Origin of the sequence: Aeromicrobium endophyticum, assembly GCF_003586285.1 — a bacterium.
Classification (GTDB): Bacteria; Actinomycetota; Actinomycetes; order Propionibacteriales; family Nocardioidaceae; genus Aeromicrobium; species Aeromicrobium endophyticum.
In genome coordinates this window covers 1,187,804-1,244,540 of the sequence record NZ_QUBR01000001.1, presented here as the reverse complement: position 1 = coordinate 1,244,540, position 56,737 = coordinate 1,187,804, and the positions used below count along the sequence as shown (strand labels likewise).

Annotated in this window: 54 protein-coding genes and 3 tRNA genes (2 of these 57 cut by a window edge); 27 read left to right on the top strand and 30 right to left on the bottom strand. The window is 69.3% G+C overall.

From position 1 onward, the window contains the following. From DX116_RS06075 to rpmH, 8 genes are all read right to left on the bottom strand, one after another. A protein-coding gene (locus DX116_RS06075) for a ParB/RepB/Spo0J family partition protein (protein WP_119703253.1) crosses the window boundary here: on the bottom strand, window positions 1–298 show its beginning. 593 nt of this gene lie to the left of the window's left edge; the window shows 298 of its 891 coding nt (coding positions 1–298); its start codon is at window positions 296–298; its stop codon lies beyond the left edge, outside the window. Then, window positions 295–1,263, bottom strand: coding sequence for a ParA family protein (locus tag DX116_RS06070; RefSeq protein WP_119703252.1), 969 nt, complete (start codon window positions 1,261–1,263; stop codon window positions 295–297). The genes DX116_RS06075 and DX116_RS06070 overlap by 4 nt, the downstream gene beginning before the upstream one ends. A gap of 34 nt (window positions 1,264–1,297) precedes the next feature. Beyond that, window positions 1,298–1,858, bottom strand: a complete 561-nt coding sequence (gene rsmG, locus DX116_RS06065; RefSeq protein WP_325048605.1) for a 16S rRNA (guanine(527)-N(7))-methyltransferase RsmG — start codon at window positions 1,856–1,858, stop codon at window positions 1,298–1,300. A 95-nt stretch (window positions 1,859–1,953) separates the two neighbouring features. Continuing rightward, a complete protein-coding gene (locus DX116_RS06060) occupies window positions 1,954–2,424 on the bottom strand; it encodes a Jag family protein (RefSeq protein WP_119703250.1) in 471 nt (156 codons plus the stop codon). Continuing rightward, the gene (yidC, locus tag DX116_RS06055) at window positions 2,421–3,512 is read right to left on the bottom strand and encodes a membrane protein insertase YidC (protein ID WP_119703249.1); all 1,092 of its coding nucleotides are present in this window, start codon (window positions 3,510–3,512) and stop codon (window positions 2,421–2,423) included. Before yidC ends, DX116_RS06060 begins: the two co-directional genes overlap by 4 nt. Next, window positions 3,497–3,757 carry a membrane protein insertion efficiency factor YidD gene (gene yidD / locus DX116_RS06050; RefSeq protein WP_119704152.1) on the bottom strand — a complete coding sequence of 87 codons (261 nt, stop codon included), beginning with the start codon at window positions 3,755–3,757 and terminating at the stop codon, window positions 3,497–3,499. Before yidD ends, yidC begins: the two co-directional genes overlap by 16 nt. 13 nt (window positions 3,758–3,770) lie before the next feature. Then, on the bottom strand, window positions 3,771–4,121 hold the full coding sequence (rnpA, locus tag DX116_RS06045) for a ribonuclease P protein component (RefSeq protein WP_119703248.1): 351 nt from the start codon (window positions 4,119–4,121) through the stop codon (window positions 3,771–3,773). Window positions 4,122–4,125: 4 nt separating this feature from the next. After that, the gene (gene rpmH, locus DX116_RS06040) at window positions 4,126–4,263 is read right to left on the bottom strand and encodes a 50S ribosomal protein L34 (RefSeq protein WP_056210619.1); all 138 of its coding nucleotides are present in this window, start codon (window positions 4,261–4,263) and stop codon (window positions 4,126–4,128) included. Between the two features lie 383 nt (window positions 4,264–4,646). On the opposite strand from rpmH, the gene dnaA reads away from it, so the two are divergent. The 5 genes from dnaA (at window position 4,647) to DX116_RS06015 (ending at window position 10,206) form a co-directional block, all read left to right on the top strand. Beyond that, window positions 4,647–6,128, top strand: coding sequence for a chromosomal replication initiator protein DnaA (gene dnaA, locus DX116_RS06035; protein ID WP_119703247.1), 1,482 nt, complete (start codon window positions 4,647–4,649; stop codon window positions 6,126–6,128). Window positions 6,129–6,477: 349 nt separating this feature from the next. Next, complete coding sequence (dnaN, locus tag DX116_RS06030) at window positions 6,478–7,620, top strand: DNA polymerase III subunit beta (protein ID WP_119703246.1); 1,143 nt, start codon at window positions 6,478–6,480, stop codon at window positions 7,618–7,620. Window positions 7,621–7,668: 48 nt separating this feature from the next. Further along, a complete protein-coding gene (gene gnd / locus DX116_RS06025; RefSeq protein WP_119703245.1) occupies window positions 7,669–8,574 on the top strand; it encodes a phosphogluconate dehydrogenase (NAD(+)-dependent, decarboxylating) in 906 nt (301 codons plus the stop codon). Window positions 8,575–8,594: 20 nt separating this feature from the next. Beyond that, window positions 8,595–9,719 (top strand): DNA replication/repair protein RecF, encoded by a 1,125-nt coding sequence (gene recF / locus DX116_RS06020; RefSeq protein WP_119703244.1) that lies wholly within the window; start codon window positions 8,595–8,597, stop codon window positions 9,717–9,719. After that, window positions 9,712–10,206: a DUF721 domain-containing protein gene (locus tag DX116_RS06015; protein ID WP_119703243.1), complete on the top strand. Its 495-nt coding sequence runs from the start codon at window positions 9,712–9,714 to the stop codon at window positions 10,204–10,206. The genes recF and DX116_RS06015 overlap by 8 nt, the downstream gene beginning before the upstream one ends. A 122-nt stretch (window positions 10,207–10,328) precedes the next feature. Here the strand turns inward: DX116_RS06015 and DX116_RS06010 are convergent, their stop codons facing one another. Further along, window positions 10,329–11,123, bottom strand: a complete 795-nt coding sequence (locus DX116_RS06010) for a phosphatase PAP2 family protein (protein WP_119703242.1) — start codon at window positions 11,121–11,123, stop codon at window positions 10,329–10,331. A gap of 228 nt (window positions 11,124–11,351) precedes the next feature. Between DX116_RS06010 and gyrB the strand changes: the two genes are divergently transcribed. The 5 genes from gyrB (at window position 11,352) to DX116_RS05985 (ending at window position 17,157) form a co-directional block, all read left to right on the top strand. Then, window positions 11,352–13,337 carry a DNA topoisomerase (ATP-hydrolyzing) subunit B gene (gene gyrB / locus DX116_RS06005; RefSeq protein WP_233556578.1) on the top strand — a complete coding sequence of 662 codons (1,986 nt, stop codon included), beginning with the start codon at window positions 11,352–11,354 and terminating at the stop codon, window positions 13,335–13,337. A gap of 15 nt (window positions 13,338–13,352) precedes the next feature. Then, window positions 13,353–15,938, top strand: coding sequence for a DNA gyrase subunit A (gyrA, locus tag DX116_RS06000; protein WP_119703240.1), 2,586 nt, complete (start codon window positions 13,353–13,355; stop codon window positions 15,936–15,938). Next, window positions 15,935–16,777, top strand: coding sequence for a DUF3566 domain-containing protein (locus DX116_RS20305; RefSeq protein ID WP_233556577.1), 843 nt, complete (start codon window positions 15,935–15,937; stop codon window positions 16,775–16,777). Before gyrA ends, DX116_RS20305 begins: the two co-directional genes overlap by 4 nt. A gap of 61 nt (window positions 16,778–16,838) precedes the next feature. Beyond that, window positions 16,839–16,913: transfer RNA gene (locus DX116_RS05990), tRNA-Ile, on the top strand. Window positions 16,914–17,084: 171 nt separating this feature from the next. Continuing rightward, window positions 17,085–17,157 (top strand) — tRNA-Ala (locus DX116_RS05985). A gap of 173 nt (window positions 17,158–17,330) precedes the next feature. Here the strand turns inward: DX116_RS05985 and DX116_RS05980 are convergent. Further along, complete coding sequence (locus DX116_RS05980; protein ID WP_119703239.1) at window positions 17,331–18,377, bottom strand: LLM class flavin-dependent oxidoreductase; 1,047 nt, start codon at window positions 18,375–18,377, stop codon at window positions 17,331–17,333. Between the two features lie 121 nt (window positions 18,378–18,498). Between DX116_RS05980 and DX116_RS05975 the strand changes: the two genes are divergently transcribed. The 3 genes from DX116_RS05975 to DX116_RS05965 all read left to right on the top strand — a co-directional run bounded on the left by DX116_RS05975 (window position 18,499) and on the right by DX116_RS05965 (window position 22,487). Next, a complete protein-coding gene (locus DX116_RS05975; RefSeq protein WP_119703238.1) occupies window positions 18,499–20,676 on the top strand; it encodes a glutamine synthetase III family protein in 2,178 nt (725 codons plus the stop codon). A gap of 96 nt (window positions 20,677–20,772) precedes the next feature. Continuing rightward, window positions 20,773–21,861 (top strand): S-(hydroxymethyl)mycothiol dehydrogenase, encoded by a 1,089-nt coding sequence (locus DX116_RS05970; RefSeq protein ID WP_119703237.1) that lies wholly within the window; start codon window positions 20,773–20,775, stop codon window positions 21,859–21,861. Next, complete coding sequence (locus DX116_RS05965; protein WP_119703236.1) at window positions 21,861–22,487, top strand: MBL fold metallo-hydrolase; 627 nt, start codon at window positions 21,861–21,863, stop codon at window positions 22,485–22,487. The genes DX116_RS05970 and DX116_RS05965 overlap by 1 nt, the downstream gene beginning before the upstream one ends. A gap of 12 nt (window positions 22,488–22,499) precedes the next feature. On the opposite strand, the gene DX116_RS05960 is transcribed toward DX116_RS05965, so the two are convergent. From DX116_RS05960 to DX116_RS05945, 4 genes are all read right to left on the bottom strand, one after another. Beyond that, the gene (locus DX116_RS05960; RefSeq protein ID WP_119703235.1) at window positions 22,500–22,700 is read right to left on the bottom strand and encodes a DUF3618 domain-containing protein; all 201 of its coding nucleotides are present in this window, start codon (window positions 22,698–22,700) and stop codon (window positions 22,500–22,502) included. Further along, window positions 22,697–23,113, bottom strand: coding sequence for a phage holin family protein (locus DX116_RS05955; RefSeq protein WP_199715937.1), 417 nt, complete (start codon window positions 23,111–23,113; stop codon window positions 22,697–22,699). Before DX116_RS05955 ends, DX116_RS05960 begins: the two co-directional genes overlap by 4 nt. Further along, window positions 23,110–23,373 (bottom strand): hypothetical protein, encoded by a 264-nt coding sequence (locus DX116_RS05950; protein WP_119703234.1) that lies wholly within the window; start codon window positions 23,371–23,373, stop codon window positions 23,110–23,112. The genes DX116_RS05955 and DX116_RS05950 overlap by 4 nt, the downstream gene beginning before the upstream one ends. Window positions 23,374–23,459: 86 nt before the next feature. Then, window positions 23,460–24,119: an FMN-dependent NADH-azoreductase gene (locus DX116_RS05945; RefSeq protein WP_119704149.1), complete on the bottom strand. Its 660-nt coding sequence runs from the start codon at window positions 24,117–24,119 to the stop codon at window positions 23,460–23,462. A 125-nt stretch (window positions 24,120–24,244) separates the two neighbouring features. Here DX116_RS05945 and DX116_RS05940 point away from each other — a divergent pair, with 125 nt between their 5' ends. Continuing rightward, a complete protein-coding gene (locus DX116_RS05940) occupies window positions 24,245–24,730 on the top strand; it encodes a MarR family winged helix-turn-helix transcriptional regulator (protein WP_119703233.1) in 486 nt (161 codons plus the stop codon). 1 nt (window position 24,731) lies between these two features. Here DX116_RS05940 and DX116_RS05935 read toward each other — a convergent pair whose 3' ends face one another. From DX116_RS05935 to DX116_RS05920, 4 genes are all read right to left on the bottom strand, one after another. Beyond that, window positions 24,732–25,595, bottom strand: coding sequence for an oxygenase MpaB family protein (locus DX116_RS05935; protein ID WP_119703232.1), 864 nt, complete (start codon window positions 25,593–25,595; stop codon window positions 24,732–24,734). 108 nt (window positions 25,596–25,703) lie between these two features. Next, the gene (locus DX116_RS20300; RefSeq protein ID WP_119703231.1) at window positions 25,704–28,361 is read right to left on the bottom strand and encodes an ABC transporter ATP-binding protein/permease; all 2,658 of its coding nucleotides are present in this window, start codon (window positions 28,359–28,361) and stop codon (window positions 25,704–25,706) included. Next, entirely contained in the window at window positions 28,361–29,449 is a 1,089-nt protein-coding gene (locus DX116_RS05925; protein WP_119703230.1) for an ABC transporter permease, read from the bottom strand. The genes DX116_RS20300 and DX116_RS05925 overlap by 1 nt, the downstream gene beginning before the upstream one ends. Window positions 29,450–29,560: 111 nt before the next feature. Continuing rightward, the gene (locus tag DX116_RS05920; protein ID WP_119703229.1) at window positions 29,561–31,192 is read right to left on the bottom strand and encodes an ABC transporter substrate-binding protein; all 1,632 of its coding nucleotides are present in this window, start codon (window positions 31,190–31,192) and stop codon (window positions 29,561–29,563) included. Between the two features lie 462 nt (window positions 31,193–31,654). Here DX116_RS05920 and DX116_RS05915 point away from each other — a divergent pair, with 462 nt between their 5' ends. Genes DX116_RS05915 through DX116_RS05895 form a run of 5 tightly spaced genes read left to right on the top strand, consistent with a single transcriptional unit; the run spans window position 31,655 to window position 36,312 of the window. Beyond that, entirely contained in the window at window positions 31,655–33,244 is a 1,590-nt protein-coding gene (locus DX116_RS05915) for a sensor histidine kinase (RefSeq protein WP_147393599.1), read from the top strand. After that, window positions 33,245–33,904, top strand: a complete 660-nt coding sequence (locus tag DX116_RS05910) for a response regulator (RefSeq protein ID WP_119703227.1) — start codon at window positions 33,245–33,247, stop codon at window positions 33,902–33,904. It begins immediately after the preceding gene. A gap of 24 nt (window positions 33,905–33,928) precedes the next feature. Then, complete coding sequence (gene glyA / locus DX116_RS05905) at window positions 33,929–35,206, top strand: serine hydroxymethyltransferase (RefSeq protein ID WP_119703226.1); 1,278 nt, start codon at window positions 33,929–33,931, stop codon at window positions 35,204–35,206. Window positions 35,207–35,219: 13 nt separating this feature from the next. Further along, complete coding sequence (locus tag DX116_RS05900) at window positions 35,220–35,972, top strand: SURF1 family protein (protein WP_119703225.1); 753 nt, start codon at window positions 35,220–35,222, stop codon at window positions 35,970–35,972. Window positions 35,973–35,976: 4 nt separating this feature from the next. Further along, window positions 35,977–36,312, top strand: a complete 336-nt coding sequence (locus DX116_RS05895; RefSeq protein WP_233556576.1) for a DUF3817 domain-containing protein — start codon at window positions 35,977–35,979, stop codon at window positions 36,310–36,312. Between the two features lie 50 nt (window positions 36,313–36,362). Here DX116_RS05895 and DX116_RS05890 read toward each other — a convergent pair whose 3' ends face one another. Then, window positions 36,363–37,139, bottom strand: a complete 777-nt coding sequence (locus tag DX116_RS05890) for an enoyl-CoA hydratase/isomerase family protein (RefSeq protein ID WP_119703224.1) — start codon at window positions 37,137–37,139, stop codon at window positions 36,363–36,365. Further along, window positions 37,136–37,270 (bottom strand): hypothetical protein, encoded by a 135-nt coding sequence (locus tag DX116_RS20405; RefSeq protein WP_267897682.1) that lies wholly within the window; start codon window positions 37,268–37,270, stop codon window positions 37,136–37,138. Before DX116_RS20405 ends, DX116_RS05890 begins: the two co-directional genes overlap by 4 nt. 108 nt (window positions 37,271–37,378) lie before the next feature. On the opposite strand from DX116_RS20405, the gene DX116_RS05885 reads away from it, so the two are divergent. Both DX116_RS05885 and DX116_RS05875 read left to right on the top strand, forming a co-directional pair. Next, window positions 37,379–37,909, top strand: a complete 531-nt coding sequence (locus DX116_RS05885) for a peptidylprolyl isomerase (RefSeq protein WP_119703223.1) — start codon at window positions 37,379–37,381, stop codon at window positions 37,907–37,909. Between the two features lie 3 nt (window positions 37,910–37,912). Then, the gene (locus DX116_RS05875) at window positions 37,913–38,746 is read left to right on the top strand and encodes a rhomboid family intramembrane serine protease (protein WP_147393598.1); all 834 of its coding nucleotides are present in this window, start codon (window positions 37,913–37,915) and stop codon (window positions 38,744–38,746) included. A 70-nt stretch (window positions 38,747–38,816) separates the two neighbouring features. Here DX116_RS05875 and DX116_RS05870 read toward each other — a convergent pair whose 3' ends face one another. Continuing rightward, a complete protein-coding gene (locus tag DX116_RS05870) occupies window positions 38,817–39,062 on the bottom strand; it encodes a cell division protein CrgA (protein WP_233556575.1) in 246 nt (81 codons plus the stop codon). An 88-nt stretch (window positions 39,063–39,150) separates the two neighbouring features. On the opposite strand from DX116_RS05870, the gene DX116_RS05865 reads away from it, so the two are divergent. Next, the gene (locus DX116_RS05865; RefSeq protein WP_119703219.1) at window positions 39,151–39,879 is read left to right on the top strand and encodes a DUF881 domain-containing protein; all 729 of its coding nucleotides are present in this window, start codon (window positions 39,151–39,153) and stop codon (window positions 39,877–39,879) included. A gap of 42 nt (window positions 39,880–39,921) precedes the next feature. Here DX116_RS05865 and pknB read toward each other — a convergent pair whose 3' ends face one another. From pknB to DX116_RS05835, 6 genes are read right to left on the bottom strand one after another with little or no spacing between them, the layout of a single operon-like run. After that, entirely contained in the window at window positions 39,922–41,718 is a 1,797-nt protein-coding gene (gene pknB / locus DX116_RS05860; RefSeq protein WP_119703218.1) for a Stk1 family PASTA domain-containing Ser/Thr kinase, read from the bottom strand. Between the two features lie 43 nt (window positions 41,719–41,761). After that, complete coding sequence (locus tag DX116_RS05855) at window positions 41,762–43,234, bottom strand: peptidoglycan D,D-transpeptidase FtsI family protein (protein WP_119703217.1); 1,473 nt, start codon at window positions 43,232–43,234, stop codon at window positions 41,762–41,764. Next, complete coding sequence (locus tag DX116_RS05850) at window positions 43,231–44,604, bottom strand: FtsW/RodA/SpoVE family cell cycle protein (protein ID WP_119703216.1); 1,374 nt, start codon at window positions 44,602–44,604, stop codon at window positions 43,231–43,233. Before DX116_RS05850 ends, DX116_RS05855 begins: the two co-directional genes overlap by 4 nt. Beyond that, complete coding sequence (locus DX116_RS05845; RefSeq protein ID WP_119703215.1) at window positions 44,601–45,914, bottom strand: PP2C family protein-serine/threonine phosphatase; 1,314 nt, start codon at window positions 45,912–45,914, stop codon at window positions 44,601–44,603. Before DX116_RS05845 ends, DX116_RS05850 begins: the two co-directional genes overlap by 4 nt. Before the next feature lie 3 nt (window positions 45,915–45,917). Continuing rightward, entirely contained in the window at window positions 45,918–46,400 is a 483-nt protein-coding gene (locus tag DX116_RS05840; RefSeq protein WP_119703214.1) for an FHA domain-containing protein FhaB/FipA, read from the bottom strand. After that, window positions 46,400–47,119 carry an FhaA domain-containing protein gene (locus DX116_RS05835; protein ID WP_119703213.1) on the bottom strand — a complete coding sequence of 240 codons (720 nt, stop codon included), beginning with the start codon at window positions 47,117–47,119 and terminating at the stop codon, window positions 46,400–46,402. Before DX116_RS05835 ends, DX116_RS05840 begins: the two co-directional genes overlap by 1 nt. A 147-nt stretch (window positions 47,120–47,266) precedes the next feature. Here DX116_RS05835 and DX116_RS05830 point away from each other — a divergent pair. Beyond that, window positions 47,267–47,349, top strand: a tRNA-Leu gene (locus tag DX116_RS05830). A gap of 266 nt (window positions 47,350–47,615) precedes the next feature. Here the strand turns inward: DX116_RS05830 and DX116_RS05825 are convergent. From DX116_RS05825 to DX116_RS05815, 3 genes are all read right to left on the bottom strand, one after another. Further along, entirely contained in the window at window positions 47,616–48,296 is a 681-nt protein-coding gene (locus tag DX116_RS05825; RefSeq protein WP_119703212.1) for a TetR/AcrR family transcriptional regulator, read from the bottom strand. Window positions 48,297–48,402: 106 nt separating this feature from the next. Further along, a complete protein-coding gene (locus DX116_RS05820; RefSeq protein WP_147393597.1) occupies window positions 48,403–50,604 on the bottom strand; it encodes a prolyl oligopeptidase family serine peptidase in 2,202 nt (733 codons plus the stop codon). 93 nt (window positions 50,605–50,697) lie between these two features. Further along, window positions 50,698–52,485, bottom strand: a complete 1,788-nt coding sequence (locus DX116_RS05815; protein WP_119703210.1) for a helix-turn-helix domain-containing protein — start codon at window positions 52,483–52,485, stop codon at window positions 50,698–50,700. Window positions 52,486–52,632: 147 nt separating this feature from the next. On the opposite strand from DX116_RS05815, the gene DX116_RS05810 reads away from it, so the two are divergent. The 4 genes in view from DX116_RS05810 to DX116_RS05795 are tightly spaced (each overlapping or abutting the next) and all read left to right on the top strand, a layout consistent with a single transcriptional unit that may run on beyond the window. Beyond that, complete coding sequence (locus DX116_RS05810) at window positions 52,633–53,676, top strand: sugar ABC transporter substrate-binding protein (protein WP_119703209.1); 1,044 nt, start codon at window positions 52,633–52,635, stop codon at window positions 53,674–53,676. Continuing rightward, a complete protein-coding gene (locus tag DX116_RS05805; protein ID WP_119703208.1) occupies window positions 53,673–55,259 on the top strand; it encodes a sugar ABC transporter ATP-binding protein in 1,587 nt (528 codons plus the stop codon). The genes DX116_RS05810 and DX116_RS05805 overlap by 4 nt, the downstream gene beginning before the upstream one ends. Beyond that, window positions 55,256–56,248 carry an ABC transporter permease gene (locus tag DX116_RS05800; RefSeq protein ID WP_119703207.1) on the top strand — a complete coding sequence of 331 codons (993 nt, stop codon included), beginning with the start codon at window positions 55,256–55,258 and terminating at the stop codon, window positions 56,246–56,248. Before DX116_RS05805 ends, DX116_RS05800 begins: the two co-directional genes overlap by 4 nt. After that, window positions 56,245–56,737: the start of an ABC transporter permease gene (locus DX116_RS05795; protein WP_119703206.1), read on the top strand. 533 nt of this gene lie beyond the right edge of the window; 493 of the gene's 1,026 nt are visible here — the first part of the coding sequence; the start codon lies at window positions 56,245–56,247; the stop codon falls past the right edge of the window. The genes DX116_RS05800 and DX116_RS05795 overlap by 4 nt, the downstream gene beginning before the upstream one ends.

Here is a 56,737-nt window from a genome sequence, read left to right as displayed (position 1 = left end):
CCTTGCCGCTGGCTCGCCACCGCCGCTCCCCCATGATGAGCTCGTAACGGTCCTTGGCGACCTCCCGCACGACGACGGGCTGCAGCAGGCCGACCTCCTTGATGGAGTGCACCAGCTCGGCCATGTGGTCCTCGTCGAACACCTGACGGGGCTGACGGGGATTCGCGACGATCTGGTCGAGGGGGATCTCGGCGAAACGCGCCCCCTCGATCTCCTTGAGCCCGGAGGCTGCTGCATCGGCCGAGCTCGACGGAATCAGCGACTCCAACCCCCGGCCCAGTCCACGGCGTGTGCTCATCGGGTGACCCTTCCACTCCCGGCCAGGGCGATCTCGCGCGCGGCCTCCAGGTACGACAGTGCTCCGGACGAGGTGCCGTCGTAGGTGATGACGGACTGCTGATAGCTCGGCGCCTCGGAGATGCGGACCGAGCGCGGGATGGGGGTCGTGATGACCTTGTCACCGAAGTGTCCGCGGACCTCCTCGGCGACGCCGGCCGACAGACGAGTGCGCCCGTCGTACATCGTGAGCAGGATCGTGGTCACCTCGAGCTTGGGGTTGAGGTGGGCCCTGATGAGGTCGATGTTGCGGATCAGCTGTCCCAGCCCCTCGAGCGCGTAGTACTCGCACTGGATGGGGATCAGCACCTCACGACCGGCGACCATCGCGTTGACCGTCAGCAGCCCCAGCGACGGCGGGCAGTCGATCAGCACGTAGTCGAGGCGACGCCCGACTGCTTCGCGCTCAGCGATGTACGACTGCAGCGCGCGGTCGAGCCGGGACTCCCGCGCGACCAGCGAGACCAGCTCGATCTCGGCCCCCGCGAGGTCGATCGACGCCGGCAGCACCGTCAGGCCGGGGATGTCGGGGCACGCCTGGACGAGCTGCTCGAGCGCCGTACCCTCGACGATCGCCTCGTAGACCCCGGGCGTTCCCTCCGCGTGCGGCACGTTCAAAGCCGTCGAGGCGTTGCCCTGGGGATCGAGGTCGACCACCAGCACCTCCAGGCCCTTCAGCGCCAGTGCTGCGGCGACGTTGACGGTGGTGGTGGTCTTGCCGACGCCGCCCTTCTGGTTCGCGACCACGAACACCCGGGTGTTCGTGGGACGGTCGAACCTCGAGATGGCCGATGCGCGCTGCAGCAGCGAGACGTGCTCCTGGGCAGCCGCGGCCAGCGGGGTCGAGTCGTCGTTCGACGGCACCGGGACGCTGTACGTCGAGGCGGCCGTGGGTGCTGCGCGTCGAGCGGGCTGCGATTCGTTCATGCCTGCCCCCTGTTGGTTTCACGTGAAACATGGATCATCTGGTCACCTCGACGACGGTGGTCGGTACCTCGCCATTGTCGTACGTCGCCACCACGATAGACGTGGCACCGAGACGGTGGAGGGTCGACGCTGCCGCTTCGACCTCATCGGCCGCCGACCGTCCCTTCATGGCCAGCATCACCCCTCCTGGGGCTACCAGCGGCATGCACCAGCGACCCAGCTTGTCGAGGGCTGCGACCGCACGGGCCGTCACCACGTCGTACGTCGCCGACACGTCCTCGGCCCGGCTACGGAGCACCTCGACATTGGTGAGACCGAGATCGTCGACCACTTCTTCGAGGAAGCTCGTGCGACGCAACAGAGGTTCGATCAGCGTCATGTGGATGTCCGGGCGAGCGATGGCCCAGACCAGACCCGGCAGGCCCGCACCAGTACCGACATCGGCCACCGACGCGCCAGACGGCACGCGAGGTGCGACCACCGCGGAGTTCATGATGTGGCGATCCCAGAGACGCGGCACCTCGCGCGGTCCGATCAGTCCCCGCACCACTCCGCCCGTCGCGAGCAGCTCGGCGTAGCGCTCGGCCAGCTCCAAGCGGGATGCGAACACCCCCGCCGCATGCGGCGGGGGTGTTTCACGTGAAACATCACCCGACGGCGACGAGTCGGGGGAGTCAGACGACGAGATGACTACTCACCCGCCGAGTGCACGACGACGTACCGGTGAGGCTCGGTGCCGTCCGACGAGCTCTGCAGACCAGCGGCCGCCACGGCATCGTGGACCACCTTGCGCTCGAACGGCGTCATCGCGTCGAGAGCCACAGACATCTCGCCGCCGTTGACCTTGTCGATCGCCGCCTGGGCGACGGCCACCAGCTCGTTGCGACGAGCAGCGCGGAAACCAGCGACGTCGAGCATCAGGCGGCTGCGCTCACCCGTCTCGCGGTACACGGCCAGGCGCGTGAGCTCCTGCAGCGCGTCGAGCACCTCACCGTCACGCCCGACCAGGTGGTCGAGGTTGCCACCGACGATCTCGACCGCGGCGCGATCACCGTCGACGTCCATGTCGATGTCTCCGTCGAGATCGGCGATGTCGAGCAGACCCTCGAGGAAGTCTGCAGCGATGTCGCCCTCGTTCTCGAGCTTCGCGGCGTCACTCATGCCTTGCCACCCTTCGTGTCGGGGTTGTTCCTGCCGTCGGACTTGGCCGTGATGTCCGGCTTCTTCTTGGGCACCTGGCCCGGCTTCTTCTGTGCACCCTTGGCCGGGTTGGGCTTCTGCTGCCCTGCGCCGGGCTGGGCCGGCTTCTTGCGCTGGCTGCGGGGCTGGTTCTTCGGCTGGGCGCGGGGCGCCGGCTTGGGCTCCTCGATCGGCGCCGCCTTCATGGGATCCTCGGCCACCGACTTGCCGTGCTTCTTGTCGCGCTCTTGCTTGGCCTTGAAGGCCGGCGTGCCGGGAGCCGGGTTGTTGCGGATGACGTAGAACTGCTGACCCATGGTCCAGAAGTTCGAGGTGGTCCAGTAGAAGAGCACACCCAGAGGGAAGGCGACACCGCCCACGGCGAACACGACCGGCAGGATGTAGAGCAGCAGCTTCTGCTGCTGCGCGTACTGCCCCGTCATGGCATCCGCCGGCATGTTCTTGCTCATCAGCTGCCGCTGCGTCGTGAACTGCGTGATGCACATGATGACCACGAGCGAGAGCGTCAGGATGCGCGTCTCGGTCAGGTCGGTGTTCATGAACGTGTCGGCGATGCGAGCACCCAGCAGCTTGGCGTTCGACAGCGACAGAGCATCGCCCTCGTCGATGAAGCCCTTCTTGAAGGCACCGTCCGACACCTTGTACTTCGACGCGTGGTCGATCACGCGGAACAGGGCGAAGAAGATCGGCATCTGCAGGATCAGAGGCAGGCAGGAGGCGAACGGGTTGGTGCCCGTCTCCTTCCAGAGCTTCATCTGCTCCTGCGTCAGCCGCTCGCGGTCGTGCTTGTACTTCTGCTGCAACGCCTTGATCTGCGGCTGGAGCAGCTGCATGTTGCGGCTCGACTTGATCTGCTTGACGAACAGCGGGATCAGCAGGGTGCGGATCGTCACCGTGAGTCCGATGATCGACAGCGCCCACGTCCAGCCGGAGTCGCCCGACAGGCCGATCGCCTCGAACAAGCGGTGCCAGGCCAGCAGGATCCCGGACACGGCGTAGTACAGCGGCGTCATGATCGCGCTGCCGATGTCGCCTAGGAAGCCGAACATTGTTCTCCTCTGTGTGACTGCGGAACCGGGTCGTAACCGCCCGCACTCCACGGATGGCATCGCAGCACGCGACGACCCGCCAACCAGGAGCCGCGCAACGCGCCATGAGTCTCGACGGCCTGCAAAGCGTAGGCCGAGCAGGTCGGATGGTAACGGCATACCTGGCCGTACAGGGGGCTGATGGCGAATCGATACGCCTTGAGCAGCCAGATCAGGACGATCTTGAGGGGGGAGCGGAGCCTCATCGGCATCTCGAGCTCATCGGGCACCAGCTCGCGCCAGCGCCGCGTCGAGCTGCTCGGCCAGCGTCGCCGAGCCCGCCGCCTGCGAGGGCGGAAGTGCTCGGACCACGACCCTCGAACCGGGAGGCAACGCATCGACGCGGTCGCGCATGAGGTGGCGGAGTCGGCGCTTCACGCGATTGCGGTCGACGGCCGAGCCCACGGCCTTGCTCACGACGAAACCGACGGACGTCTGTCCGCCGGTTTCTGGAACGCGTGCGCTGAGCACCACGTGGGTGACGAGGGTGGGCTGAGCACCTCGGGCGCCACGACGGATCGTGTGCCGGAAGTCCTCCGCGCTGCGCATGCGGTGACCGCGCGCGAGCAACGGATCAGGCGGACAGCTTGGCGCGACCCTTGCGGCGGCGATCCGCGAGGATGGCACGGCCGGCGCGGGTGCGCATGCGCAGGCGGAAGCCGTGCTTCTTCGCGCGACGTCGGTTGTTGGGCTGGAAGGTGCGCTTGCTCACGATGATTCCTCGGATCTTGGACTGGGCCGTTCGACGGCCACCGCTCGCCCACGATCACTGATGATCGCGAGCATGCGGCGGGGGTCGTTGTGGGACGACTAGGCAACGGTACGGGGGTGCCACATCTCGGTCAAACCGACCTGCCTACGCCTCCCCGACGCCTACGTCCAGACGACACGCCGAGCAGCGTCCGCGGCTTGGGGAAATCCGCTTGTTTGCCATCTGCAACGCTGCTAGCGTCACGGCGGTACTGACTTTTCCACAAGCTGGACACAACCCTCCAGTTCTGATTCACACAGTGTGGAAAACACTGTGCACACACCAGCGGGGCACACCTCGCCAGGGCTGCGCACACCTCAGCAGGAGATGTCGGGAGGCATTGCATGCACGACGGCCACGACGCCAACCCCGACGAGCAGCTCGAGGAGGTCTGGCAGCGCGCCGTCAGCACGCTCTCACCGGGAGCCAAGGTCTGGGTCTACTCGGCCAAGCCCCTCACCCTCCACAACAACATCATGATCGTCGCCGTCCAGGACGATCTCACCCGCGCCCAGCTCGAGTCGCGCGTGCGGCCCGCGCTCGAGCACGCCATCAGCACGGCCCTCCAGCAGGAGACCCGCCTGGTCGTGACGATCGAGCCCTCGCTGGCCGACGCCCTCCACGCACAACAGGATGCGTACAGTCCACAAGACGACTTGTCGACAAAGCGACAAGTGGGCGCTTCGCTGGAGAGCGAGCCCGACGACGATGACGACGACAGCGGTGACGAGTTCGTGCCCAGCTGGGCCGAGCGCTCCAGCGCCCCGCCCCGCATCGGCACGGTCGCCGAGGCCCGGCTCAACCCGCGCTACCTGTTCGAGAACTTCGTGATCGGCTCGTCCAACCGCTTCGCCCACGCCGCGGCGGTGGCCGTGGCCGAGGCGCCGGGCAAGGCGTACAACCCGCTCGTCATCCACGGCGAGTCCGGCCTGGGCAAGACGCACCTCCTGCACGCCATCGGACACTACGTGCTCAACCTCTACCCGTCCTCGCGCGTGCGCTACGTCAACAGCGAGGAGTTCACCAACGACGTCATCAACGCGATCCGCGAGAACCGCACCGCCGCGCTCAAGCGCAAGTACCGCGAGATCGACGTCCTGCTGGTCGACGACATCCAGTTCCTCGAGGGCAAGGAGTCGACCCAGACCGAGTTCTTCCACACGTTCAACGCGCTGCACAACGAGAACAAGCAGATCGTCATGACGTCCGACCGTCCGCCGAAGAACCTGACGACCCTCGAGGACCGTCTGCGCAACCGCTTCGAGTGGGGCCTGACGACCGACGTCCAGCCGCCCGACCTCGAGACCCGCATCGCGATCCTCCGCAAGAAGGCCGCCAACGAGAAGCTCACGGCACCGGCCGACGTGCTCGAGTTCATCGCCAGCAAGGTGCAGACCAACATCCGCGAGCTCGAGGGCGCGCTCATCCGAGCCACCGCCTTCGCCAACCTCAACGGCACGACCGTCGACCTGCAGCTCGCTCAGATCGTGCTCAAGGACCTCATCGCCGAGGGCGAGGAGCCCGACATCACCGCGGGCATGATCATGGCCCAGACGGCGGCCTACTCCGAGTTCTCGATCGACGACCTCTGCAGCACCAACCGCAGCCGCAACCTCGTGCTGGCCCGCCAGATCGCGATGTACCTGTGCCGCGAGCTCACCGACATGTCCCTGCCCAAGATCGGCCAGGAGTTCGGCAACCGCGACCACACCACCGTGATGCACGCCGACCGCAAGATCCGCAAGCTGATGGCCGAGAAGCACGCGGTCTACAACCAGGTCACCGAGCTCACGGCCCGCATCAAGCAGCAGGCCCGTCAGTCATGACGCGCACCGTGCCGGCATCGCCCGTGCACACCTGGGGACTGCCCTGTGGGAAAGCGGGTCACATCCGTGGACATCGGAGCCCGACGTGTGAACGGCATGTGAACGGCCGAATGACATCCACAGATCTTTGTAGTTTCGTCGAGGCCCGCCACACAGGTTGTCCACCGGCACTTTTGCTGCGCTGGCAGGGGCGAACCGGGTTCTCCACCGAATCCACAGACGCTACTACGACTACTACTCTTCTCTACATCGACAACTCCCGCCGAAGTGACGTCCCGAGATGTGTGTGGACGAACCACCGTGGCAGGATTCATCGCGACGGATCCCGTCCCCGGAAAGGCCCCATCACGTGAAGTTCCGTATCGAGCGCGACACCCTCGCTGACGCTGTCGCGTGGACCGCGCGAAGCCTGCCCAACCGCCCGAGCGTCCCTGTCCTGGCCGGGCTGCTGGTCGAGACGGCCGACGACGGACTGACCCTCTCCGGGTTCGACTACGAGACGTCCACCCGCGCGACCCTGCCGGCCGAGGTCAGTGCCGACGGCCGCGCGCTGGTCTCCGGACGCCTGCTGGCCGAGATCGTGAAGTCGCTGCCGCCCAAGCCGGTCGACGTCTCGCTCGAGGGCACGAAGGTGCAGGTCGTGTGCGGCAGCGCCCGCTTCAGCCTGCAGACCATGCCCGTCGACGAGTACCCGCAGCTGCCCGACATGCCCACCGCCACCGGCACCGTGCGCTCCGAGGACTTCTCGACCGCCGTCGCCCAGGCCAGTGCCGCCGCGGGTCGCGACGAGATGCTGCCCCTGCTGACGGGCGTCCGCCTCGAGCTCGAGGGCTCGACCATCTCGCTCATGGCCACCGACCGGTTCCGCGCCAGCCTGCGTGACCTCCAGTGGTTCCCGCAGGCCAGCGACCTGTCGGGCAACGCGCTCGTCCCGGCGCGCGTGCTCAACGAGACCGCCCGCTCGCTCACCGGCGGGGGCGACGTCACGATCGCGGTGTCGTCCGGCGAGTCCGGCGACGGGCTCATCGGTTTCGAGGGCGTCGTCGGCAACGGCACGCGACGCACCACGACGCGTCTGCTCGAGGGCGACTTCCCGCGGGTGCGCCAGCTGTTCCAGGCCCAGGCCGAGACCGTCGCCTACGTCCAGACACAGGCCTTCGTCGACTCGGTCAAGCGCGTCGCGCTGGTCGCCGAGCGCAACACGCCCGTCCGTCTGACCTTCTCCGACGGGATGCTCCTGCTCGAGGCCGGCAGCGGCGACGACGCCCAGGCGTCCGAGTCGATCGAGGCCACCATCAACGGTGCCGACATCTCGATCGGCTTCAACCCGACATACCTGCTCGAGGGCCTCGCGGTCATGTCCGAGCCGGTCGTCCACCTGTCGTTCACCCAGCACACCAAGCCAGCGGCCATCTCGGGCGTGCCCGAGATCGGCGCCGATCCCGACGTCGCGTTCCGCTACCTCATCATGCCCGTGCGCCTGCAGAGCTGACCTGCCCGCACACTGACCCGCCACTCACCCATCTCCTCAGGGGGCAACATGCACATCGGACTCGTCGGACTCGGCAAGATGGGCGGCAACATGCGCACCCGGCTGCGCAACGGCGGCCTCACGGTCGTCGGGTACGACCGCAATCCCGACGTCACCGACGTGTCGTCGCTGGCCGAGATGGTCGAGCAGCTGCCGGCTCCTCGCGTCGTGTGGGTCATGGTGCCGGCCGGCGACATCACCCGTTCGACCGTCACCGAGCTCATCGAGCTGCTCGACGCGGGCGACGTCATCGTCGACGGCGGCAACTCCCGCTGGACCGACGACGAGAAGCACTCCGCGCTCGCCGCCGAGAAGAGCATCGGCTACGTCGACTGCGGCGTGAGCGGTGGTGTCTGGGGCCTCGAGAACGGCTATGCGCTCATGGCCGGCGGCACCGCCGACGACATCGCCAAGGTCCAGCCCGCGTTCGACGCCCTCAAGCCCGAGGGCGAGTCCGGGTTCGTCCACGCCGGCCGCGTCGGCGCCGGTCACTTCTCCAAGATGGTCCACAACGGCATCGAGTACGCCATGATGCAGGCCTACGCCGAGGGCTACGAGCTGCTCGAGAAGGTCGACATGGTCGACAACGTGACGGCCGTCTTCGACTCGTGGCGCGAGGGCACCGTCGTCCGCTCGTGGCTGCTCGACCTGCTGGTCAAGGCGCTCGAGGAGGACCCGGGCCTGTCGAAGATCCGCGGCTACGCCGAGGACTCCGGCGAGGGACGCTGGACCGTCGAGGCCGCGATCGACAACGCCGTGCCGATGCACACCATCGCGGCGTCGTTGTTCGCCCGCTTCACCTCGCGCCAGGACGAGTCGCCGGCGATGCAGGCGGTCGCGGCGATGCGCAACCAGTTCGGTGGCCACGCCGTGCAGGCGGCCGCCGAGGCGGGTCACGACCCCAAGGACGCCTGAGCCGTGACGACGGGCACCGCATGCACGTCAGCAAGCTGACCCTGCACGACTTCCGCTCCTACACCGACGTCGAGATCGACCTCGAGCCCGGCGCCACGGCGTTCATCGGCTCCAACGGTCAGGGCAAGACCAACCTGGTCGAGGCGGTCGACTACCTGTCGCGGCTCGACTCGCACCGCGTCTCCAACGATGCGCCGCTCGTGCGGGCCGGGGCCGAGCAGGCGATCGTCCGGGCCGACGTCGTCAGGGGCGACCGCACCGCGCTGCTCGAGCTCGAGATCACCCCGGGCCGTGCCAACCGGGCACGCATCAACCGGGGAGCCCTGCCGCGCACCCGAGACCTGATCGGCGTGCTGCGCACCGTGATCTTCTCGCCCGAGGACCTCGCACTCGTCAAGGGCGACCCGTCCGACCGTCGCAAGTTCCTCGACTCCCTGCTGGTGCTGCGCACGCCGCGGCTCGCCGGCGTCAAGGCCGACTACGACCGCGTGCTCAAGCAGCGCAACACCCTGCTCAAGTCGGCCCGTGGTCGCCGCAACGTCGAGATCGCCACGCTCGACATCTGGGACGAGAACCTCGCTCGCACGGGCGCCGAGCTGGTCGCGTCGCGCCTCGCCCTGCTCGACGCGCTGGCTCCCTTCCTGGTCGACTCCTACCAGCGGGTGGCCGCCGCATCGGCTCCCGACCGACGTGTGGTCACCGCGACCTACCGGTCGTCCGTGGTCCTCGACGCTCAGCTGCGCGACCAGGCGACGATCGAGCGCATGATCCTCGACGAGATCGAGCGCCGCCGGGGCGACGAGATGGACCGCGGCATCAGCCTGGTCGGCCCCCACCGGGACGACGTCGTGCTGACGATCGGTGAGCTGCCGGCCAAGGGCTACGCCAGCCACGGCGAGTCGTGGTCGTTCGCGCTGGCCCTCAAGCTCGCGTCGTTCGAGCTGCTGCGCGACGACGCCGACGATCCCGTCCTGATCCTGGACGACGTGTTCGCCGAGCTCGACCAAGGACGCCGCGAGCAGCTGGCCGACCTCGTCGCCGACGCCGAGCAGGTGCTCGTCACCGCGGCCGTCGCCGACGACGTGCCCGAGGGCCTGAAGGGTCACCGCTTCCGGGTCGCGGGCGGGGAGGTCGTCCGTGACTGACGACGACCCCCTCGAGCTCGCGCGGCGCATCGCGCAGTCCTACCGCGGCAAGGGCGGCCCCATCGGGACGGGCCAGGGCTCGACGCCCCGACGCCGGTCCCGACCGGTGCAGCCCTCGCGCGGCAAGAACGAGGACCCGTCCACGATCGCCGACCTGCTCGGCCGCGTCGTGCAGCAACAGGGGTGGGCCGAGAAGCTCGACGACCAGCGCATCTTCACCGACTGGGAGCGGATCGTCGGGTCCGAGGTCGCGCAGCACGCCCAGGTCGACGGCTTCGAGGACACGATCGTGCACGTGCGCGCCACCTCGACCGCGTGGGCCACCCAGCTCAAGCTGCTGGCACCGCGCATCGTGGCCAAGCTCAACGAGGCGTTGGGCGACGGCACCGTGACGCGCATCGACGTCCGCGGGCCGCAGGCGCCGTCGTGGAAGAACGGTCCGCGCTCGATCCGCGGGGCGCGGGGACCGCGCGACACCTACGGCTGACGGCTCCTTCGTCGCCGTACGCGCGGTTCGTCCCTCACCGCGCCCGTGCTTCGCACGGCAGCCTGCCTCCCTCGCTTCGCTCGGTCGGCCCGTGGTGGCGGGCCTTGGTTGCGCTGTGCGGGTCAGTCGGTGCTGCAGACGGAGGCTGCGGCTACGACGAAGACGGCTGTGGCTGCGGTGATCAGGCCGAGCACGAGGCCGGCGTCGACGAATCCGTCCCACCCGAGCACGGGACGCACGCCGATGACGATCAGCAGCACGGTGGCGGTGACGCACCCGACCACGGCGCCGGCCGTCGTGCCGGCGATCGGTGCCGCTCGCCCGCGCAGCACCAGGGCGACGCCCGCCGTCCAGACCAGGCTGACGGCCAGGGCCGCGACGACGTCCGACGGTCGGTGCCAGCCGGCGACCACCGTCGACGCGCCCGTCATGGTCGTGGCGAGGCCGCCGGCGAGCGCGACGACGGGGCGCCACGCGCGGGGCGCCACCAGCAGCGCAGCACCGACCGAGCTGGCGACCACCGTGGTGTGGCCGCTCGGCAGGCTGTTGAGGGTGCCAAGGCCGAGATCGGGGCGCTGGAGCACGGTGTGCTTCAGCACCTGCGTGGTGACGTTCGCGCCGGCGATGACGGCGGCCGCCCCGGCCGCGAGGGCGATGCGCCCGCGCATGACCGAGACCACCGCGCAGCCGGCGACGACCGCGACGACGGCTCCGATGCCGACGTAGCCGAGCAGGCTCAGCATCGCGAGCTGCGTGTCGCGCCCGCCCATGACGGTGTGCATCGCGGAGTCGTCCCACTGCTGACCGCGCGGGGATCCCAGGGCGAGCCGCACCAGCACCACCAGCGTCAGCAGGCCGAGGAGCGCAGCGCTGACGGCCGAGGCGGTCGTGTCGCGGCGGACGATCGTGGTGCTCATCCCTCCACGATGCCTGACGACACCCCATCCGCGCTGTTCCACGTGGAACACATTCGCCCGGCGACGGTCCGGCCGGACCGGGGACCTTACTGGGACTTGGTGGCGGGCCTGCCCGGTCGTCACAGGTGCCGTTACGTGGCTCTCGCGAGGTGCCTGGCGGACGGATTGGAGGCCCGACACCTGTGGGTATGAGCTCAGACGCACAGAATGGCCCTCTATACTGGTGAGGTGACCCAAACTCCAGATCCTGCTGCCTCGTACGACGCCAGCAACATCCAGGTTCTCGAAGGGCTGGAGGCGGTGCGCAAGCGCCCCGGCATGTACATCGGCTCGACCGGTGAGCGCGGACTCCACCACCTCGTCTACGAGGTCGTCGACAACTCGGTCGACGAGGCCCTGGCCGGGTACGCCAGCCACATCAAGGTCGTCATGCAGGCCGACGGCGGCATCCGGGTCGAGGACGACGGTCGCGGCATCCCCGTCGACGAGCACCCCACCGAGAAGATGCCTGCCGTCACGCTGGTGCTGACCTCGCTGCACGCCGGCGGAAAGTTCGGCGGCGGCGGCTACAAGGTCTCCGGCGGGCTCCACGGCGTCGGCGTCTCGGTCGTCAACGCGCTGTCGACCAAGCTCTACGTCGAGGTCAAGCGCGACGGCTACCGCTGGACGCAGTCGTTCACCTACGGCGAGCCCGATGCCCCGCTCGAGCGCCACGAGGCCACCGACGAGACCGGCACCACCACGACCTTCTACGCCAGCGCCGACATCTTCGAGACCGTCGAGTACAGCTACGAGACGCTCGAGAAGCGCTTCCGCGAGATGGCCTTCCTCAACAAGGGCCTCGAGCTCGTGCTGCGTGACGACCGTCCCGACGTCGAGGGCGCCGAGGGTCCCAAGGGCGACGATCGTCCGCGCGACGCCCGCTTCCGCTTCGACAAGGGCCTGGTCGACTACGTCGACCACATCAACGTCGGCAGCAAGTCGCCGATCCACCGCGACGTCATCTCGATCGAGTCCGAGGACGAGTCCAAGGGCCTGTCGCTCGAGATCGCGATGCAGTGGAACGACAGCTTCATCGAGTCGGTCCACTCCTTCGCCAACACGATCAACACCCACGAGGGTGGCACGCACGAGGAGGGCTTCCGCGGCGCGCTGACCGCCACGGTCAACAAGTTCGCCACGGCGCAGGGCCTGATCAAGAAGGCCAGCGACAACCTCTCGGGCGAGGACATCCGCGAGGGTCTCACCGCGATCATCTCGATCAAGCTCGAGGAGCCCCAGTTCGAGGGCCAGACCAAGACCAAGCTCGGCAACAGCGAGGCCCGCTCCTTCGTCCAGTCGGTCCTCAACGAAGAGCTCGGCGCCTGGTTCGAGCAGAACCCCGCCGAGGGCAAGACCATCGTGCGCAAGTCGATCGACGCGGCCACGGCACGCATGGCGGCTCGCAAGGCGCGCGACCTGGCTCGCAACCGCAAGGGCCTCATGGGCGGCGGCGGGCTGCCCGGCAAGCTCGCCGACTGCCAGTCGCGCAATCCCGAGGAGTGCGAGATCTTCATCGTCGAGGGCAACTCGGCCGGCGGCTCCGCCAAGGGCGGCCGCGATCCGTACGCCCAGGCGATCCTCCCCCTGCGCGGCAAGATCCTCAACGTCGAGAAGGCCCGCATCGACAAGATCCTGCAGAACACCGAGGTGCAGGCGATCATCTCCGCGCTGGGCACCGGTGTGCACGAAGACTTCGACATGGCCAAGCTGCGCTATCACAAGATCGTGCTGATGGCCGACGCCGACGTCGACGGCCAGCACATCTCGACGCTGCTGCTGACGCTGCTGTTCCGGTTCATGAAGCCGCTGATCGACGCCGGCCACGTCTACCTCGCGCAGCCCCCGCTCTACAAGATCAAGTGGACCAACGCGCCGGCCGAGCTGGCCTACTCCGACAGCGAGCGCGACGGGCTGCTCACCGCCGGCGCCGCGGCCGGACGGCGACTGCCCAAGGAGGCACCGGTCCAGCGCTACAAGGGTCTCGGCGAGATGAACGACTCCGAGCTGTGGGACACCACGATGGACCCGGCCCAGCGCATCCTGCGTCAGGTCACGCTCGAGGACGGGGCCATGGCCGACGAGATGTTCACGATCCTCATGGGCGAGGACGTCGAGCAGCGGCGGTCCTTCATCCAGCAGAACGCCAAAGACGTCCGCTTCCTCGATATCTGATCTGACAGGCCTCTCATGACTGACACCACGCCTCCCCCCGAGCACGACCGGATCGAGCACGTCGAGCTGCAGGTTGAGATGCAGCGCTCGTACATCGACTACGCCATGAGCGTCATCGTGTCGCGCGCGCTGCCCGACGTCCGCGACGGGCTCAAGCCCGTCCACCGTCGCGTGCTCTACGCGATGTACGACGGCGGCTACCGTCCCGACCGCGGCTTCTCCAAGTGCAGCCGCATCGTCGGCGACGTGATGGGTCAGTACCACCCGCACGGCGACACCGCGATCTACGACACCCTCGTCCGCCTGGCCCAGCCGTGGGTCATGCGCGCGCCGATGATCGCCGGTCAGGGCAACTTCGGCTCGCCGGGCAACGACGGCGCGGCCGCGATGCGCTACACCGAGTGCCGGCTCGCGCCGATCGCGATGGAGATGGTGCGCGACATCGACAAGAACACCGTCGACTTCCGCCCCAACTACGACGGACGGTCGCAGGAGCCCACCGTCCTGCCGGCCCGGTTCCCCAACCTGCTGGTCAACGGCTCGGCCGGCATCGCGGTCGGCATGGCCACCAACATCCCGCCGCACAACCTCACCGAGGTCGCCGAGGGGGCGCAGTGGGCGCTGGCCAACCCCGATGCGTCGCAGGAAGAGCTGCTCGAGGCGCTGATGGAGCGCATCAAGGGTCCTGACTTCCCGACCAACGGCCTGATCGTCGGCACGCAGGGCATCGACAACATGTACCGCACCGGTCGTGGCTCGATCACGATGCGAGGCATCGTCGAGATCGAGGAGGACGCCAAGGGCGGCCTCAGCCTGGTGGTCAAGGAGCTGCCCTACCAGGTCAACCCCGACAACCTGGCCGAGAAGATCGCCGACCTGGCCATCTCCGGTCGCGTGCAGGGCATCGCCGACGTCAACGACGAGTCGTCGTCGCGCGTCGGACGTCGTCTGGTCGTCAAGCTCAAGCGCGACGCGGTCGCCCGGGTCGTGCTCAACAACCTCTACAAGCACACCGAGCTGCAGTCGAACTTCAGCGCCAACATGCTCGCGATCGTCGACGACATCCCGCGCACCCTGACGCTCGACGGCTTCATCAGCAACTGGATCACCCACCAGATCGAGGTCATCCAGCGACGCACCCAGTACCTGCTCGACGAGGCCGAGGCCAAGGCCCACATCTACCGCGGACTCGCCAAGGCGCTCGACGCGCTCGACGACGTCATCGCGCTGATCCGTCGCAGCCCCACGGTCGACGAGGCGCGCCAGGGCCTCATCTCCCTGCTCGACATCGACGAGCTGCAGGCCAACGCGATCCTCGAGATGCAGCTGCGCCGCCTCGCGGCCCTCGAGCGCCAGAAGATCATGGACGAGCTGGCCAAGCTCGAGCTCGAGATCGCCGACTACCGCGACATCCTGGCCAAGCCCGAGCGCCAGCGTCAGATCGTCTCCGACGAGCTGGCCGAGATCGTCGAGAAGTACGGCGACGACCGCCGCTCGCCGATCGTGCCCGCCGACGGTGACCTGTCGATGGAGGACCTCATCCCCGACGAGGAGGTCGTCGTCACGATCACCAAGGGCGGGTACGCCAAGCGCACCAAGACCGAGCTCTACCGCGTGCAGAACCGCGGCGGCAAGGGCGTTCGCGGTGCGGCACTGCGCGGCGACGACATGGTCGACCACATGTTCTCGACCACCAGCCACCACTGGATCCTGTTCTTCACCACCGCCGGCCGCGTCTACCGCGCCAAGGCGTACCAGCTGCCCGAGGCCGGGCGCGACGCCAAGGGCGGTCACGTGGCCGGGCTGCTGTCGTTCCAGCCCGACGAGGAGATCGCGCAGGTGCTGGCGATCCGCGACTACGAGCAGGCGCCGTACCTCGTGCTGGCCACCCGCAAGGGCCTGGTCAAGAAGACGCGCCTCGAGGACTACAACAGCCCGCGCCAGGCCGGCGTCATCGCGATCAACTTCCGCGACGACGACGACGAGCTGATCGGTGCCGAGCTGGTGACGCCCGATGACGACCTGCTGCTGATCTCACGCAAGGCGCAGGCGATCCGCTTCCGCGCGGACGACGAGCAGCTGCGTCCCATGGGACGCGCCACCTCCGGCGTCACGGGCATGAAGTTCCGCGACGACGACTCGATGCTGTCGCTGTCGGTCATCCGCCGCTCGGCCGATGCGCTCGAGCAGGTCGAGGTGCCCGAGGCCGACGAGCTGTTCGTCTTCACGGTCACCGACGGCGGCTACGCCAAGAAGACGCCGATCGACCAGTACCGCTTGCAGGGCCGTGGTGGACTGGGCATCAAGGCGATGCAGATCACCGAGAACCGCGGTGAGCTGGTGGGCGGCCTGGTGCTGGTCGACACCGACGACGTCATCTCGGTGACGGCGAGCGGTCAGGTGACCCGCAGCCTCGTCTCCGGCGTCAACCCCACCGGGCGTGGCACGATGGGAGTCAGCTTCGTGAAGTTCAAGGGGGACGATCGAGTGGTGACGATCGCGCGCAACACCGAGGTCCTCCAGGACGAAGCAGTGACCGAGACACCGGCCGACGACACGTCGACCGACGAGACTCCGACCGATGAGGGCAGTGACCAGTGACCGAAGAATCGAAGGGTTCGAAAGCCGTTCCCGGCTCCGGTGCTGGCGACGCAGCGCCGACCCAGGCCATCCCGCGCATCCCGAAGCCTGCGGCCGCGGGCACGTCGGCGTCGGCCAAGTCCGCGCCGAGCAAGTCCGCGCTGAGCAAGCCGGCACCGAGCAAGCCGGCTCCGACGAAGTCGGCACCGGCCAAGAAGGCAGCGGCTCCCGCCTCGTCCGCGACTCCGGCGGCAAGGACCGACCAGACCGACAAGGGCAGGCCGCGCAAGGCCGCCCCGCCGGCGACTCCCAAGCCCGACCCGAAGCGGCAGTTCCAGCCCGTCGGAGGTCCGACCGGGCGTCCGCTGACGGCGGCCGACTACGAGGCCACCACCAAGGGGTCGCCGGCCTCGACCTCGGTGATCCCCGCGGTCAAGGACCGGCCGGCCGATCCCCGGCCGTCCGCCCCGGGGGCCACGGTGCAGCCCGGCCCCGGTCGCCGTGCGAGCCTGCGCCTCACGCACGTCGAGCCGTGGTCGGTGACCCGGTTGGCCTTCGCGATCTCGGTTGCGATGATGATCGTGGCCGTCGTGGCCGTGGCGATCTTCTGGTTCGTCCTCGACTTCGTCGGCGTCTGGGACCAGATCAACGACAGCTTCACGACGGTGCTCAGCGACGACACCTCCGCGTTCAACGTCACCGACTACTTCGGCGTCGGCCGCGTGATCGGTCTGACGCTCGTGCTGTCGGCGGTCAACGTCGTGCTGATGACGGCCCTGGCCACCATCGCGGCGCACCTGTACAACCTCGCCGCCCAGCTGATGGGCGGCGTCGAGGTCACCCTGGCCGAGGACAAGTGACTCCTGCCGCTCCCCGAGTTGGGACGCCCGACCGGGGTGCGGTAGAGTTCAGGGCTGTTGCGGGCGTATAGCTCAGCTTGGTTAGAGCGCTTCCCTGATAAGGAAGAGGTCCGAGGTTCAAGTCCTCGTACGCCCACTCAACGAGGAGGTCGGATGAAGAAGTTCATCGCCCTCGGTCTCGCGGCCGCAGGTGCCATCTGGGCCCTCAACAAGAAGTCAGGCGGCACGCCGGTCGACAGCTGGGCGGCGGCCACCGACCGTCTCTGACGGGCGACTCCAGCAGCACGACACCAGCAACACCACCACTGGGGCCATGGCGCAATTGGTAGCGCACCTGCTTTGCAAGCAGGGGGTTCGGGGTTCGAGTCCCCGTGGCTCCACCGAACACCACGAAACCCCCAACCCTCCACGGGTTGGGGGTTTCGTCGTCTGGCGGTGCGGCGCCGTCCCCAGCTGTGGGTTGACCTGTGGATAGTTACAACCATGTGGTTCCGCAGGTCAGAGGCGGTTTACCCACACCTGTGCACACGCCTGTGGATGAATAACAGCGCTGTCATTCGGTCGTTCGATGAGCCGGCCGCCAACCGAGCAACGGGCCGAGGACCCCGGCCATGTCGGTGAGGATCTGCACGTAGTCGTCGTGGTCGAAGGTGAACGGCAGCGCGAAGGCCACCTCGTCCACCGCCTGGAAGCCGGCGTGGGCGTGGAGACGATCGGCGATCTGCTGGGACGTGCCGACCAGGTCGGCGGCGAACATCATGCGGCCCGGCCCCTGAGGCTCCAGTGTCCGAGGCAGGCGGGACGCGGCGTAGGCCTCGTAGCGGTCGACCTGGGCGCGGGATGCCGAGTCGGTCGGGATGACGACGAGTCCCTGCGAGACACGGGCGTCGTCACCGAGGGGGTGCAGCTCGCGGAACCGGTCGATCTGCGCCCGTTGGATGCCGGCGAAGCGGTCGCCGTCGCCCTCCAACGGATCCTCGGCCCGGATGACGCTGCTGGTGAGCAGGTTGAGGCCCTGCCGGGCCGCCCACTCGATCGAGGCGAACCCAGCACCGCCGTACCAGACGCGGCCGGCCAGCCCCGGTGAGTGGGGCTGGATGCGTGACGAGAACGTCTCGATGCCCTGCGTGCCCTCGAAGGTGCTGACCGGCTCGCCACGCAATCCGTGCAGCAGCCGCTCGACCCTCGCGTACGAGAAGTCCTCGAGCTCGGCCGTGTCGGGGTACAGGTGGGCCTTGATGTCGTCGTAGTGCGTGGGTACGCCGACGCTGACGCCCGGGTTGAGTCGCCCGCCCGACAGGACGTCGACGGTGGCGAGGTCCTCGGCCAGGCGGAACGGGTTCTCGAGGCCCAGCGGCGTGACCGCGGTGCCGAGCTCGATGTGCCGCGTCCGCTGGGAGGCCGCTGCCAGCACCGCGACGGGCGACGAGATGCCGTGCTGGAGGTGCCGGTGCCGCAACCAGGCGCTGTCGAAGCCGAGACGCTCGCCGAGCTCGATGATCTGGAGCGTGCTCTCGTGGCCTGGGCCCGGGTCGTGCTCGTCGAAGAGCCCGATGGTCAGGAAGCCCAGCTTGCGCAGCGGGCGGTCGTAGGTGCTCACGACGCCAGCCTATGGTTTTGCGCCCGAATCGCAGGCGACACCGTTCCGTAACGCGCGTGGACGATCCTGGCCGTGGCAGCTGCCGGACGGCTGACCTTCGCCCCCGAGAAGGAACGATCACATGAGTGCCAATCCCGTACGCCTGCAGGCCATCACCGACGTCGAGGCGTACGTGCCGCCGGCGCCCAGCTTCAGCCCCGGCGAGACGCCGGGCGACATCTTCGGCATGAACGTGTTCAGCAAGACCGTCATGCAGAAGCGTCTGCCGAAGTCGGTCTACCGGTCGGTCGTCGCGACGATCGAGAACTCCGAGACGCTCGACCCCCAGGTAGCCGACTCCGTCGCGTCCGCCATGAAGGACTGGGCGATCGAGAAGGGTGCGACTCACTACGCGCACGTGTTCTACCCCCTGACGGGATTCACCGCCGAGAAGCACGACGGCTTCTTCGACCCCGTGGGTGACGGCACCGCGCTGGCCGAGTTCGCCGGCAAGACCTTGGTGCAGGGCGAGCCCGACGCGTCCAGCTTCCCCAACGGAGGCCTCCGCAACACCTTCGAGGCCCGCGGCTACACCGGGTGGGACGTCACGAGCCCCGCGTACATCCTGGAGAACCCGAACGGCAACACCCTGTGCATCCCGACGGTGTTCATCTCGATGACCGGTGAGGCGCTCGACCACAAGACACCGCTGCTGCGCGCGCAGCAGGCCATGGCGGTGCACGCCGAGCGGGTGCTGACGCTGTTCGGGCACACACCCTCGGCGGTCGTGTCGTACTGCGGGCCCGAGCAGGAGTACTTCCTGATCGACCGTCACTTCTTCGTGGCCCGCCCCGACCTGCTCAGCTCCGGTCGCACCCTGTTCGGTGCCAAGCCGCCCAAGGGCCAGGAGTTCGACGACCACTACTTCGGGGCCATCCCCGAGCGTGTGCTCGGCTTCATGGCCGACACCGAGCGCGAGCTGTTCAAGCTCGGCATCCCCGCCAAGACCCGCCACAACGAGGTGGCTCCCGGCCAGTTCGAGATCGCCCCCATGTTCGAGGCCGCCAACGTCGGCGCCGACCACCAGCAGCTGCTCATGACGACGTTCAAGACCGTCGCCCGCAAGCACGGCATGGAGTGCCTGTTCCACGAGAAGCCCTTCGAGGGCGTGAACGGCTCGGGCAAGCACGTCAACTTCTCGCTCGGCAACGCCACCGAGGGCAATCTGCTGCTGCCCGGTGACACGCCGCACGACAACGCGCAGTTCCTGGTGTTCTGCGCGGCCGTCATCCGGGCCGTCCACCTGTACGGAGGCCTGCTGCGCGCCTCGGTGGCCTCGGCCAGCAACGACCACCGTCTGGGGGCCAACGAGGCACCGCCGGCAATCATCTCGATCTTCCTGGGCGACCAGCTGGCGGGCGTGTTCGAGCAGCTCGCGAAGGGACCTGCCACCTCGTCGAAGGGACGCGGCACGCTGCAGATCGGCGTCGACACCCTGCCGGTGCTGCCGACCGATCCGGGTGACCGCAACCGCACGAGCCCGTTCGCGTTCACCGGCAACCGCTTCGAGTTCCGTGCCCCGGGATCGCTGCAGTCGGTGGCCGGTCCCATGACGACGATCAACGCGATCATGGCCGAGGCCCTCGACCACATCGCCACCAAGCTCGAGACCGCGCTCGAGATCGGCACCGAGTTCAACGAAGCCGTGCAGGCCCTGCTCACCGAGCTGATCACCGACCACGGCTCGGTCGTGTTCAACGGCAACGGCTACTCCGACGAGTGGCAGGTCGAGGCGGCCGAGCGTGGTCTGCCCAACCTGCGCACGACCCTCGACGCCCTGCCCGAGCTGATCACGGACGCCTCGGTGCAGCTGTTCGAGCGCTACGGCATCTTCACCGAGAGCGAGGCGCACTCCCGCTACGAGATCGGCCTGGAGCACTACACGCAGAGCATCATGGTGGAGGCGCTGTCGACGCTCGAGATCGGGCAGACCTCGGTGCTACCGGCCGGCGTCCGCTACCAGACCGAGCTCGCGACCAACGTCACCGCGCTGACGGCGGCCGGTGTCGCCGCCGACCTGGACCTGCTCGAGGAGGTCACGTCGGTCATCGGTGACCTGCGGTCGGGCATCGGCGCGCTGCGCACCGCGATCGAGGTGACGCACCCGGCCGACGACGCGCTGGCCGAGGCCGCCCACGCGCAGTCGGCGCTGCTGCCGGCCATGGCGACGGTGAGGGCTGCCGCCGACGCGCTGGAGTCGATCGTCGCCGACGACCTGTGGCCGCTCCCGACGTACCAGGAGATGCTCTACATCCTGTGACGACGGTGACCGAGATCTCCTCGGGGCGGGCGGGCGCGCGACGGGCGCTCGCCCCGACTACCGTCGTGGTGACCGCTGACACACCAAGGAGACCCCATGCCGCAGACCGTCCGAGGAGTCGTCGCCCTGTCCAAGGGTGAGCCCGTCGTCACGACCAACATCGTCATCCCCGACCCGGGCCCGGGTGAGGCTGTCGTCGACATCAGTGCGTGCGGGGTGTGCCACACCGATCTGCACTACCGCGAGGGCGGCATCAACGACGAGTTCCCGTTCCTGCTCGGCCACGAGGCCGCGGGTGTCGTGGAGTCGGTCGGCGAGGGCGTCACCGACGTCGCCCCGGGCGACTTCGTGGTGCTCAACTGGCGCGCGGTGTGCGGCAGCTGCCGGGCGTGCCTGCGCGGACGTCCGTGGTACTGCTTCAACACCCACAACGCCAAGCAGAAGATGACACTCGAGGACGGCACCGAGCTGTCGCCCGCGCTGGGCATCGGCGCCTTCGCCGACAAGACGCTGGTCGCGGCGGGCCAGTGCACCAAGGTCGACCCGACGGCCTCGCCGGCCGCGGTGGGCCTGCTGGGCTGCGGCGTGATGGCCGGCCTGGGCGCGGCCATCAACACCGGCAACGTGCAGCGCGGCGACTCCGTGGCCGTCATCGGCTGCGGTGGCGTCGGCTCGGCCGCGATCGCCGGGGCGCGACTGGCCAACGCGGCCAAGATCATCGCGATCGATCTGGACGACCGCAAGCTCGAGTGGGCCAAGGGCATGGGCGCCACGCACACCATCAACCCGTCGACCGACGGTGACGTCGTCGAGGCCATCCAGGCGCTGACCGACGGCAACGGCGCCGACGTCGTGATCGACGCGGTCGGACGTCCCGAGACGTGGAAGCAGGCGTTCTACGGCCGCGACCTGGCCGGCACCGTGGTGCTGGTCGGCGTGCCGACGCCCGACATGCAGCTCGAGCTGCCGCTGATCGACGTGTTCGGTCGCGGCGGATCGCTCAAGAGCAGCTGGTACGGCGACTGCCTGCCGTCCCGTGACTTCCCGATGCTGGTCGACCTGTACCAGCAGGGCCGCCTCGACCTGGATGCGTTCGTGACCGAGACGATCGGCATCGACGACGTCGAGGCCGCCTTCGACAAGATGCACGCCGGCGACGTCCTGCGATCGGTGGTGACCCTCTGATGGCGGCTCGCGTGCAGAAGGTCGTGACGTCGGGCCAGTTCGAGCTCGACGGCGGATCCTGGGACGTCGACAACAACGTGTGGCTGGTCGGCGACGACGCCGAGGTGCTGGTCATCGACGCGCCGCACGACGCCCCGGCGATCCTGGATGCGATCGACGGCCGCACCGTCGTGGCGATCGTGCTGACGCACGGGCACAACGATCACGTCAACGCCGCGGTCGAGCTCGGCAAGGCCACCGGCGCCCAGGTGTGGTTCCCGCCCGAGGACCGGATGCTGTGGGACGCCGAGCACGACACCGCTCCCGACCAGGAGCTGCACTCGGGAGCGACCTTCGAGGTCGCCGGCACCACGCTGCGCGCGATCTCGACCCCGGGCCACTCCCCGGGCAGCACCTGCCTGTACGCACCCGACCTCGGCGTGGTGTTCAGCGGCGACACGCTCTTCAACGGCGGGCCCGGCGCGACGGGCCGGTCCTACTCGGACTTCGACACCATCATCGACTCGATCCGGGAGCGTCTGCTGACGCTCCCGGACGAGACCGTCGTGCACACGGGCCACGGCGACGACACCACCATCGGCGCCGAGAAGCCCCACCTCGACGAGTGGATCACTCGCGGCTCGTGAGCTGGGTGACCGTCAGCGGCCGCGCGGCCACACCAGCGCGGCCGCTGCCGCTCCGGCGGCGAGCACGACGACCGCGAGGAGCGGTCGCTTGTCGGTCGCAGCGACCTTCTCCTGCGCGCGTGCCTTCACGTCGAGCTTGGCCGCGAGGGCGTCGACGGTCTCGCCCAGGTGCTCGCGGGTGTCCTTGATCTCCTGCTCGAGGTCGGACGTCATCGTGACTCTCCCTGATCGGTGCCGTGCTTGGCGGTGTCGATGTCGGCCTTGACGCTCTCGACGCGAGCGGCCGGCGGATCGCCGGCGCCGCTGATGCTGCCCTTGCCGACCAGAGCGGCCACGCCCGCCGCGACGAAGAGCGCGAGCGTGACGATGCCGGCCGCGATCCACGGCTCGAGACCCTCGGCGATCGCCAGGATGATCGTGGCGATCAGCGCGCCCAGGCCGTAGAGGGCGAGGGTGCCGGCCAGGCCGAACAGCCCGGCGCCGACGCCGACCTTCTTGCCCGTGGTGGCGAGGTCCTGCTTGGCCATGGCCAGCTCGTCGCGGATGAGCGTCGAGATGTCCTCCATCGCCTGCGTCATCAGCTGGCCGGTGGACGCCTCACCGACGGGGGTGCGGTCGTCGCTCACGACGTGCCCTGCCCCGGCGCGATCGTCGAGGGCTGCTCGTGGCTGGTGTCGTTCGACGACACCTTGTCGACGACCTTGTCCTTGACGTCGCCGGCAGCCTGCTTGGCCTGGGCCTGCACGGCGTCGGCCGCGTCCTGGACCGTCGGGCTGTTCCAGGTCTTGGTCGCCTGGCTCTTGATCTGCTCGTAGCGCTCGCGGCCGGCGCGGGAGCCCAGCACGTAGCCGGCCCCCGCGACGACGAGCAAGGTCAGCTTCTTCACGTCAACCACTCCTCATCGGATGTCTGGAGTCGCGACGTACCCCCTTGAGCCGCTGCTACTCGCGGCACCCGGACGACCGGGGGCGATCAGGCGGCTGCGCGCAGCTTGAGGGTCACCGATCGTCCGCCGGCCCGAGCGGTGTCGTGCGCCTCGGCGAGCTGGGCGCGCGCGAGATCGACGAGGTCGGCCATCTGGGGCGTGACCTCCGCCAGCGTCAGCTCGGTCTCGATGACGTCGAGGTCGAGACCGAAGACGTCGACCAGGATGCGACGCAGGTAGTCGGTCGCGTGGTCCCACCCGGCCCTCGGCGTGCCCTCGCCGTAGCCGCCGCCCCGGGCCACCACGAGGAACGCCGGCTTGCCGGCGACCGTCTGGGTGCCGGGAGCGAAGCGGGGATCGGTGGTGAGGGTGTCGATCCAGGTCTTGAGGTGGGCCGGCACGCCGAAGTTGTACAGCGGCGCTCCCACGATGATGACGTCGGCCGCGACGACCTCGTCGGCCAGCTCGGCCGCCACGGCGCGGGCCGCGCGCTGATCGTCGGTCCAGTCGGCCTCCGGCACGAAGCCGGCGAAGGCTGCGGTGGCCCACACGTCGCTGGCGATCGGATCGGAAGCCAGGTCGCGACGGACGACGGTCGTGTCGGCGCCCTCGGCCTCGACGATTGCCTGCTCGAGCGTGTCGGCGACGGCCCGGCTGACCGAGCCCTCGGTGCGGATGCTGGAGTCCAGCCGGAAGATCGTGGTCATCATGTGCTCCTTGATGTCATGGGGCGGCCGACGGCCACCTAGATAGTCTTGCAGAAATATGATCTTGGATGACGATCATCTTGTCAACCGACGACGATCTGTTGGTGCGGGGATAGACTGGGCTCATGACCGACACGACGTCCGAGCGCTCGCTGGCGCCGGAGGCTGATCTCGGTCAGGCGCTCGCGTCCCTGCTTCGCCGGTACCTCGACGGCGCACGCGAGGCGACGGACGAGCTGCCCGGCGGCCCGCGCGGGTACCAGGTGCTGGTCAACGCCACGGCATCAACCTGCAGCAACCAGGCCACGTTGGCCCAGCAGCTGGGCATCGACCGCACCGTCATGACGTACCTCGTCGACGACCTCGAGAAGGCAGGACTGGTCGAGCGGCGCCCCGACCCGGCTGATCGGCGGGCACGCCAGGTGCTGCGCACCACCGCCGGTGAGACCGCGCTCGCCGAGGCGGGTCGTCGCATCCGCGCCGTCGAGGACCACGTCCTGGGCGGTCTCGCCGCCACGGACGCTCAGACGTTCCGCCGTCTGCTGGCCGCGGCGGCGGTCGACGCGCCGCCGACCGATCACTCGATGTGCGACGTCGCCGCCGAGTGCTGAGCTAGGCCGAGGCCGGGGCTCCTGCCGCCATCGCCCAACGGATCGCGCGGGTCACGACCACCCCGCTCGTGCGGACGGCCGTCGCCTCGGTCAGGGGCAGGTACGGCAGCCGGAGCGGTCGCCGCGTCCACCGCGGCATCATCCCGACGGCCGCTGCCGCCAGCAGTCCGTACGGAGCCCGCACGGCCAGCGGTACCGGCGGATGCACCAGGATGAACCGGGCGGCTCGGCGGGCCGCGGGAGTACCGTGCAGCTCAGGACGATAGGCGGCCATCAGCTCGTCCAGCTCGGCGACCGTCTCAGGGACGTCGACCGCGCCGAGCGCCCTGGCCACGTGCGCCGTCTCCGACACGTAGGCATCGCGCCCACCGGCATCAAGGCGGTGCGCACCGTAGCGGTCGTGGGCGCGCAGGAAGCTGTCGATCTCGGCGACGTGCACCCACCGCAGCAGGTGCGGGTCGGACGCCTCGTAGGGGCGTCCGTCGGGAGCCGTGCCGCTGATGCGGCCGTGGACGGCTCGCACGATCCGCACCGCCCGGTCGGCGTCCTCGATCGTGCCGAACGTCGTCTCGGCCAGGAAGGTGCTGGTGCGCTGCAGTCGTCCCCACGGATCGCCGCGGTAGCCCGAGTGCTGGTCGACGGCGGCCATCGCGAGCGGGTGCAGCGACTGCAGAAGCAGCGCCCGCATGCCTCCGACGAACATCGACGCATCGGCGTGCACGCGCTGGATCGCCGAGTCGGGGCCGAACCGCCGCGGGCCTTCGGCGAGGTGGATGCGGTCGCGGCGGGCCGGACCCTCGTCACCGGCCACCCGGGCGAAGATGGCCGCGCCGGCCCGCTGCTGGGCGAATTCGAACACGTTCATCTTTCAAGTGTCACCCGCCGTCCGACATTTGGCGCTTCGAGCCCGCCACGTCTCGCACCTCGCGAGACGTGGCGGGCTGCATCCGCCCGATCGTCGGGCCGGGGCGGGCTAGGCGATCGTGGCTCTCGCAGCCCGCCGGCGGGCCTGCTCGAGCGGGTCGGGCACGGGCACCGCTGCGATGAGCCGCTGGGTGTACTCCTCCTGCGGGTGGCCCAGCACCTGCTCACGATCGCCGATCTCGACGAGTCGTCCGTGCTGCATGACCGCGACGCGGTTGGCCAGCGTGTCGACGACGGCCAGGTCGTGGCTGATGAACAGGCACGCGAACTGCAACCGCTGCTGCAGCTCGCCGAACAGCTCGAGCACGCGCGCCTGCACCGACACGTCGAGGGCCGACGTCGGCTCGTCGGCGATCAGCAGATCGGGGTCGAGCGACAGCGCGCGGGCCAGGCTGACCCGCTGGCGCTGGCCGCCGGACAGCTCGTGCGGGAACCGCTCGGCGTAGCCGCCGCCCAGCTCGACGCTGTCGAGCAGCTCGGCGACCTTCGTGTCGATCTGCGACTGCGTCATGTCGGTCTGGACGTGCAGGGGCTCGGCGATGCACTGGCCGATCGACATGCGCGGGTTGAGCGATGACGCCGGGTCCTGGAACACGAAGCCGAAGCGCGAGCGCATCGTGCGCAGCTGACGGTCGCTGAGACCCGACACGCGGTGGCCCGAGACGTCGATCGTGCCGGACGTCGGCTGCTGCAGCCCGACCGCCGTGCGTCCGACCGTCGACTTGCCCGACCCGGACTCGCCCACCAGGCCGAGCACCTCGCCCTTGCGGATCTCGAGCGACACGTGGTCGACGGCCCGGAACGCGGGCTGGCCGAGACGTCCGGGGAACTCCACGACCAGGTCGTCGACCCTCAGCACGACATCGTTGCCCGGGTCGACGAGGCCGGGGCCGTGGGAGCGTCCGAGGTGGGGGACGGCGTCGAGCAGCGCCCGGGTGTACGGGTGCCGCGGCGTGGCGAACAGCTCGCGCGCAGGCGCCTGCTCGACGATCGAGCCGCGGTACATCACGACGACGCGATCGGCCATGTCGGCGACGACGCCCATGTTGTGGGTGATCAGGACGATCGCGGTGCCGAGACGCTCGCGCAGCGAGAGCAGGAGCTCGAGGATCGAGGCCTGCACCGTGACGTCGAGCGCCGTGGTGGGCTCGTCGGCGATGATGACGTCGGGATCGCAGGCGATCGCCATCGCGATGACGACGCGCTGCTTCTGACCGCCCGAGAGCTGGTGCGGGTAGTAGCCCACCCGCTCCTCCGGATCGGGCATGCCGACCATCTCGAGCAGCTCGACGGCTCGGGCTCGCGCGGCCTTCTTGGAGATCTTGCGGTGGGCCTGCAGGCCCTCGATGATCTGCCAGCCGACCGTGTAGACGGGGTTGAGCGCCGTCGCCGGCTCCTGGAACACCATCGAGACCCGGTCGCCGCGCAAGGGGCGCAGGCTGCGGTTCGACAGGCCCAGCAGGTCGCGGTCGCCCAGCCGGGCCGAGCCCGACACCTCGGCGGTGGACGGCAGCAGGCCCAGCACGGCCCGCGAGCTGACGGACTTGCCCGAACCGGACTCGCCCACGACCGCCACGACCTCGCCCGGGGCGACGTCGAAGCTGATGCCCTTGACGGCGCGGACCTGGCCGGCGTCGGTGCGGAACGAGACGGCGAGATCGGTCAGCGACAGCGCGGCCACCCGCTTCTCCTCGCTCGACTCGGTCTTGGACTCGGTGTCGGGCCCTAGGGAGGCCGCCTGCGGCCGACCGTGAGCGGAGCGAAGGGTGTCGAACTCGCGCTCGATCTCGGCCTGGTCGGCCTCGCTGGTGTCGGCGCCGCGTGTGCGCAGCAGCGGGTTGAGGATGTCGTTGAGGCTCTCGCCCACGAGCGTCGCGCCCAGCACGATCAGCACGATGGCCAGACCCGGGAACACGCCGGTCCACCACACGCCCGACGAGGCGTCGGGCAGGGCCTTGTTGAGGTCGTAGCCCCACTCCGCGGCCGCCGACGGCTCGATGCCGAAGCCCAGGAAGCCCAGGCCCGCGAGGGTCAGGATCGCCTCGGACGCGTTGAGCGTCCCGATGACCGGCAGCGACGACGAGACGTTCGAGAAGATGTGCTTGCGCAGGATGCGCGGGGTGCGCACGCCGACCACCTTGGCCGCGTCGACGTAGGGCTCGGCCTTGACCGACAGCGTCGCGTTGCGGATGACCCGGTAGTACTGGGGCACGAACACCACGGTGATGGAGATCGCCGCGGCGAGGATGCCGCCGAAGGCGCTGCTGTTGCCGCCCGACAGCACGATCGAGACGACGATCGCGAGCAGCAGCGACGGGAACGCGTACAGCGCGTCCATCACGAGCACGAGCACCCGGTCGAGCCAGCCACCGAGGTAGCCCGAGACCAGCCCCAGCGGGACGCCGACCACGCCGGACAGCACGACGGCGAGCACGATCACCTCGACCGCGGTGCGGGCTCCGTAGATGACGCGCGACAGCACGTCGGTGCCGCCGACGGTCGTGCCGAACCAGTGGTCGGCGGACGGACCCTGCTGGGTGCCGAACACGACACCGCCCGCACGGTCGGCGTTGAAGTCGTACGGGGCGAGCCACGGCGCGAAGATCGCGACGAACACGAACAGGAAGACCAGACCGAAGCCCAGCAGCAGCATGAACCGCTGGAGGCCGTGCGACTGGGTGACGACACCGGGCAGGCGGATGGACATCAGAACCTCACTCGGGGGTCGACGAACGCGACGATGACGTCGATCAGGAAGCTCATGGCTCCGACGATCAGGGCGATCACCGTGACGATGCCCTGCACGGCGAGGAAGTCGCGACGGATCAGGTACTCCGACAGCTGGTAGCCGAGCCCCTTCCACTCGAAGGTGGTCTCGGTGAGGATCGCGCCACCCAGCAGCAGCGCGACCTGCATGCCCATGACGGTCACGACCGGCACCAGCGCGTTGCGGAAGGCGTGCTTGTTCATGACGCGCCGCTCGGAGATGCCGCGGGCGCGGGCGGCCGTGACGTAGTCCATCCGCAGCGTCTGCAGCAGGTTGACGCGCACGAGGCGCAGGAACACGCCACCGGTCAGCAGGCCGAGCGCGATCGCCGGCAGCATCGCGTGCTTGAGCACGTCGCCGATCAGCGCGGGATCGCCCCACAAGATGGCGTCGACGATCATGATGTTGGTGCGCGGGTGGACGTCCTGCAGCGTCAGCTCGGTCGCGATGCTGGCGCGTCCGGACGAGGGCCATCCGAACGGCGTGAACGCGAGCTTCAGCAGCAGTCCCACGAAGAAGACCGGGGCCGCGTAGACCAGGATCGAGAACAGCCGCAGCAGGACGTCCGGCACGCGGTCGCGGTAGCGGGCGGCCAGGCGGCCCAGCGGGATGCCGACGGCGAAGGCGACCAGCAGCGACCAGAAGGCCAGCTCGAGGGTCGCCGCGCCGTTGACGACCAGGATGTCGGACACCTTGCGGTTGTCGGTCAGCGTCGTGCCGAAGTCGCCGCGGAACAGCCCGGAGATGTACTCCCAGTACTGCGTGAGGATGGGGCGGTCGAGGCCCGCATCGGCCTTGCGCTCGGCGATCTGCTCGGCGGTCAGGCGTCCGCCGAGGGCGGCCTGGATGGGGTCGCCGATGACGCGCATCAGCACGAAGACCATCGTCACGAGGACCCAGATCATCGGGATGAGCAGCGCCAGGCGCAGCAGCAGGTAGCGCACGAGCGGGCTGAGCGGGCCGCGGCGGCGTGCCGAGGGCTGCCCGCCGGGCGGGTCGAGCGGGGCGAGGACTTCGGCGGTGGCCATGTGTCTCTCCTATGACGTGGGAGGCCCCTTGAGCCTGTCCCGCTCCTTGAGCTTGTCGAGAGGACCTTTCGACAAGCTCAAGGAGCGATGGGGCTCAAGGGGCGGGGTGAGCTACTTCGACAGCGAGGTGAACCGGAACTTGAACGACGCGTCGAGCGTCTCGTCGAGTCCCTTCACGGCGTCGACGCCGATCGCGACCTGCTTGCCGGTCAGCAGCGGCAGGTACGGGACCTGGTCGGCCACCCGGTCCTGGATCTTGCCCAGCGTGGCCTCGCGGGCCGCCTTGTCTCCGTCGGTGCGCTCGCTCTCGAGCAGCGAGGACATCTCCGGGTCGGCGAACTCGGTGTCGAGGTCGTTGTAGTGCGAGTTGGTGAAGTTGCCGCTCTTCTTCTTGTCGTACGGGCTCAGGAAGGGCGACAGGTAGTTGTCGGCGTCGGGGAAGTCGGGGAACCAGCCGAGCTGGAACACCGGGTACGCGTCGGCGTTGTACTCCTCGGAGTACGTCACCCACTCGGTCGACTGCAGGTCGACCTTGAACAGGCCCGTGGCCTCGAGCTGACGCTTGACCGCGTTGTACTCCTCGCCCGAGCTCGACCCGTAGTGATCGGGGTTGTACTGCAGCTTGATGTCGACGGGGGTCGACACGCCCGCCTCGTCGAGGAAGCCCTTGGCCTTGTCGGCGTCGGGGGTCTCGCCGTACGCGTCCTTGAAGGGCTCGGTCGCTCCGGCCTGGCCCTCCGGGACCATCGAGTACGCCGGCGTGAAGGTGTCCTTGTAGACCTGCTTGGCGATGTCGGCCCGGTCGATCGAGGACGCCATCGCCTTGCGGATCGCGAGCTTCTGCTCGGGGGAGTCGCCGGGCATCGTCTTGAGGTTGAAGGTCACGTAGCGCAGCTCGCCGCCGGCACCGGTGACGACGTTGAGGCCGTCGGTCTTCGACAGGTCGGCGATGTCGGTCGGGGTGAGCGACCGGTACGCGACGTCGATGTCCTTGTTCTTGATGTCGAGCTTGAGGTTCTCGGGCTTGGCGTAGTACTTCATGGTGACGGCCGGTGTCTTGGCCTTGCCGTAGGTGCCGTCGTAGTCGGGGTTGGCCTTGAACTCGGCGAGCTGGTTCTTGGAGTACTTCGCGATCGTGTACGGACCGGAGAAGCCCTTGGCCTTGACGGCCGCCTCGTCGGACATGACCTTGTCGGCGGGGTAGGTGTCCTCGTCGACGATCGGGCCGGCCGAGGTCACCAGCACCTGCGGGAACGTCTGGTCGTTCGCGGCGTTGAGCGTGAACGTCACGGTCGAGTCGTCGGTGGCCTCGACGCTCTTCATCGCGCCGAGCAGCGAGGCGGGGCCGCTGGGGTCGTTGATCGCGACGATGCGGTTGAACGAGAACGCGACGTCGGAGGCGGTGAGCGCGTTGCCGTTGGCGAACTTCAGGCCCGGCTTGATGGTGCACACGTACGTGGTGGGCGTGGCGAAGTCGCACTTCTGGGCGGCGTCCGGCGTCGGGTCGGTGCTGCCGGCCGGGAAGTTCAGCAGGTACTGGTAGACCTGCGTCTGGACGTTGAGCGAGCCGTTGTCGTACGACCCGGCCGGGTCGATCGAGACGACCTTGTCGGTGGTGCCGACGATGAGTCCGGCACCCGAGTCTTTGTCACCGCTGTTGTTCCCTGCGCCGCAGGCAGCGAGGGCGACTCCGGTCAGTGCGGACACCGCGGCGATCGCGGTCCCCCGACGGAAGGTGGTCATTGGTCTCCTACGAGTCGGGCCGCTGGCACCAGCGGCGACAGATCGTCCACATGATGGGACGGACTGTCCGCACGCTACACGCGCCGGTGGGGGCGGAACGGTCCTCGAACATTTCATTTCGGTGACGGTCGCAACCATCGACGGCCATCGAGGGACGTCGAAAGCCCCCGTAGCGAAGGACGCTGCCGGGGGCTGTGACCTGGACGCGGGGATAAGCGCCAGTGTGACCTCGTGTCGTTTGATCAGGCGGGCCGGGGGAGCTGCCTGATCGTTGCCGGTGGAGGGAGATCCACCGACGCCATCGGCGGGAGAGCCGATGTCTGACGGAGTTCGTGACCTCATCGTCACCCGTCCACCCCGTGCAGCGGCAGGGACCAATGTCCTCAGCCCCTCCGATAAAGGTCGCTAAAGTCGAGACCTCACGTCCCGGCGTCCGTACGCTGGTACTCAGGGAGTGTGTTCATGCCGGGCAGTGCCAAAGTGGCGTCCGAGCGCCTGCGAGGAGTTCTCGAGGCGGTCGCGACGATGTCGTCCGATCTGTCGCTCGAGGGACTGCTCGACCGGATCCTGCGTCAGGCAGGTGACCTGGTCGACGCCGAGAGCGGGTTCCTCGACGTCCTCGACCGTCGGTCCGACCGTCGCATCGGCACCTTCGCGGCCTACAACGTCCCCGGCGTGGTCGACCACCAGCACCCCGGTCGCCAGCTGCTGGTCGAGCTGCTCGAGCAGCCCCACCCACGCGCCCAGCGCGGCAACCAGGGCACGTCGCGGGGCAGTGCGTTCATCGGCGTGCCGATCAAGATCAACGACTTCGAGTTCGGCAACCTCTACCTCATCGGCAAGCGCTCGGGCCACGGGTTCACGCGTGAGGACGAGGAGGTGGCGCAAGCCCTGGCCTCGGCCGCCGGCGTCGTCATCGAGAACGCCCGCCTGCACGAGAACGGCGAGCGGCAGCGCATGTGGCTCGAGGCCGCCGCCGAGATCACGACGGCCCTGCTGTCGCCCATCTCGCGTGGCACCGCCCTGCAGCTGGTGGCCGACCGGGCCCGCATGGTCGCCGCCGCCGACTTCGTCGCGCTCCTCATGCCCCACGCCGACGGTGGTCTGATCGTCGAGGCCGTGGCCGGCGGCCCGTCCGAGGGCGTGCTCGGCGAGGTCATCCCGCCCGGCAGCAGCCTGGTCGGCGAGGCCGCGCGGCTCGGGCAGACGGTCGTCGTGCCCGACACCGAGCTCGACCCGCGCTACCAGCGGCGCAAGACGCCGTCGTGGCCCGACCTCGGCTCGCTCATGGTGCTGCCGCTGCGCAGCGGCGAGGAGACGGGTGTCCTGATCGTCGGGTGGATGCGCGGTCACCAGACCGACCGTTGGGAGCTCGACCCCGTCGTCCCCCAAGGCTTCGCCGACCAGGCGGCACTGGTGCTGCAGGTCGCCAAGGCGCAGGACGACCAGGCACGGCTCGCGGTCTTCGAGGACCGCGACCGCATCGGCCGCGACCTGCACGACCTGGTCATCCAGCGGCTGTTCGGCATCGGGCTGATGCTCGACAACACGACCAAGCTCATCGCCGCTCCGGCGGCCGTCGAGCGGCTGTCGTCGGCGATCGACGACATCGACCAGACCATCAAGGACATCCGGCGCACGATCTTCGCGCTCAGCTCGACCACGCAGGCCGCGGACCTGCGGTCCGAGGTCGAGCTGGTGCTGCACGACGCCGCCAAGGTGCTGGGCTTCAAGCCCCGGCTGACCCTGTCCGGACCCGTGGACAGCGCGATCGGTGACGACGTCCGCGCCCCGCTGCTGGCCGTGCTCCGTGAGACCCTGTCCAACGTCGTCCGTCATGCGGGGGCCCACGCGGTCTCTGTACAGCTGAGCGTCGCGCAGGACATCCGTCTCGAGGTCAGGGACGATGGGGACGGTCTCGGCCCCGGGACGTCCGGCAACGGTCTTCGCAACATGCGTGAACGCGCGGAGCTGCTGGGCGGCACGTCCGTGGTCACCGGTGACGCAGGCGCCGGCACCACCGTCCTGTGGACCGTACCGAGGAGAACTTGAATGAGTGACGCACCGATCCGGCTGTTCCTGCTCGACGACCACGAGGTCGTCCGCAGGGGGCTCAAGGACCTGCTCGACCAGGAGGACGACATCGAGGTCGTCGGCGAGTCCGGGCTCGCCCACGACGCCGCCGCGCGCATCCCGACGATCAAGCCCGACGTCGCCGTGCTCGACGCCCGGCTGCCCGACGGATCGGGCATCGAGGTCTGCCGCGATGTGCGCTCGCTCGACCCCTCGATCGCGGTCATCATCCTGACGTCGTACGACGACGACGACGCGCTGTTCGCCGCGATCATGGCCGGTGCCGCGGGCTACGTCCTCAAGCAGGTGCGGGGCACCGACCTCGTCGACGCCGTCCGCCGCGTGGCCGCGGGCCAGTCGCTGCTCGACCCGGCGGTGACGCAGCGCGTGCTGCGCCGCATCCGCGAGGGCGAGCCGGCCGAGGACCCGCTGCGCTCGCTGACCAAGCAGGAGCGACGCATCCTCGACCTGATCGGGCAGGGACTCACCAACCGGCAGATCGCCGGCGAGATGTTCCTGGCCGAGAAGACGGTCAAGAACTACGTGACCCAGCTGCTGTCCAAGCTGGGCCTCGAGCGACGCACGCAGGCTGCGGTGCTCGTCACGCGTCATGGCGCCATGAACCCGCGCAAGGACTGACGGGACGACCGTTATCCTTCAACCATGAGCCACGACCAGCACCTGTCCGAGTTCGACCCCGACATCGCAGCGCTTCTCGACGCCGAGCTGCACCGTCAGCAGTCGACGCTCGAGATGATCGCGTCCGAGAACTTCGCGCCCGTCGCGGCGCTCGAGGCGCAGGGCAGCGTGCTGACCAACAAGTACGCCGAGGGCTACCCCGGCAAGCGCTACTACGGCGGCTGCGAGTTCGTCGACCAGGTCGAGACCATCGCGATCGACCGCCTCAAGCAGCTGTTCGACGCCGGCTACGCCAACGTCCAGCCGCACTCCGGCGCCACCGCCAACGCCGCGGCGCTGCACGCGATCGCCACGGTCGGTGACACGATCCTCGGCCTCGACCTGGCCAACGGCGGGCACCTGACGCACGGCATGAAGCTCAACTTCTCCGGCAAGCTCTACAAGCCGGTCGCCTACCACGTGGTGCCCGAGACCGGCCTGGTCGACATGGACGAGGTGCGCTCGCTGGCCCACGAGCACAAGCCGCAGGTCATCATCGCCGGCTGGTCGGCCTACCCGCGTCAGCTCGACTTCGCGCTGTTCCGCGAGATCGCCGACGAGGTCGGCGCCAAGCTGTGGGTCGACATGGCGCACTTCGCCGGCCTCGTGGCCGCGGGCCTGCACCCCAGCCCCCTCCCCCACGCGCACATCGTCACCACCACGACGCACAAGACGCTCGGCGGCCCGCGCGGCGGCGCGATCCTCACCAACGACGACGACGTCGCCAAGAAGATGCGCTCGGCGGTGTTCCCCGGCCAGCAGGGCGGCCCGCTCGAGCACGTCATCGCCGCCAAGGCCGTCGCCTTCAAGATGGCGCTCGAGCCGTCCTTCACGGAGCGTCAGCAGCGCACCATCGAGGGTGCGCAGATCCTCGCGTCGCGCCTGCTCGCCGACGACATGACCGCTGCCGGCGTCAAGGTGCTCAGCGGCGGCACCGACGTCCACCTGGTGCTCGTCGACCTGCGCGACTCCGAGCTCGACGGCCAGCAGGCCGAGGACCGGCTGCACGAGGCCGGCATCACGGTCAACCGCAACGCGGTGCCCAACGACCCGCGTCCGCCCATGGTCACCTCGGGCCTGCGCATCGGCACGCCCGCCCTGGCCACGCGGGGCTTCGGTGCCGCGGAGTTCACCGAGGTCGCCGACATCATCGCGGCGGCGCTGCAGCCCGGCGACGTCGACCTCGAGGGCCTGCGCAAGCGGGTCACGGTGCTGGCCGAGCGCTTCCCGCTCTACCCGGACATCACGCCGTTCACGTCGTGACCTCCGTGATGCGATGACCGAACGACCCCCGATCAGAGCCTGGTTCGCGCCAGGCCTGATCGGCCTGCACGTGCTCGGCATCGTGGCGGTGGCCTTCTGCCTGGTCATGGGCATGTGGCAGATGGGCGTCTACGACTCGCGGCAGCACCACGAGCAGGCCGACAAGCGCGACGTCCCGCGGGTGGCGCTGACCGACGTCTGGGCGCCCGACGAGCCGTTCACGCGCGAGCTCAACCATCGTCCCGTCACGATCGACGGCGCGTTCGCGCCGACCGAGGAGCAGATCTGGGTCACCGGCAAGAAGCGCGACGGTCGCACGGGTGCGTGGCTCGTCGCGCCGCTGCAGGTCGCGGGCGGCGACACGCTGCTGGTCGTGCGCGGCTGGGCGCCCCAGACCGGCACCTTCCCGGAGGTCCCGGCCGGACGCGTGCAGGTCGACGCGGTGCTCGAGCCGGGCGAGGGTGCCGAGAACGGCGTCCGCTCGTTCGATCCGGGCGAGCGGACGATCGGCGCCGTGCGCATCCCGAGCCTGATCAACGAGATGCCCTACGACCTGTACTCCGGGTTCGCGATCAGCACCGACGAGCCCAGCAGCGGTGGCCTCGACCTGGTGCCGCCCCCGCAGCCCGACGACGTCTCGTGGACGGTCGGCCTCAAGAATCTCGCCTATGCGATGCAGTGGTGGGTCTTCGGCATCTTCGCGGGCTTCATGTGGTGGCGCATGTGCACCGAGACGATCGCGGCTCGGAGGGCGAAGGTAGCCTGACGGCGTGAAGTCCGCACTGCTCCGCTACCGCGTCATGGCCACGATCGTCGGCGTGCTGCTGATCATCCTGATCCTGGTCGGCGTCCCCCTGAAGTACCTCGCGGGCGACGGTTCGTCGGCGCAGCACCTGGGCGAGAACATCACGACGTACCTCGGTGTCGCCCACGGCTGGCTCTACATGATCTTCCTGGTCATGGCGGCCATCCTGGCGCGGGCGGCCCGGTGGTCGATCCCGTTCACGATCACGACCCTGCTGGCCGGCACGGTCCCCGTCGTCAGCTTCTGGGCCGAGCACCGCGCCACCAAGGCCGTTCGCGCAGCCCACCCCGACGCCCGCTGACGGGTTCCTACGGTCTCGTGGTGACCCGTGACCCGGTACGGGATGCTGGCTCAGCGTCCCTCGAAGGTCGCCTTGCCGGGGCCGTCGGCCAGGAACGACTCCATGCCGTGCTGCAGGTCGCGGGTGTCGAACAGCTCGGACGCGATGGCCGTGGTGTGCTCGATGGCCTGCGGCACGCCACCGGCCTCGAAGTGACGCAGGATGTCCTTCGCGGCGCCGAAGGCCTTGGTCGGTCCCGACGCGATCGACCGGACGAACGACAGCACCGCGTCGTCGAAGCCCTCGACCGGCAGCACGCGGTTGACGACGTTCCAGCGCTCGAGGGTCGCGGCGTCGTACAGGTCGCCGGTGAAGACGAACTCCTTGGCGCGTCCGACGCCGGCCCGCGCGGCGAGCCGCTGGGTGCCGCCCATCGTGGGCGTCAGGCCGATGACCCGCTCGACGAGCCCGAAGCGCGCCTTCTCGCTGGCCACGATGAGGTCGCACGCGACGGCGACCTCGAAGGCCCACGTCAGCGTCAGGCCGTGGGCCGCGAAGAACGTCGGGAACGGCATGGCGTCGATGCGGGTCGGCAGCTCGAGCATGCGGTCGTACAGCGCCAGCGTGTCGGCCTTGGTCTTCCGGGCGTGGAACTGGGCGACATCGACGCCACCGGACACGATCTTGCCCTCGGCGCGGATGAGGAGAGCACGCGGCGGATCGGCCTCGACCTCGTCGAGGGCCACGTCGAAGGCGTCGTGCAGCTCGAGGGAGTACAGGTTGACGGGCGGCTCGCTGAACGTCAGCACGGCGATGCCGCCGTCGAGGCGCTCGACCGTGACGCTCATCGGGCCGACTCGGCCGGGTCGTAGGAGCCACCCTTGTCGGCGACGGCGGCACGCAGGGCCACGATCACGGCGGCGAGCAGGCTGAGCAGGAGCAGCGTGCGGAGACGATGGGAGCGAGTGGGCGTCGACATGGCGCTCACGATAGCCACCGGATCGGTGGCCCGCTCCCCCGCCAGCCGCCCGACGGAAGTTGGCCGGACGTGAAAAGATGGGGCCACCACACCGAAAGGAACCCCCCTGTGGCCTCGCAGCTCATCGCGACCTTCTCGACCAACCACGGCGACATCGTCGTGAACCTCTTCCCCGACCACGCCCCCAAGACCGTCGACAACTTCGTCGGTCTTGCCGAGGGCACCAAGGAGTTCGTCGACCCGGCCACCGGCCAGGTCGCCACCAAGCCGTTCTACGACGGACTCGTGTTCCACCGCATCATCGCCAACTTCATGCTCCAGGGTGGCGACCCGCTCGGCACCGGCACCGGCGGCCCGGGCTACACGTTCGAGGACGAGTTCCACCCCGACCTGCGCTTCGACAAGCCCTACCTGCTGGCCATGGCCAACGCCGGTCCGGGCACCAACGGCTCGCAGTTCTTCATCACGCTGGTGCCGACCGACTGGCTCAACCGCAAGCACACGATCTTCGGCGAGGTCGCCGACGACGCCAGCAAGGCCGTCGTCGACACCATCGGCAAGGTCGCGACCGACGGCTTCGATCGTCCGGCGCAGCCCGTCGTGATCGAGAAGCTGACGATCGCCCGCAGCGAGGGCTAAGGCGTGAACCTCCCGGCGGAGGACTATCGCTGCTACAACCACCCCGACCGCGAGGCCTACATCTCGTGCCAGAGGTGCGAGCGGCTGATCTGTCCGGAGTGCATGCGAGAGGCCTCCGTCGGGTTCCAGTGCCCCAGCTGCATCGCTGAGGGCGCCAAGACCGTGCGGCAGCCCAGGACCCTGGCGGGCGGCACGGTCTCCGGCCGCGAGGGCCGGGTGTCGATGATCCTGATCGGCATCAACGTCGCGGCCTACGTCGCGCAGCTGGCGACCGGCGACCGCACGGGCGACGTCTTCCAGCAGGGCGCGATGCAGGGCTACGTGACCGCCGACGGCGACTACTGGCGCCTGATCACCTCGGCGTTCCTGCACGGCAGCGTGCTGCACCTGCTGTTCAACATGTACGCGCTGTACCTGTTCGGGCCGTTCGTCGAGCGTGCCCTCGGCACGGCCCGCTTCGTCGTCGCCTACCTGACGGCGGCGATGGCCGGGTCCATCGCCGTCTACCTGCTGGCCGCGCCGACCACCGTCACGATCGGTGCGTCCGGCGCCGTGTTCGGCCTCTTCGGCATGGCCCTTCTCCTGCTGCTCAGGGCCAAGCAGGACGTCCGCACGCTGCTGGTGCTGCTGGCCGTCAACGCCTTCATCAGCGTCGCCGGGCCCGACATCAGCTGGGAGGGCCACCTGGGCGGATTCGTCGCCGGCCTCGCGCTGGGGGCCGCCTTCGCCTACGCGCCGCGCGACCGCCGCACCCTGGTGCAGGCGCTGGTCGTGGGCGCGTTGTGGATCGCGATGATCGCGGCCTTCGTGGTGCGCACGGGTCAGCTCACGCCCTAGGCGCGGGTGACATCAACAGCTGTGCACACTCGTGTGGATAACTACACCGGTGTCATTCGTCGGTACGGGTTCACTCCCACTTCATGGCGAAGCCGAAGGCTGCCACGATGAAGCCCATGCCGATGACCAGGTTCCAGTTGCCGAGATCGGTGTACCACTGCAGGAATGACGGGTAGTCGATCGTCTGGCCGTTGAGGACGTAGAAGACCACGATCCAGATCAGGCCGATGACGGCCGATCCGACCATGGCCGGAGCTGCCCAGCGGTTGCCGATCTTCTGCGCCTTCGGACCCTTGGGGGCCTTGTCTCTCGCCACGACGTCTCCGGTGGTTGGTGCGGCAGCGCCGCATCGGTCAGTGCTCACCGGTAGCCTAGTCGTCGACCGGGGACGGGAGGAGTGCGGCATGCGCAAGACCGGCACTCATGCACGCCAGCACCGGCCCCTCGCGGTGCTCACGCTCTTCGCGGTCACGGGGTTCTTGTTCGTGGCGGCATCGGTCAGCGCCGGCGGCGCCGACCTGCGCCCGTCCGGTGGTGACGTCGGCTCGCTGCTGCGCGAGCGGTCCGAGCGCATCGACGCCCGGCGCGACGACGCCACCCGTCTGCGCGCCGAGATCGACCGGCTCTCGTCCAGCGTCAGCGGCGCCGATCTCGACACGTTGCGGCAGCGCGTCGATGAGCTCGAGCCCGAGACCGGACTGACCGACGTGGCCGGCCCCGGCATCCGTGTCACGCTCACCGATGCCCCCCGCGACGGTCGCGATCCCGACATCGATCCCAACTTCCTGGTGGTGCACCAGCAAGACATCCAGGCCTACGTCAACGCCCTGTGGGCGGGCGGGGCCGAGGCCATCTCGCTGCAGGGCCAGCGACTGATGGCCACCACCGGCATCAAGTGCGTCGGCAACACCGTGGTGCTCGACGGTGTGCCGTACTCACCGCCCTACGTCATCGCCGCGATCGGCGACACCGACGGGATGTACCGGGCGATGGCGCAGTCGCCCGAGACGTCGATCTACGCCGACTACGCGCGCAAGTACGACGTCGGGCTGAAGGTCGAGCCGCTGAGCCGCTTCACGATCAAGGCCTACGCCAACCCGGTGTCACTCGGCCACGCCCGCGTCACCGACTGACGAACCGAGGTATCAGGGCACCGGGACACCGGGCACCGGGCGTCAACCGCCCAGCACGCCGCCGTCCACGTCGCCGTCCGGCGCCGGGGTGGTGGGAGTCGGCGGGGTCGGGGTGTCGACCCGTGACGAGACGGTGAGCGTGACGGTGCTCCCGATCGGCACCCGCTGACCGCTGATCGGCTCCTGGCTGGTGACGGTGCCGGCAGGCTCGGTCGAGCTCGGGTCCTCGTTGACGGTGTACTTGAGCTCGAGCTTGTCGAGGGCGTCCTGCGCGTCCTCGCGGCTCATGCCGACCAGGTTCGGGACGGTCGCCTCGCCGCGCGAGACGATCAGCGTCACGGTCTGGCCCGCCTCGACCTTGCTGCCGCTGAACGGGTCGGTGTTGATGACCTGGTCGCGGGGCGCGTCGCTGTCCTGCAGGCGCTTGTCGACCTTGAGGCCGAGACCCTCGAGGGTCTCCTTGGCCCGGTCGTACGTGTAGCCCGTGAGGTTGGGGACGTCGACCGTCTCGGGGCCGGTGCTGACGACCAGGTCGACGGTCGTGCCCTCGTCGACCGAGGTTCCGGCGGCCGGATCGGTCGAGATGACCTGGCCCTCCTCGACGTCGGCGCTGGCCTGCGGCGTCTGGTCGCCGACGACGAGGCCGTCGTTCTCGAGAGCACGCGTGGCGACGTCGACGGTCTGGCCGGTCACGTCCTGCACCTCGACCTGCTTGGGCGGCGGGGGCGGATCGGATGAGAATGCTCCCGTGAACCACAGCACGCCGACGATCGCGGCGATCAGCACGACGGCGAGGGCGCCGATGGCCCACCACTTGCCGGACTTGTCGGAGTCCTCGTCGTCGGGCTCGGGGGTCGCGCGGCGCGCGCCCGCACCGGCCGCTGCCGCAGCGGCGACGGCCGGTGCGACCTGGGTGGCGCCGGGGACGACGCCGTTGGTCGTGGTGGGGGGTGCGACGGCGTGGCCGGCGAGCACGAGCTCGATGTCCTTGCGCATCGCCGCAGCGCTCTCGTACCGGTCGTCGACCCGCTTGGCCAGCGACTTGGCCACGATGTTGTCGATGGCCTGGCTGACGTCGGGGTTGAGCTGCGACGGAGGCTTCGCCTCCTCGCGGACGTGCTGGTACGCCACCGACACGGGGCTGTCGCCGATGAACGGGGGCCGTCCGGTGAGCAGCTCGTAGAGCAGGCATCCGGTCGAGTAGATGTCGCTGCGGGCGTCGACGGTCTCGCCGCGCGCCTGCTCGGGCGACAGGTACTGCGCCGTGCCGATGACGGCGGCGGTCTGCGTCATCGCCGACGACGTGTCAGCGATGGCGCGGGCGATGCCGAAGTCCATGACCTTGACCTGGCCCGAGGGCGTCAGCATGACGTTGGCGGGCTTGATGTCGCGGTGAATGATGCCGGAGCGGTGGCTGTAGTCGAGGGCGCTGAGGATGTCGGCGGTGATCGACAGGGCGCGCTCGGGCAGGATCTTGCGGCCGTTCTCGGCGCCGCGCATGATGTCGCGCAACGTCTGACCCTCGACGTACTCCATGACGATGTAGGGCACGTGGCTGCCGTGCTTGTCGATCGACTCGCCGGTGTCGTAGACCGCCACGATCGAGGGGTGGTTGAGCGCCGCGGACGACTGGGCCTCGCGGCGGAACCGGGCCTGGAAGGTGTCATCGGCCGACAGGTCGCCGCGCAGCTGCTTGACCGCCACGGTGCGACCGAGGCGCAGGTCGCGTCCGACACGAACGTCGGCCATGCCACCGCGACCCAGCAGACCGCCGAGCTCGTAGCGGTCGCCCAGGCGGATGACCCCGTCGTCGGGTTCGATGTCGCCGGATTCGGTCATGGTGTCATTCTCCCGGTAGATACGTGCACAGTCTGTGGGTCGGTCACTTGCCCAGCACCGCCTGCATGACCGACTTGGCGATGGGTCCGGCCAGGCGTCCACCGGCGATCTCGTCGCGCGCGGTGTCGCTGGACTCGACGAGCACCGCGACCGCGACTTCCTTGTCGCCGTCCTTGGCGTACGAGACGAACCACGCGTAGGGGGGGCGGTCGGGCGTCGACTGGGCGGTGCCGGTCTTGGCGCCGACCTCGACGCCCGGGATCTGGGCCGACGTCGCGGTGCCGCTCGTGACGGTGCTGACCATCATCTCGCGCAGCTTGGCCGCGGTGGACGAGCTGACGGCCTCGCTGAGCCGCTCGGGCTGGGTCTTGTCGAGCACGCGCAGGTTGGGGGCGCGGACGGTGTCGACGACGTACGGCTTCATGACGTCGCCGTCGTTGGCGATGCCGGCGGCGACCATCGCCATCTGCAGCGGGGTGGCCGCGACGTCGTACTGACCGATGCCGGTCTGGCCGAGCTGCGGCGGCTCGAGCTTGGTGCCCGGCGTGGTGAAGCGGCTGGGGCTGGAGGCCAGACCGTCGATGGGATCGGTGCCGAAGCCGAACTTGGCGGCCTGCGCGGCCAGCTTCTCCTGGCCGATGTCGAGCGCGAGACCGCCGAAGGCCACGTTGCACGAGACGTTGAGGGCGCGCTCGAACGTGATCCGGTTGCCGCCGCAGTTGCCGCCGTTCTCGTTGGGCAGCGTGTAGCCGTAGCCGGGGAACTTGAGCGTGGTGCCGGCCTTGACCTTGTCGTCGATGTCGTTGACGACGCCGTTCTCGAGCGCGGCCGCAGCGGTGATGAGCTTGAAGGTCGAGCCCGGCGGCAGCGTCTGGACGGTCGACCGGTTGGTGAGGGGCTGGTCGGCGTCGGCGTTGAGCTCCTTCCAGGCCTGCTGCACCTGGTCGAAGTCGTGGCTCGCCAAGGCGTTGGGGTCGTACGACGGCTGCGAGACCATCGCGAGCACGGCCCCGGTGCGCGGGTCGATCGCCGCGACGGCCCCCTTGGTGTCGCCGCCGAGCCGCTTGAGCCCCTCGGCCGCCGCCTTCTGGGCCAGGGGGTCGATCGTCAGCTCGACGCTGCCGCCCTTGGGCTGCTTGTTGGACACGAGGTCGACCACGCGGTTGACGAAGAGTCGGTCGTCGCTGCCCGAGAGCACGTCGTTCTCGGTGCTCTCGACCGAGCTGCGTCCGTAGATGTACGAGAAGTAGCCGGTCAGCGGCGCGTAGAGGTCCTTGTCGGGGTACGTGCGCTGGAACTTGTACTCGTCCTTGCTCTTGACGCTCTCGGCGACGGACTTGCCGTCGACGAGGATCGCGCCGCGGTCGCGCGAGAACTCCTCGTTGATGACGCGGCGGTTGCCGTTCTTGCTGTTGAGCGAGTCGGCCTCGACGAACTGGACGTAGTTGGCGTTGATGATCAGCGCCAGGAACAGCACGAGGCAGGCGACGGCGATGTTGCGGATGGGACGGTTCACGACATCCTCACCACCTGGGTCTCGTCGTTGCTGTCGAGCGACGAGATCTCGGGTGCGGGTCGGCGGGTCTGGTCACTGATGCGCAGCAGGAGGCCGATGATCGCCCAGTTCATGACGACGGACGAGCCGCCCTGGGCCATGAAGGGCGTCGTCAGACCCGTGAGGGGGATGAGTCGGGTGACGCCGCCCACGACGACGAACACCTGCAGGGCGAACGAGAACGCTAGGCCGGCGGCCAGCAGCTTGCCGAAGGCGTCGCGGCAGGTCAGGGCGATGCGCAGGCCCCGCTCGACGATCAGGCCGTAGATGACCAGGATCGCCATGAGGCCGGTGAGGCCGAGCTCTTCGCCCATCGATGCGGCGATGAAGTCGGAGAACGAGAAGGGCGTCAGCTGCGGGCTGCCCTGCCCGAGGCCCTGCCCGAGCAGGCCGCCGTGGGCGAGGCCGAACAGGCCGTTGATGACCTGACCGTTGCGGTCGGGATCGCCGAAGGGGTCGAGCCAGGCGTCGAAGCGCACGCGGACGTGGCCGAAGGCGGCGTAGCCGAAGTAGGCCCCGGCGCCGAACAGCAGCCCGCCCACGACGATCCAGCCGGGACGCTCGGTGGCCACGTAGAGCATCACGACGAACAGCCCGAAGAACAGCAGCGAGGAGCCGAGGTCGCGCTGGAACACCAGGATGCCGACGCTGATGAGCCAGCACGCCAGGATCGGACCGAGGTCGCGCCCGCGCGGCAGGTCGATGCCGAGGATGCGCCGACCCGCGAGTGCGAGTGCGTCTCGCTTGACCACGAGGTAGCCGGCGAAGAAGATCGCCAGGCAGACCTTGGCAGCCTCGCCGGGCTGGAAGCTGAAGCCGAGCAGGACGACCCAGATGCGGGCGCCGTTGATGGTCTGGCCGACGCCGGGGATCAGCGGCAGGATCAGCAGGCCGATCGCCGCGGCGCCGAACGTGTAGGTCAGCGTCTGCAGGCGGCGGTGGTCGCGCACCGCCACGAGGATGCCGGCGAACGCCGCGATGCCCACGGCGGTCCAGACCAGCTGGGAGTTGGCGAAGGCGGCGCGGTCGGGGTTGATCTGCTGGCGGCCGATGTCGAGCCGGTAGATCATCGCCAGGCCGAGCCCGTTGAGGGCGATGACCAGCGGCAGCAGCACCGGGTCGGCGTACGGCGCGACGCGGCGGACGATCAGGTGGGTCGCGATCGCGACGACGATCAGGGCGCCGCCCAGCTTGTAGGTGTCGGCAGGGATGCGCCCCTCGGCGCCGAGACCCACCGAGGCGTAGGCGGCCACGCCGATGAACACGGCCAGGAAGGTCAGGAAGAGCTCTGCCCCGCGCCGCTTGCGGGGGACCCACACGGGCGTGGTCATCGGGTCCAGACCGCCGGGGTCGCCGTGGACGGGGAGGTCGCGGCCGGATCGGGCGCGGGCGTCGTCGGTGCCGGGCTGCTCGGGGTGGTGGGTGCCGGCGTCGTCGGGATCACGTCGAGCTCTTTGATGGTCTGGAGGGCGTCGGCCTTGCTGGACGCCTCGATGCCGTCCTCGATCTCACGACGCTGGAAGTCGGTCAGCGACGCCAGCGCGATGTCGGTGGTCTCGTCGACGTGGCTGAGCGTGAGGCCGGGGATGTCGGCCTGCACGCCGCGGAAGACCACGACCTTGCCGTTGTCGTCGGAGACGTAGTACTGCGTCTGCGACCACTTGTAGGCCACGGCGCCGACACCGGCGAGGATCGCGCCGAGCACGACGATGCCGATCGTCCACCGCACCCAGCGCCGGCGGCTCGGCGGACGGGGCGCGTAGCGCAGCTCTTCGGGATCGGGAGCCTGCGCGCGCTTGCCCGACACCTTGGTGTCGGGTCCGGAGGCGGCCGCGCCGGCACGGGGGCGGTCTTGGCTGGCGGCGGCGCCGACGAGCTGCGGCTGGCCGTCGGCGCACGCCAGGTGCTCGTCGGGCTCGGCGTCCTGCGCGACGAACTCGGCGATCACGACCGTGACGTTGTCGACGCCGCCGCCCTCGAGCGCCAGGCGGATGAGCTCGGTCGCGGCGACGTCGATCGTCTCGGCGCCGAGGGCGCGGGCGATGGCGGGGTCCTCGACCATGTCCGAGAGGCCGTCGCTGCACAGCAGGTAGCGGTCGCCGAGCACGGGCTGCACCCAGCTGAGGTCGGCGCCGTTGTCGTCGCGGCCGAGCATCGCGCGCAGGATGAGCGAGCGGTGCGGGTGGGTGCGGGCCTCGGCCTTGGAGATGCGGCCCTCGTCGATCAGGCTCTGCACAAAGGTGTGGTCGGTGCTGAGCTGCTGCAGGTCGCCGCCCCGCAGGCGGTAGACGCGCGAGTCGCCGATGTGCGCGAAGGCGAACTTCTCGCCGTCCCACAGCAGCGCGTCGAGGGTCGTGCCCATGCCCTCGACCGCCGGGTCGCGCGCGATGATGTCGGCGAGGCGCTGGTTGGCGTCGATGACGGCGGCGTCGAGCTCGTCGATCGCATCGGCCTCGAGCTCGCGGTCGAGCTGGCGGATGACGTGCAGCGTCTCGGACGAGGCGATCTCGCCGGCCGCCGCGCCGCCCATGCCGTCGGCGATGACGAGCAGGCGGTCGCTGGCGTAGCCGGAGTCCTCGTTGTCGGCGCGGCGCAGACCGGTGTCGGTCAGGGCGACGTAGCGGTAGGTGAGGGCGGTCATGGCCTACTTCTGCAGCTCGACGATGGTCTTGCCGAGACGCACCTGGATGCCCAGGCCGATCGGGATGGGCGTCGTGATGCGCTGGCTGCCGAGGTAGGTGCCGTTGGTCGAGCCGAGGTCTTCGACGAACCACTGCTCGCCGTTGGTGGCGAAGCGGGCGTGGCGCGTGGACACGTAGTCGTCGTCGAGGCGGATCGCGGCGTCGGTGCCCCGGCCGAGCAGGATCGGCTCGTCGCCGAGGGGCACGCTCTGGCCCGCGTTGGGGCCGTCGACGATCTTGAGCGTCGTGGGGTTGCCCCGGGGTGTCTTGCGCGACTTGCCGGACCTGCCCTTGGTGGGCGCGGCCTTCTGCTTGGGCTGCCGCGGCTGCGAGGGCGCCTTGGTGCCGAAGATGTCGGAGCGGATCACCGACACGGCCGACAGGACGAACAGCCACAGGACGGCCAGGAAGCCGAGCTTGATCAGCGTCAGGGTGAGCTCGGACATCACGTCACTTCCGTCATGCGGATGATGATCACGGTGTTGCCCAGCCGGATCTCCGAGCCGTCGGCGACGACGGCGGTGGAGACGCGGTGCCCGTTGAGCACCACGCCGTTGGTGGAGTCGAGGTCGACGATCGTGACGGTGGTCTCGGCGCCGCTCTGGTGGATCTTGATCTGCGCGTGGCGGCGCGAGATGCCGGGGTCGTCGATCTTGAGCTCGGCCTCGTTGCCGCGGCCGATCACGACGCCCGGAGGGCTGAGCGGGTGCCTCATCCCGTTGACCTCGAGGATCACGTCAGCGGAGCGGACGGCCGTCTCGGTCATCCGCTGGCCGGCGACCGGGGTGACGGCGGCCGTGGTCTTGCTGCGCACGCGGAAGCGTCCGGTGCTGAGGTCGTTGACCATCTTGAAGGCGATCGCGAACTGGCCGGCCATCGTGTAGCGCTGCTCGACGACATGCTCCTTGACGAGCGTCTCGAGCTCTTCGGCGAGCGTCGTGCTGAACGGGTTGAGCCGCTCGAAGTCGGACGGCGCCAGCTCGACGGTGAAGTCGTTGGGCACGAGCATCCGCTCGCGCGAGAGGATGTGCGCGGAGTTGTCGACCTCGCGCTGAAGGGCAGCGGCGATCTCGACCGGCTGCACCGCACTGCGGAACGCGCGCGCGAACGCGCCGGTCACGGCACCCTCCAGGCGTTGCTCGAATCGCTGCAGCACCCCCGCCATGGACACACGCCTTCCGTTCGGATCAATGATGTTCCCTGCGATGGTATCGGGACTCCCCGACGAGGCGCCCCAACCGCAGAGGTCGGGCGCGGGGGAAACCTACCCGACGGGGCCTGTTAGACTTGGTGACCGGTCCTTCGGGACCATGCGCGGGTGGCGGAATGGTAGACGCGCTGGCTTCAGGTGCCAGTGTCCGCAAGGGCGTGGGGGTTCAAATCCCCCCTCGCGCACAGACACGAGAAGGCCCCGACCGAATCAGGTCGGGGCCTTCGTGCGTGTCCCCGGGCCGCGTGTCGCGGGCGGAACACGTTCCACCGTCCCGCGTGGGGGGCGCGCGCGTTGTCCGGCTTGTCGATCATGCTGTGGACGTCGGCGGGTCCTGAATCGGTGGCGCCGAACCAGAGGGGTGTCCGAGTGTCGCACTAGGCGGCTTTGACGGGCCTGAAGGTCAGGTCGTGCTCGCCGAGGACGAGGCAGCCCGGTCGGGTCGGTCTGACTACTCGGTCGACATCGACCGGATGGTCTGGATGAGACGTTCCGTGCGGGGGTTCTGCGGAAGGACGGCGATGAAGGTCCGGTCCGAGGCCTGAGGGTCCTGGTGATGCATCGCTGGATGTAGGAGGCCGCGGACCCAGTCGAGTCCCTCATGGAGCTCGGCCAGCGCGTCGGTTCGGCCTCCGCTGCGGGTCCAGCGGTTGAGGGTCGAGCGGTGGACGGAGTCCATCAGCGCGGCGATGCCCATGATCTCGTGGTCGGGAGTGGTGTCAGGGAGACGGGATCGCAGGAAGCGGCGGTTCTGCACCGCGTACTTGTCGTGCTCGACCACCTCGCGCTCGGCCAGCTGCGGGACGATCCGTGTGAGCTCGTAGCGACGCAGCACGAGGTCGGGGCGACTGATGAAGTCCCGCAGCGTCATCTCGGTCATCGACATCGTGATCTCGACGGCGTCGTCGTCGGGCGACGACTGCTCGAAGAAGCGGAGGATGTCCTGGCGTCGCCTGATGTGGTCGGGGAAGGGCAGCTCCTCCTTGCCCCCGAAGTGGCGGAAGATCGTGCGCCGCGAGACCCCCGCAGCGGTCGCGACGTCGTCAACGGTGACGTTGTCGTAGCCGTGCTCGATGAACAGCTGCAGGGCGACCTCCGAGACCTTGAAGGTGGTCTGGGTCTGCGCGTCCATCGGGTTCCCGTCGTCTCACGAACGACCTGCCCGGCGGCCGCTGCGACCTCATCCTAGGCGTGCCGGGGTGCCGTCCGGCGATGACGGACGGCACCCCGGCGCGCAATCAGCAGACGACGTTCACCGTGATCGGCGTGTTGAGGAACGTGATCTGCGGCGAGCAGCTCAGCCCTGCGCGTGCGGCGTCGATCGTGATCTCGGTGACGCCGTTGGCGTAGACCTCGAGCTTGTCCTGCACGGGCGTCACCGGAGCGGCGCCCCACGCGAGGTTGCGTCGCGTGAAGGACAGCGGCCCGTGGGTCCCCCCGGTGAGGGTGCCGGACGTCGTCGACACCGGCAGCACGGCCGGGTCGCCGCGTCCGGACGACAGCGAGCGGACGTCGACGTAGCCCGGCTGGGAGGCGTTGGAGAGCTTGATGTTGGACACCCAGTACGCGTGATTGGCCTTCGACAGGGCCACGCTGTCCTGGGCGGGTGCCAGGAAGTACGTGACGTGCGACGGGTTGCGGTCCACCTGCGAGTCGCCGAAGAAGCCGGTGACGTCGCCGTACTCGTCGTTGTTGGCGAGGGTGAGGTGCTGCGCGCCGGCGAACGTCCTGACGTCGAAGCGCAGGCCTGCGTTGTACGCGGCGGTGTACGGATTCTCGAACGAGGCAGCGGGAGCGCTCTCGTCGTTCTGGGCCACCCACGACTGCATCGGCAGGTTGCGCAGCGAGCGCAGCGTGTCGGTGGCCAGGGGGAAGGCGGCCACGATCGGGACGGCCTTGGCGAACAGGTCAGGCCACCGGGCCGCGACGCGCAGGGTGCCGGTGCCGCCTGCGGAGTACCCGGTCAGGTACGTGCGGGTGGAGTCGAGCGGGTAGTTGCGCGCGACGTCGGCCCAGGCCTCGAACAGATCGGCCTCGGCATAGGTGCGCCAGTACGAGTCGGGTCCACGACCGGCGGGCGAGATCGCTAACGTCGCGCGCGGAAGGTTCGTCATCTGGTCGATCATCGTGCTGCTCTGGAACTGGTTGTAGTTCGCGCTGAGCGAGTGCAGGGCGACGACCGTCGAGTACCCCGTGCTGGCCGGTGCGGTCGTCGGGACGAACAGGCCGTACGGCTGCAGCTGGCCGACGTAGCGACCCGTGCACTCGACGATCGCAGTGCCATAGAGCGCGTAGTAGGTGCCGTTGGGGGCGCAGTCCTTGGAGTAGTCGACGCCCTGCCCGAACGACTTGCTGCTGGCGAAGATGCGATCGATGTGTCCCGCCTTCGGCACGGCCGTGTCGTCCAGCACCCGACCGGCCAGCTTCGCGAAGTCGACGTCCGCGGAGATGCCGGACACGTCACCGGTGCGCAGCGTGTCCGCCTGCCCGCGCTCCCGCCAGAACTTGGCCTCCTGCGCGACGGCGGCCTTGCCGTCGGTCGTGTTGTTGAAGTAGCCGGCCGACAGGTCGGCCAGCGGCTCGTCGGTCCGGAAGGCGAGGTTGAAGATCGCCGCCTTGGTGGGGGATGCGCCGCCCGGCTTGGTCGTGGACGCCGTCGCGGCGGGGACGAGGTAGGTGTTGGCCGTCGTGTCCCACAGACCCGTTCCCATCGACATGCGGACCGTGCTCGTGCCCGGGTTCCACGCGGCGTGGGGGATGCGGACGTCGACCTGTCGGCGCACGGTGTCGACCGTGACGGTCGGCGCCGGCGAGATGGTGGCTCCGGTCGCCGCATCGGTCAGCGTGGCCACGGATCCGTGGACCGTGAGGAACCTCGATGCGCGAGACGACACGCCGGCCTGGCCCGGCCAGCTGCGCGGCGTGGACGAGTCGCCGAGAGCGATCGTGAAGGCCGTGCGGCTGGAGTCGAGCATCGTGTTGAGGGTCGCCCGGAAGGCGGTCGAGTCGGCCAGCGGCTTGACGCGGAGCTCCACGAGATCCGCGGCGTTGTTGGCGAACGTGCCTTGGCTCTTGGGGTAGGTCAGCGTGCCCCGCTTGGGCGAGAAGTCCCCGCCCACGAACGGATCCGTGGAGTCGGCCGTGCCGTACGCGCCGTGGTCGTCGAACAGGAAGTCCTGGTAGAGGAACTCGCCCTGCGCGTACTTCTCGGCGCCGGAGACCAGGATCGGCGGGGCGGTCCAGATGCCGGTGTTCTCCAGCTGGGGAGCCTGCGGGGCGGGCGCGTACAGCTGGTCGGGTCCGGGTCGCTGCGTGCTGCCGGCAGCGGCTGCGGGACCGGCTGTCGTCACGGGAGAGGCGGCGATCGCGGCGACCCCGACGGCGGCGGCCAGTGATGCGGTGACGCGACGTCGGAGCCGCATCGATGTTCGAGTGGGCATGACTACTCCTTGGCACTGAGTGCCCTCAGATGGCACTTCGTGCCGCAGTGTGTCACGCATCACACCTGTCCACAAGAGGTGGACGCGGCGATGTCAGGACGGCGCCGACCGCAGCTCGTGCAGGCGCAGGGCGACGTGGAGCTGGAGGGCCCGATCGGGGGACCTCCAGTCGTCGCCGAGGATCGAGTCGACGCGGTCCAGCCGCTTGACCAGCGTGTTGAGGTGCACGTGCAGGTCGTCGGCCGTGCGTCTCAGGTGCCCGGCGTGCTTGAAGTACGCGGTCAGGGTCGGGACGAGGGCGGTCGACCGACGCGCGTCGTGGTCGACGAGCGACGTCAACGAGGTGTCGAGGAATCGGTCGAGATCGTCACGACGCTCGCTGTCGAACAGCAGGGCGAACATCGCGAAGTCGCCGGTGGTCGCTCCTCGGTCGGACACGCCGAGGGTCTGCATCAGCGCGGCGCACCGGACGGCCAGGAGATGGGCGGCTCCCCAGCGCTCGTCGGCGACGCGCTCGGCGACCACGCGCACGGGTGAGCCGAGCTCCCGCTTGAGGCGCGCATGGATCGTCCGCGCCGCCTGGGGCGCGTCGGTGGCGCTCAGCAACATGGTCGCGTGCCCGAGGTGCTCCCCGGCCACGCCCGACCACTCGTGCGACATCGCGTGCAGGCGCCGACCGACCTCGGCCGCCCCGCGCGTGTCGGACTCGGCCACCACGAGGACGTCGAGGGCACCGACGTCGACGCCGCGGGTCTGTGCCCGGGACCGCAGGCCTGGACCGATCGGCCCGGCGGCGAGCAGCAGCTCGGTCAGCAGCTCACCGCTGACCCGCTCCTCAGCCTCGGCGACCGCGGTCTCCTTCAGGATCAGCAGGCCCATGATCTGCGCCGCGCGCTCGAGGGTGCGGATGTCGCCCGCGGCCGGCTCGTACGAGCGGGTCAGCAGCAGCACGCCGAGGTGGGTGTCGCCCGCCTGCACGGTGGCGGCGCTGTTGTAGACGCCGGTCCGGTCGGTCGTCGTGGCCCAGCGGCCGGACTGCCGCGCCTGCTCGACGGCGTCGGGGGAGGGCCGCGGGACGGTCAACGCCGCGACGTCGGGGCCGTGCGTGCACGTGGCGACGACGGCGCCCGAGCGGTCGAACACCGTGACGGCGCCGTGCAGGTGCTCGACGAGCAGCTGGGCGATCTCCTGGGCGCCGCCGCCCGTCAGGACGACCCGCGTGAGCGATTCGTGCACCGACTGCGCCCGCTCCATCACCGCGACCTGCTGCTCGATCGTGGCGTACGCGTCCTGCAGCTCGCGGAGCGCCGAGCGGCTCTCGGCGTAGAGGCGGGCGTTGTTGAGGGCGACCGCCGCGTGATCGGCGAAGGCGCTCAGCAGGGCGACCTCGTCGTTCTCGAAGGGACGTTCGGTGCGGTCCGCGGCGAACAGGACGCCGATGACCTCGCCGCGCACGAGCAGCGGCACACCCAGCAGAGCCACCATCCCCTCGGGGGTCACGAGGTCGTCGAACGTCTCGTCGTGGAGCACGTCGCGCGTGGCGAGGTAGTTCGACACCCACGCGGCGGCCCCCGTGGCGATGACCCGACCGCCGACGCCGGTGCCCGACGGGATGTGGGCCGCGCGGAAGGCCGGCGAGATGGTGCCTTGCGACGCCGTCACCGTCAGCTCGCCGTCGTCCCCGAGCAGCGACAGGTAGGTGAAGTCGGTGCCGACCAGCTCGTGCGCCTCACGCACGATCGAGTCGAGCACGGCGTCGATCTCGCCCAAGGCCGTGAGGGAGCGGGCCGTGGCGTACAGCGAGCTGAGCTCGCGCTCGCGCCGCAGTCGATAGGTGACGAGATCCGGACTCGCGGGGGACCGCGCATCGATGCTGGACATGGGCACCTCGCAGTGGCTGTTCGACACACCATGTGCCGCCGAACAGTGTAGGTAACGACCCTGATCTGTGTGGCGCAGGACACCTACGGTTCTACGCAGCAGCTGTGTGGCACACGCCACAGGCGCCGTGCCCACAAGGAGTTGTCCATGATCCGTCGTCGTCTCGTCTCTCGTCCCGTCTCGCTCCGCGCCCGTCTCGGCGTCGCCGTCGTCGGGCTCGCCCTCGTCTCCGCCGCCTGCGGAGGCGGCTCGTCGTCCGACGGTGGCGACACGCCGGCGGGCGGCAGCGGGGGCTTGAAGGGCAAGACCATCAACTTCGTCGGCTACGGCAACGACAACCCGTGGGGCGCCTACTTCAACGGCGTCTTCACCAAGAAGCTCGAGGCCGAGGGCGCCAAGGTCGTCGACCTCACCACGATGGATCCCGGCACTGCCGTGCAGAACGTCAACCAGGCCATCTCCAACAAGCCGGACCTGATCGTGACGGCGTTGCTCGACACGTCGTCCATGGTGGTGCCGATCAAGAAGGCCAAGCAGGCCGGCGTGCCGGTGCTCGTGTTCGACGGCCGCCCCGATCCGCAGGTCGACGACGACGTCATGCAGGTCATCTCGGACAACGAGGCCGTCGGCAAGGCCGCCGCGGACAACCTCATCGAGGGTCTGAAGGCGCAGGGCAAGGAGTCGGCCAAGATCATCGCGATCACCGGCACCAAGTCGTCTCTGGTGACGCAGGACCGGCTCAAGGCCTTCGACCAGCAGATGGCCACCGCACCGCAGTACGAGGTCATCGAGACCCAGGACGGCAACTGGGACCCGACGCTGTCGGGCAAGATCGCCACGCAGCTGTTCGCCAAGTACGGCTGCGACGGGATCCAGGGTGCCTACGGCATGGCCGACTACCAGGCGCTGCCCATCATCGCGTCCGCGAAGCAGGCCGGGTGCGAGGTCGCCGGCGACACCGGCCTGGTCGTGACGAGCAGCAACTGCTTCAAGGCCGGCATCGAGGCCATCCAGGCGGGCGACCTGTACGGCACCGCGACCGAGGACCCGGGCACGATCGCCAACCAGACCGCCGACTACGTCATCCGGTACTTCGACGGTGCGAAGCCGCCGAAGAAGGAGGTCGTCAAGGAAGAGCGCGTGACGGCCGCGAACGTCGCGGAGTTCGCGGCGCAGTGCAGCAACGCATGACCTCCTCACCCTCGTCCGCGCGGATCGGCGACGTGCTGGTCCGCGTGGACGGCCTGGTCAGGACGTACGGCAGCACGCGAGCCGTCCGCGGCGCGTCCTTCGACGTCCAGGCCGGCGAGATCCATGCGCTGTGCGGCCACAACGGCGCCGGCAAGAGCACCGTCGTGAAGATGCTGTCGGGCCAGGAGAGTCCCGACGCCGGGACGATCCACCTCGCCGGCCGGCTCGTCGACCTCGGCAGCCGGCAGGCGGCCCAGCGGGGCGGGGTCGCTCTCGTCGACCAGGAGCTCAGCGTCGTGCCGGCCCTGACGGTCATGGAGAACCTCATGCTCGGCGATCCCCAGGTGGGATGGCTGGATCGCCGCAGGACAGCGGCCCGTCGCTTCCGGCCGGTGCTGGACGACCTGGGGCTCGGCCACCTCCGGCTGGACCAGCCGTTGACCGACCTCGGCATCGGAGAACGCCAGCTCGTCGAGATCGCCCGGGCCCTCGGCCAGCAGGCACGACTGGTGATCCTCGATGAGCCGACCGCCACGCTCAGCGACGTCGAGAGCGCCCACGTGTACTCGGCGGTCCGCAAGGTCGCCGCCTCCGGGTGCTCGGTGCTGTTCGTGTCCCACCGGCTCGGAGAGGTGCTGGAGCTGTGCGACACGGTGACGGTGATGCGCGACGGCGACGTCGTCGCCACGACGTCGACCGCCGACCTGACCGTCGAGAGCCTGATCGTGCAGATGCTGGGCGAGCTGCCCGAGCGTCCCGACCGACGACTCGACCAGGACACCGAGTCGGAGGTCCTCGCCAGGATCGACGGTCTGTCCGTGCCGGGTCGGGTCGACGGTATGAGCATGACGTTGCACGCCGGTCGCGTCCACGCGGTCGCCGGGCAGCTCGGCTCCGGCGCCTCGGAGGTGCTGCGGGCACTGGCCGGGCTCGAGCCCGGAGCGTCCGGGTCAGCCGTCGTCGACGGTTGCCCCGTACACCTCGGGCATCCCTCCGGCGCCGCCAGGGCCGGCATCGCCTTCGCGTCGAACGACCGCAAGTCCGAGGGGCTGTTCCTCGACAAGCCCATCGCCTGGAACCTCCTCGCGACCCGCCTGGGTCACCTCACCCGGCTCGGAGTGATCCGAGGCGGCCGGTGGTCCTCGTCCCTGGCTCGTCTGGTCGCGCTGTGCGGCCTGGACCCGAAGCGCTCCGGGCACTCCGTGGGTTCGCTGAGCGGCGGCAACCAGCAGAAGGTCTTCGTCGGTCGCAGCCTCGGGCGCGACGACGTGCGGGTGCTCCTGCTCGACGACCCGACCCGTGGGGTCGACGTTGGCGGACGGGCGGCGATCCACGCGCTGCTGCGGGACGCCGCGGACAGCGGCATGGCCGTGCTGTTCGCCTCGACCGAGCTCGAGGAGCTCCTCGACCTGGCCGACGTCGTCACGACGATGCACCAGGGCAAGGTCGTCGGTCGCCACGCCGGGCGGACGAGCGGCGCGCTACTGCTGAGGGAGATGACCCACGGCAGTGCGGCGGACGAGCCGTCAGCCCCCGCCGAGCAGCCCCCCGGACGAGCCGAGAAGAGAGAGGTCCACGCGTGACCACGTTGACAGAACCCCCCGTGGCGACCGCTGCCGCGGAGCACGGCTCCCGGGAACCGGGGAGGCGCAAGCCCACGGCGAGTGATCTCGTCGTGGTGCTGGCGGTGCTCGCCGTCGTCGCGCTCGGGCTGACCACCGACCGCTTCGTGACGGTCGCCAACGCGAAGGCCATCGTCACGTCCGCGAGCCTGGTCGGGATCGCAGCCCTGGGTCTGACCCTCGTGATGATCGGGGGCTCCGCGGTCTCGCTGGCCATCTCGCAGACCGTCGCGGCCGTCGGCATGATCTTCCTGTCGGCGCAGTCCCTCGGACTGGTCCCGGCCCTGGTGCTGGCGATCGTGGGCGGAGCGGCCATCACGGCCCTGCAGGGCGCCGTCGTCGGCTACGCCGCGGCCAACCCCGTCGTCCTGACGATCGCGGCGAGCTTCGCGATCACGGGCATCGCCACCGGCGTCAGCGGCGGTTCATCCGTGTCGGCGTCCGGGCGAGGCTACGACCACCTGAACGCGACGCCAGGCGGGCTCGCGCTCAGCGTTTACGTGCTGATCGCGCTCGTCGTGGTCGTGGAGTGGGTGCTGCGCCGCACGAGGTTCGGGCGGACGCTGTACCTCGTCGGCGAGAACCGACCCGCGGCCCGCGCGGCCGGGATGGCCGTGGGTCGCACGACGGCCGTCGCCTGGGCGATCGCCGGGGCCCTGTTCGCCGTGACGGCGGCCTTCACCGCTGCGTTCAACACGTCGGCCAACGTCAACCTCGGCGGCACGCTGACGTTCGACGCCATCGCCGCCGTCCTCGCGGGAGGAACGCCCATCTCGGGCGGCCGCGGCTCCGCCGTGCGGACGCTCGCAGGCGCCGTGCTGATCGCCGCGGTCTCGGACATCCTCCTGCTGCGCGGCTACTCGACGGGGGTCCAGGTCATGGTCAAGGGACTCATCGTCCTGTTCGTCGTCGTCATCGTCCACGTCCGCACGAAAGGCAGGCACGCATGAGGCTCTCGTCGCTCACCCGTCCGGAGTCGCTGGTGCCCCTGGTCGCCCTCGGCACCACGGTCGTCGCCTTCGCGCTGCTGCCGGCCTACACGGACTCCGGCATCGCGTCCTTCGACGTCTACAACACGTTCCAGATCTTCGCCCGGCTCGGGCTCGTCGCCCTGGCGCTGGGACTCACGATGATCGCCGGCGAGTTCGACCTGTCCGTCGTCGGCACCTACGCGCTCGGGGGGATGCTGGCCGTGCAGGCAGGCCAGGACAGCTGGGCTACCGGCGTGCTCGTCGCCGTCGGTGCGGGGGCTGCCATCGGCCTGGTCCAGGGACTGGTGATCGCCGGGCTCAAGATCCCGTCGATGCCGGTCACCCTCGCGACCTACATCGCCCTGCTGGGTCTGACGAGCTCGCTGTCGGACGGTCTCAGCAAGACGTACTCGAACGCCTCGGTGACGTTGTGGGTCGACCAGACGGTGCTGACCTTCTTCTCGCCAC

Coding starts and splice junctions, on each gene's coding strand:
- DX116_RS05850 (WP_119703216.1), bottom strand. CDS start 44,604: ATGACCACGCCCGTGTGGGTCCCCCGCAAGCGGCGCGGGGCAGAGCTC.
- DX116_RS06070 (WP_119703252.1), bottom strand. CDS start 1,263: ATGAACGAATCGCAGCCCGCTCGACGCGCAGCACCCACGGCCGCCTCG.
- recF (WP_119703244.1), top strand. CDS start 8,595: ATGCACGTCAGCAAGCTGACCCTGCACGACTTCCGCTCCTACACCGAC.
- DX116_RS05840 (WP_119703214.1), bottom strand. CDS start 46,400: ATGTCCGAGCTCACCCTGACGCTGATCAAGCTCGGCTTCCTGGCCGTC.
- DX116_RS05900 (WP_119703225.1), top strand. CDS start 35,220: ATGACCGAACGACCCCCGATCAGAGCCTGGTTCGCGCCAGGCCTGATC.
- DX116_RS20300 (WP_119703231.1), bottom strand. CDS start 28,361: ATGTCCATCCGCCTGCCCGGTGTCGTCACCCAGTCGCACGGCCTCCAG.
- DX116_RS05970 (WP_119703237.1), top strand. CDS start 20,773: ATGCCGCAGACCGTCCGAGGAGTCGTCGCCCTGTCCAAGGGTGAGCCC.
- DX116_RS05825 (WP_119703212.1), bottom strand. CDS start 48,296: ATGGACGCGCAGACCCAGACCACCTTCAAGGTCTCGGAGGTCGCCCTG.
- yidD (WP_119704152.1), bottom strand. CDS start 3,757: ATGAGGCTCCGCTCCCCCCTCAAGATCGTCCTGATCTGGCTGCTCAAG.
- DX116_RS05815 (WP_119703210.1), bottom strand. CDS start 52,485: ATGTCCAGCATCGATGCGCGGTCCCCCGCGAGTCCGGATCTCGTCACC.
- DX116_RS05805 (WP_119703208.1), top strand. CDS start 53,673: ATGACCTCCTCACCCTCGTCCGCGCGGATCGGCGACGTGCTGGTCCGC.
- pknB (WP_119703218.1), bottom strand. CDS start 41,718: ATGACCGAATCCGGCGACATCGAACCCGACGACGGGGTCATCCGCCTG.
- DX116_RS20405 (WP_267897682.1), bottom strand. CDS start 37,270: ATGTCGACGCCCACTCGCTCCCATCGTCTCCGCACGCTGCTCCTGCTC.
- DX116_RS05960 (WP_119703235.1), bottom strand. CDS start 22,700: ATGACGTCCGACCTCGAGCAGGAGATCAAGGACACCCGCGAGCACCTG.
- DX116_RS06060 (WP_119703250.1), bottom strand. CDS start 2,424: ATGAGTGACGCCGCGAAGCTCGAGAACGAGGGCGACATCGCTGCAGAC.
- DX116_RS05835 (WP_119703213.1), bottom strand. CDS start 47,119: ATGGCGGGGGTGCTGCAGCGATTCGAGCAACGCCTGGAGGGTGCCGTG.
- DX116_RS05915 (WP_147393599.1), top strand. CDS start 31,655: ATGCCGGGCAGTGCCAAAGTGGCGTCCGAGCGCCTGCGAGGAGTTCTC.
- DX116_RS05810 (WP_119703209.1), top strand. CDS start 52,633: ATGATCCGTCGTCGTCTCGTCTCTCGTCCCGTCTCGCTCCGCGCCCGT.
- DX116_RS05935 (WP_119703232.1), bottom strand. CDS start 25,595: ATGAACGTGTTCGAATTCGCCCAGCAGCGGGCCGGCGCGGCCATCTTC.
- DX116_RS05920 (WP_119703229.1), bottom strand. CDS start 31,192: ATGACCACCTTCCGTCGGGGGACCGCGATCGCCGCGGTGTCCGCACTG.
- gyrA (WP_119703240.1), top strand. CDS start 13,353: ATGACTGACACCACGCCTCCCCCCGAGCACGACCGGATCGAGCACGTC.
- DX116_RS05910 (WP_119703227.1), top strand. CDS start 33,245: ATGAGTGACGCACCGATCCGGCTGTTCCTGCTCGACGACCACGAGGTC.
- DX116_RS05965 (WP_119703236.1), top strand. CDS start 21,861: ATGGCGGCTCGCGTGCAGAAGGTCGTGACGTCGGGCCAGTTCGAGCTC.
- gnd (WP_119703245.1), top strand. CDS start 7,669: ATGCACATCGGACTCGTCGGACTCGGCAAGATGGGCGGCAACATGCGC.
- DX116_RS06010 (WP_119703242.1), bottom strand. CDS start 11,123: ATGAGCACCACGATCGTCCGCCGCGACACGACCGCCTCGGCCGTCAGC.
- yidC (WP_119703249.1), bottom strand. CDS start 3,512: ATGTTCGGCTTCCTAGGCGACATCGGCAGCGCGATCATGACGCCGCTG.
- DX116_RS05845 (WP_119703215.1), bottom strand. CDS start 45,914: ATGACCGCCCTCACCTACCGCTACGTCGCCCTGACCGACACCGGTCTG.
- DX116_RS05925 (WP_119703230.1), bottom strand. CDS start 29,449: ATGGCCACCGCCGAAGTCCTCGCCCCGCTCGACCCGCCCGGCGGGCAG.
- glyA (WP_119703226.1), top strand. CDS start 33,929: ATGAGCCACGACCAGCACCTGTCCGAGTTCGACCCCGACATCGCAGCG.
- DX116_RS05865 (WP_119703219.1), top strand. CDS start 39,151: ATGCGCAAGACCGGCACTCATGCACGCCAGCACCGGCCCCTCGCGGTG.
- dnaA (WP_119703247.1), top strand. CDS start 4,647: ATGCACGACGGCCACGACGCCAACCCCGACGAGCAGCTCGAGGAGGTC.
- DX116_RS05975 (WP_119703238.1), top strand. CDS start 18,499: ATGAGTGCCAATCCCGTACGCCTGCAGGCCATCACCGACGTCGAGGCG.
- DX116_RS05820 (WP_147393597.1), bottom strand. CDS start 50,604: ATGCCCACTCGAACATCGATGCGGCTCCGACGTCGCGTCACCGCATCA.
- DX116_RS05945 (WP_119704149.1), bottom strand. CDS start 24,119: ATGACCACGATCTTCCGGCTGGACTCCAGCATCCGCACCGAGGGCTCG.
- DX116_RS05940 (WP_119703233.1), top strand. CDS start 24,245: ATGACCGACACGACGTCCGAGCGCTCGCTGGCGCCGGAGGCTGATCTC.
- DX116_RS05890 (WP_119703224.1), bottom strand. CDS start 37,139: ATGAGCGTCACGGTCGAGCGCCTCGACGGCGGCATCGCCGTGCTGACG.